This is a genomic window from Streptomyces sp. NPDC031340 (assembly GCF_055569945.1).
On record NZ_JBVIIE010000015.1, the window covers coordinates 110,387 to 168,057 of the forward strand.

The 57,671-nt window shown below is 71.2% G+C and carries 48 protein-coding genes, 1 tRNA gene and 1 pseudogene (2 of these 50 running past the window's edge); 26 read left to right on the plus strand and 24 right to left on the minus strand.

Annotated elements, in window-relative coordinates; all coding sequences use genetic code 11:
- Positions 1 to 388, minus strand: partial view of a DEAD/DEAH box helicase gene (locus tag ACZ5GT_RS14290; RefSeq protein ID WP_469021198.1) — the start only. It extends 2,222 nt beyond the left edge of the window; the window shows 388 of its 2,610 coding nt (coding positions 1–388); the start codon lies at positions 386 to 388; its stop codon lies off the left edge, out of view.
- Between the two features lie 80 nt (positions 389 to 468).
- Here ACZ5GT_RS14290 and bldG point away from each other — a divergent pair, with 80 nt between their 5' ends.
- The 11 genes from bldG (at position 469) to ACZ5GT_RS14345 (ending at position 17,020) form a co-directional block, all read left to right on the plus strand.
- Positions 469 to 810 (plus strand): anti-sigma factor antagonist BldG, encoded by a 342-nt coding sequence (gene bldG, locus ACZ5GT_RS14295; protein WP_003975386.1) that lies wholly within the window; start codon positions 469 to 471, stop codon positions 808 to 810.
- A 106-nt stretch (positions 811 to 916) separates the two neighbouring features.
- On the plus strand, positions 917 to 1,348 hold the full coding sequence (locus ACZ5GT_RS14300; RefSeq protein WP_469021201.1) for an ATP-binding protein: 432 nt from the start codon (positions 917 to 919) through the stop codon (positions 1,346 to 1,348).
- Positions 1,349 to 1,671: 323 nt separating this feature from the next.
- Positions 1,672 to 4,077, plus strand: a complete 2,406-nt coding sequence (locus tag ACZ5GT_RS14305) for a sodium-translocating pyrophosphatase (RefSeq protein WP_469021206.1) — start codon at positions 1,672 to 1,674, stop codon at positions 4,075 to 4,077.
- A gap of 239 nt (positions 4,078 to 4,316) precedes the next feature.
- Positions 4,317 to 4,907 carry a small secreted protein gene (locus ACZ5GT_RS14310; protein WP_469021209.1) on the plus strand — a complete coding sequence of 197 codons (591 nt, stop codon included), beginning with the start codon at positions 4,317 to 4,319 and terminating at the stop codon, positions 4,905 to 4,907.
- Positions 4,908 to 5,108: 201 nt separating this feature from the next.
- Positions 5,109 to 6,626, plus strand: a complete 1,518-nt coding sequence (locus ACZ5GT_RS14315; RefSeq protein ID WP_469021212.1) for a DUF7059 domain-containing protein — start codon at positions 5,109 to 5,111, stop codon at positions 6,624 to 6,626.
- 500 nt (positions 6,627 to 7,126) lie between these two features.
- Positions 7,127 to 7,324: a hypothetical protein gene (locus tag ACZ5GT_RS14320; RefSeq protein ID WP_469021215.1), complete on the plus strand. Its 198-nt coding sequence runs from the start codon at positions 7,127 to 7,129 to the stop codon at positions 7,322 to 7,324.
- 247 nt (positions 7,325 to 7,571) lie between these two features.
- The gene (gene topA, locus ACZ5GT_RS14325) at positions 7,572 to 10,475 is read left to right on the plus strand and encodes a type I DNA topoisomerase (RefSeq protein ID WP_469021219.1); all 2,904 of its coding nucleotides are present in this window, start codon (positions 7,572 to 7,574) and stop codon (positions 10,473 to 10,475) included.
- 130 nt (positions 10,476 to 10,605) lie between these two features.
- Positions 10,606 to 13,773 (plus strand): dTMP kinase, encoded by a 3,168-nt coding sequence (gene tmk, locus ACZ5GT_RS14330; protein ID WP_469021223.1) that lies wholly within the window; start codon positions 10,606 to 10,608, stop codon positions 13,771 to 13,773.
- 164 nt (positions 13,774 to 13,937) lie between these two features.
- Entirely contained in the window at positions 13,938 to 15,143 is a 1,206-nt protein-coding gene (locus tag ACZ5GT_RS14335; RefSeq protein ID WP_469021226.1) for a DNA polymerase III subunit delta', read from the plus strand.
- A gap of 102 nt (positions 15,144 to 15,245) precedes the next feature.
- Positions 15,246 to 16,844, plus strand: a complete 1,599-nt coding sequence (locus ACZ5GT_RS14340; RefSeq protein ID WP_469021229.1) for an alpha/beta hydrolase — start codon at positions 15,246 to 15,248, stop codon at positions 16,842 to 16,844.
- A gap of 99 nt (positions 16,845 to 16,943) precedes the next feature.
- Positions 16,944 to 17,020: transfer RNA gene (locus ACZ5GT_RS14345), tRNA-Thr, on the plus strand.
- 227 nt (positions 17,021 to 17,247) lie between these two features.
- Here ACZ5GT_RS14345 and ACZ5GT_RS14350 read toward each other — a convergent pair.
- Entirely contained in the window at positions 17,248 to 18,753 is a 1,506-nt protein-coding gene (locus ACZ5GT_RS14350) for a SulP family inorganic anion transporter (RefSeq protein WP_351892124.1), read from the minus strand.
- Positions 18,754 to 19,156: 403 nt separating this feature from the next.
- Here ACZ5GT_RS14350 and ACZ5GT_RS14355 point away from each other — a divergent pair, with 403 nt between their 5' ends.
- Entirely contained in the window at positions 19,157 to 19,570 is a 414-nt protein-coding gene (locus tag ACZ5GT_RS14355) for a MerR family transcriptional regulator (RefSeq protein WP_469021235.1), read from the plus strand.
- Between the two features lie 230 nt (positions 19,571 to 19,800).
- On the opposite strand, the gene ACZ5GT_RS14360 is transcribed toward ACZ5GT_RS14355, so the two are convergent.
- The 7 genes from ACZ5GT_RS14360 to ACZ5GT_RS14390 all read right to left on the minus strand — a co-directional run bounded on the left by ACZ5GT_RS14360 (position 19,801) and on the right by ACZ5GT_RS14390 (position 28,227).
- On the minus strand, positions 19,801 to 20,616 hold the full coding sequence (locus ACZ5GT_RS14360) for a DUF6924 domain-containing protein (RefSeq protein WP_469021436.1): 816 nt from the start codon (positions 20,614 to 20,616) through the stop codon (positions 19,801 to 19,803).
- A 21-nt stretch (positions 20,617 to 20,637) separates the two neighbouring features.
- Positions 20,638 to 21,861, minus strand: a complete 1,224-nt coding sequence (locus tag ACZ5GT_RS14365; RefSeq protein ID WP_469021239.1) for an ISL3 family transposase — start codon at positions 21,859 to 21,861, stop codon at positions 20,638 to 20,640.
- A 518-nt stretch (positions 21,862 to 22,379) separates the two neighbouring features.
- Positions 22,380 to 23,912 carry a flotillin family protein gene (locus ACZ5GT_RS14370; RefSeq protein WP_469021242.1) on the minus strand — a complete coding sequence of 511 codons (1,533 nt, stop codon included), beginning with the start codon at positions 23,910 to 23,912 and terminating at the stop codon, positions 22,380 to 22,382.
- 97 nt (positions 23,913 to 24,009) lie between these two features.
- On the minus strand, positions 24,010 to 24,528 hold the full coding sequence (locus tag ACZ5GT_RS14375) for a hypothetical protein (protein ID WP_469021245.1): 519 nt from the start codon (positions 24,526 to 24,528) through the stop codon (positions 24,010 to 24,012).
- Positions 24,529 to 25,006: 478 nt separating this feature from the next.
- Entirely contained in the window at positions 25,007 to 26,305 is a 1,299-nt protein-coding gene (locus ACZ5GT_RS14380; RefSeq protein ID WP_351892115.1) for an ArsB/NhaD family transporter, read from the minus strand.
- Positions 26,302 to 27,564 carry a cation:proton antiporter gene (locus ACZ5GT_RS14385; RefSeq protein ID WP_351892113.1) on the minus strand — a complete coding sequence of 421 codons (1,263 nt, stop codon included), beginning with the start codon at positions 27,562 to 27,564 and terminating at the stop codon, positions 26,302 to 26,304. Before ACZ5GT_RS14385 ends, ACZ5GT_RS14380 begins: the two co-directional genes overlap by 4 nt.
- A gap of 201 nt (positions 27,565 to 27,765) precedes the next feature.
- Complete coding sequence (locus ACZ5GT_RS14390; RefSeq protein WP_351892110.1) at positions 27,766 to 28,227, minus strand: CBS domain-containing protein; 462 nt, start codon at positions 28,225 to 28,227, stop codon at positions 27,766 to 27,768.
- Between the two features lie 255 nt (positions 28,228 to 28,482).
- Between ACZ5GT_RS14390 and ACZ5GT_RS14395 the strand changes: the two genes are divergently transcribed.
- A complete protein-coding gene (locus tag ACZ5GT_RS14395) occupies positions 28,483 to 29,349 on the plus strand; it encodes a potassium channel family protein (protein WP_469021253.1) in 867 nt (288 codons plus the stop codon).
- Between the two features lie 116 nt (positions 29,350 to 29,465).
- On the opposite strand, the gene ACZ5GT_RS14400 is transcribed toward ACZ5GT_RS14395, so the two are convergent.
- A complete protein-coding gene (locus ACZ5GT_RS14400) occupies positions 29,466 to 29,942 on the minus strand; it encodes a universal stress protein (protein WP_351892106.1) in 477 nt (158 codons plus the stop codon).
- A gap of 323 nt (positions 29,943 to 30,265) precedes the next feature.
- Between ACZ5GT_RS14400 and ACZ5GT_RS14405 the strand changes: the two genes are divergently transcribed.
- Complete coding sequence (locus tag ACZ5GT_RS14405; protein ID WP_469021443.1) at positions 30,266 to 31,945, plus strand: chloride channel protein; 1,680 nt, start codon at positions 30,266 to 30,268, stop codon at positions 31,943 to 31,945.
- A 153-nt stretch (positions 31,946 to 32,098) separates the two neighbouring features.
- Here the strand turns inward: ACZ5GT_RS14405 and ACZ5GT_RS14410 are convergent, their stop codons facing one another.
- From ACZ5GT_RS14410 to hpnR, 4 genes are all read right to left on the minus strand, one after another.
- Positions 32,099 to 32,329 carry a hypothetical protein gene (locus tag ACZ5GT_RS14410; RefSeq protein WP_469021257.1) on the minus strand — a complete coding sequence of 77 codons (231 nt, stop codon included), beginning with the start codon at positions 32,327 to 32,329 and terminating at the stop codon, positions 32,099 to 32,101.
- A 153-nt stretch (positions 32,330 to 32,482) separates the two neighbouring features.
- Positions 32,483 to 33,004: a MarR family winged helix-turn-helix transcriptional regulator gene (locus ACZ5GT_RS14415; RefSeq protein ID WP_469021260.1), complete on the minus strand. Its 522-nt coding sequence runs from the start codon at positions 33,002 to 33,004 to the stop codon at positions 32,483 to 32,485.
- A 34-nt stretch (positions 33,005 to 33,038) separates the two neighbouring features.
- A complete protein-coding gene (locus ACZ5GT_RS14420) occupies positions 33,039 to 34,127 on the minus strand; it encodes a SpoIIE family protein phosphatase (RefSeq protein WP_469021263.1) in 1,089 nt (362 codons plus the stop codon).
- A 1,250-nt stretch (positions 34,128 to 35,377) separates the two neighbouring features.
- Entirely contained in the window at positions 35,378 to 36,871 is a 1,494-nt protein-coding gene (gene hpnR, locus ACZ5GT_RS14425; protein ID WP_469021268.1) for a hopanoid C-3 methylase HpnR, read from the minus strand.
- Between the two features lie 792 nt (positions 36,872 to 37,663).
- Here hpnR and ACZ5GT_RS14430 point away from each other — a divergent pair.
- The 3 genes from ACZ5GT_RS14430 to ACZ5GT_RS14440 all read left to right on the plus strand — a co-directional run bounded on the left by ACZ5GT_RS14430 (position 37,664) and on the right by ACZ5GT_RS14440 (position 41,051).
- Entirely contained in the window at positions 37,664 to 38,854 is a 1,191-nt protein-coding gene (locus ACZ5GT_RS14430; protein ID WP_469021270.1) for a PP2C family protein-serine/threonine phosphatase, read from the plus strand.
- A 420-nt stretch (positions 38,855 to 39,274) separates the two neighbouring features.
- On the plus strand, positions 39,275 to 39,718 hold the full coding sequence (locus ACZ5GT_RS14435) for a restriction system modified-DNA reader domain-containing protein (RefSeq protein WP_469021449.1): 444 nt from the start codon (positions 39,275 to 39,277) through the stop codon (positions 39,716 to 39,718).
- A gap of 367 nt (positions 39,719 to 40,085) precedes the next feature.
- Positions 40,086 to 41,051: a proline iminopeptidase-family hydrolase gene (locus ACZ5GT_RS14440; RefSeq protein ID WP_469021273.1), complete on the plus strand. Its 966-nt coding sequence runs from the start codon at positions 40,086 to 40,088 to the stop codon at positions 41,049 to 41,051.
- A gap of 50 nt (positions 41,052 to 41,101) precedes the next feature.
- Here the strand turns inward: ACZ5GT_RS14440 and ACZ5GT_RS14445 are convergent, their stop codons facing one another.
- From ACZ5GT_RS14445 to ACZ5GT_RS14470, 6 genes and pseudogenes are all read right to left on the minus strand, one after another.
- Positions 41,102 to 41,494 (minus strand): type II toxin-antitoxin system VapC family toxin, encoded by a 393-nt coding sequence (locus ACZ5GT_RS14445; protein ID WP_469021276.1) that lies wholly within the window; start codon positions 41,492 to 41,494, stop codon positions 41,102 to 41,104.
- Positions 41,491 to 41,769, minus strand: coding sequence for a hypothetical protein (locus ACZ5GT_RS14450; RefSeq protein WP_469021281.1), 279 nt, complete (start codon positions 41,767 to 41,769; stop codon positions 41,491 to 41,493). The genes ACZ5GT_RS14445 and ACZ5GT_RS14450 overlap by 4 nt, the downstream gene beginning before the upstream one ends.
- Before the next feature lie 163 nt (positions 41,770 to 41,932).
- Positions 41,933 to 42,184 (minus strand): hypothetical protein, encoded by a 252-nt coding sequence (locus ACZ5GT_RS14455; protein WP_469021285.1) that lies wholly within the window; start codon positions 42,182 to 42,184, stop codon positions 41,933 to 41,935.
- A gap of 298 nt (positions 42,185 to 42,482) precedes the next feature.
- Entirely contained in the window at positions 42,483 to 42,932 is a 450-nt protein-coding gene (locus ACZ5GT_RS14460; protein ID WP_469021289.1) for a hypothetical protein, read from the minus strand.
- Position 42,933: 1 nt separating this feature from the next.
- On the minus strand, positions 42,934 to 43,797 hold the full coding sequence (locus ACZ5GT_RS14465; RefSeq protein WP_469021462.1) for a chymotrypsin family serine protease: 864 nt from the start codon (positions 43,795 to 43,797) through the stop codon (positions 42,934 to 42,936).
- Between the two features lie 166 nt (positions 43,798 to 43,963).
- Positions 43,964 to 44,359: pseudogene (locus ACZ5GT_RS14470) on the minus strand (Ig-like domain-containing protein); the annotation flags it as partial.
- Here ACZ5GT_RS14470 and ACZ5GT_RS14475 point away from each other — a divergent pair.
- Positions 44,298 to 44,690: a hypothetical protein gene (locus ACZ5GT_RS14475; RefSeq protein ID WP_469021465.1), complete on the plus strand. Its 393-nt coding sequence runs from the start codon at positions 44,298 to 44,300 to the stop codon at positions 44,688 to 44,690. The pseudogene ACZ5GT_RS14470 and the gene ACZ5GT_RS14475 overlap by 62 nt on opposite strands.
- Before the next feature lie 140 nt (positions 44,691 to 44,830).
- On the opposite strand, the gene ACZ5GT_RS14480 is transcribed toward ACZ5GT_RS14475, so the two are convergent.
- The gene (locus tag ACZ5GT_RS14480) at positions 44,831 to 45,628 is read right to left on the minus strand and encodes a DNRLRE domain-containing protein (protein WP_469021291.1); all 798 of its coding nucleotides are present in this window, start codon (positions 45,626 to 45,628) and stop codon (positions 44,831 to 44,833) included.
- A gap of 476 nt (positions 45,629 to 46,104) precedes the next feature.
- Here ACZ5GT_RS14480 and ACZ5GT_RS14485 point away from each other — a divergent pair, with 476 nt between their 5' ends.
- The 6 genes from ACZ5GT_RS14485 (at position 46,105) to ACZ5GT_RS14510 (ending at position 52,918) form a co-directional block, all read left to right on the plus strand.
- Positions 46,105 to 47,991 carry an ATP-binding protein gene (locus tag ACZ5GT_RS14485; protein WP_469021294.1) on the plus strand — a complete coding sequence of 629 codons (1,887 nt, stop codon included), beginning with the start codon at positions 46,105 to 46,107 and terminating at the stop codon, positions 47,989 to 47,991.
- Positions 47,992 to 48,237: 246 nt separating this feature from the next.
- Positions 48,238 to 48,804 (plus strand): TetR/AcrR family transcriptional regulator, encoded by a 567-nt coding sequence (locus ACZ5GT_RS14490; protein WP_469021298.1) that lies wholly within the window; start codon positions 48,238 to 48,240, stop codon positions 48,802 to 48,804.
- Positions 48,805 to 48,893: 89 nt separating this feature from the next.
- On the plus strand, positions 48,894 to 50,345 hold the full coding sequence (locus tag ACZ5GT_RS14495) for an MFS transporter (RefSeq protein WP_469021304.1): 1,452 nt from the start codon (positions 48,894 to 48,896) through the stop codon (positions 50,343 to 50,345).
- Between the two features lie 62 nt (positions 50,346 to 50,407).
- Positions 50,408 to 50,848 (plus strand): SRPBCC family protein, encoded by a 441-nt coding sequence (locus ACZ5GT_RS14500; protein ID WP_469021307.1) that lies wholly within the window; start codon positions 50,408 to 50,410, stop codon positions 50,846 to 50,848.
- 49 nt (positions 50,849 to 50,897) lie between these two features.
- Positions 50,898 to 52,253, plus strand: a complete 1,356-nt coding sequence (locus tag ACZ5GT_RS14505; RefSeq protein ID WP_469021310.1) for a carotenoid oxygenase family protein — start codon at positions 50,898 to 50,900, stop codon at positions 52,251 to 52,253.
- A 77-nt stretch (positions 52,254 to 52,330) separates the two neighbouring features.
- On the plus strand, positions 52,331 to 52,918 hold the full coding sequence (locus ACZ5GT_RS14510) for an SRPBCC family protein (protein WP_469021313.1): 588 nt from the start codon (positions 52,331 to 52,333) through the stop codon (positions 52,916 to 52,918).
- Between the two features lie 204 nt (positions 52,919 to 53,122).
- On the opposite strand, the gene ACZ5GT_RS14515 is transcribed toward ACZ5GT_RS14510, so the two are convergent.
- Both ACZ5GT_RS14515 and ACZ5GT_RS14520 read right to left on the minus strand, forming a co-directional pair.
- A complete protein-coding gene (locus ACZ5GT_RS14515; RefSeq protein ID WP_469021316.1) occupies positions 53,123 to 54,418 on the minus strand; it encodes a Dyp-type peroxidase in 1,296 nt (431 codons plus the stop codon).
- An 8-nt stretch (positions 54,419 to 54,426) separates the two neighbouring features.
- The gene (locus ACZ5GT_RS14520) at positions 54,427 to 55,014 is read right to left on the minus strand and encodes a copper chaperone PCu(A)C (protein WP_469021319.1); all 588 of its coding nucleotides are present in this window, start codon (positions 55,012 to 55,014) and stop codon (positions 54,427 to 54,429) included.
- A gap of 171 nt (positions 55,015 to 55,185) precedes the next feature.
- On the opposite strand from ACZ5GT_RS14520, the gene ACZ5GT_RS14525 reads away from it, so the two are divergent.
- A complete protein-coding gene (locus ACZ5GT_RS14525) occupies positions 55,186 to 55,842 on the plus strand; it encodes a copper resistance CopC family protein (RefSeq protein ID WP_469021324.1) in 657 nt (218 codons plus the stop codon).
- 65 nt (positions 55,843 to 55,907) lie between these two features.
- Positions 55,908 to 56,810, plus strand: coding sequence for a glycosyltransferase family 2 protein (locus tag ACZ5GT_RS14530; protein WP_469021331.1), 903 nt, complete (start codon positions 55,908 to 55,910; stop codon positions 56,808 to 56,810).
- A 16-nt stretch (positions 56,811 to 56,826) separates the two neighbouring features.
- Here ACZ5GT_RS14530 and ACZ5GT_RS14535 read toward each other — a convergent pair whose 3' ends face one another.
- Positions 56,827 to 57,671, minus strand: partial view of a bifunctional 3'-5' exonuclease/DNA polymerase gene (locus ACZ5GT_RS14535; protein WP_469021337.1) — the 3' portion only. 841 nt of this gene lie beyond the right edge of the window; the window shows 845 of its 1,686 coding nt (coding positions 842–1,686); its start codon lies beyond the right edge, outside the window; its stop codon occupies positions 56,827 to 56,829.

Sequence of the window (57,671 nt, forward strand, 5' to 3'; positions counted from 1 at the left end):
CGAGGGACTTGCCGGACGCCGTGCCGGTGGCGACGACCACCGAGTCGCCGTCCAGGGCGTGTTCGGCGGCCTGTGCCTGGTGAGCCCAGGGGTGTTCGATACCGCAGTCCCGCAGCGCCGCGATGACCTCGGCACGGATCCGGTCGGGCCAGACGGCATGGCGGCCCTCACGCGGGGGCAAGTGCTCCGTATGAGTGATGCGCGAAGCCCGGCTCGGCCCGGACGCGAGCCGGTCCAGGACGGTGCCCGGCGCGAGCCGGGAGACCGGCGCCGTGGGGATTCGATCGGATCGGTGATTCTCGGCCATCGGCATCGAGTGTGTCACCGGCGTGACGGACAATGGGACCAAGGCGTCGTGCACGCCTGCCGGTAAGTGATTGAATGCCATCGCGGCTGGCGAACCGTCCTGGGGGCTCCGCCGAGGTGTCCCGAGGGGCGACCGCTCGATAGCAAGGTGCTGGAGGATCCGTGGACCTGTCCCTGTCGACCCGTACCGTCGGCGATCGTACGGTCGTCGAGGTCGGTGGCGAAATCGACGTATATACCGCGCCCAAGCTGCGCGAGCAGCTGGTCGAGCTGGTGAACGACGGGAGTTTCCACCTCGTCGTCGACATGGAGGGCGTGGACTTCCTCGACTCCACCGGTCTCGGCGTGCTGGTCGGCGGCCTGAAGCGGGTGCGGGCCCATGAGGGCTCGCTGCGCCTGGTCTGCAACCAGGAGCGCATTCTGAAGATCTTCCGCATCACCGGCCTCACCAAGGTGTTCCCCATTCACACCTCGGTCGAGGAAGCGGTGGCGGCGACCGACTGACCACCGACCCGGAGCTCTTGCCCGGGGCGGCAGAAGGAAACCAAGGGGGTTCGGGCTTTCGGTGGCCCGGACCCCCGCACGGCACGCCCAGTTCCGAGGGGGATGCATGGCCACCGTCGAACTCCGCTTCAGCGCGCTGCCCGAGCACGTCAGGACCGCCCGGCTGGTGGCGGCAGCGGTGGCGCGCAGGGCCGGAGTGGACGAGGCCGTCCTCGACGAGGTCAGGCTCGCCGTCGGCGAGGCGTGCTCCCGTGCCGTCGGTCTTCACCGCAACGGCGGCATCGCCGCGCCCGTGACGGTGATGCTGATCGAGGAGGAGAAGCAGTTCTCCATCGAGGTCGGCGACGAGGCGCCGCGCGCGCTGCCCGGGGACGCCGGATCCGGCGCCGCGGGCGAGGACGCGGACACCGAGGAGGACGAGATGGGCCTCGCGGTCATCAGCGGGCTCGTCGACGACGTAGAGGTGAGCGCGGGGGAGCACGGCGGGCTGATCCGCATGACCTGGCCGACCGCACCGCCGGCGGTCGTGCTTTCCTGAATACCGTTCCGCGTCACCGCACCCGAAGGGCCCTACACGTTAGGGCCCTTCGGCATGTCAGGGCGCGGTTTCTGTGCCTACAGTGGTCTTGTGCGACGGATTCGTGAAGCAATTCACTAATCCGTCGCGCGAGAAATCGATCGTGTCCTGTCGGCATCAATGCCTCTGAGGCATTACTCCATTCGAGTCCTGTGATCTGTCGTCGATCATTTGCTGAACGGCATGTGCGGACCGATTCCGTTTACCGCGCACTGTTTTGATCAGGTGCGGGTACCTAGAATCCGTCCACATCTTGAGCTCAGCCCAAGCGTCAAGGAGGACGAATGGCGGGGCTTTCTACCCCTCATCAGTTGGATCACTCCACTACCTTCGCAGCCGCGGTGCTGACCGACGACAACCGTGTCATCGTGGCGGTCATCGCGGTCGTCGCGCTGGCCGCTCTCGCGGTCGCGGGCATTCTGGTGCGCCAGGTGCTGGCAGCGGGCGAGGGCACCGACAGCATGAAGAAGATCGCCGCGGCGGTCCAGGAAGGCGCGAACGCCTATCTGGCCCGGCAGTTGCGCACGCTCGGCGTATTCGCCGTCGTCGTGTTCTTCCTGCTCATGCTGCTGCCCGCGGACGACTGGAATCAGCGGGCCGGCCGATCGGTGTTCTTCTTGATCGGCGCGGCGTTCTCGGCCACCACTGGCTATATCGGCATGTGGCTCGCGGTGCGCAGCAATGTGCGCGTCGCCGCGGCGGCACGGGAAGCGACTCCGGCGGAAGGCGAGCCGGAAAAGGATCTCACCACCGTCTCGCACAAAGCCATGAAGATCGCTTTTCGCACGGGCGGCGTCGTCGGCATGTTCACGGTGGGGCTCGGTCTGCTGGGCGCCTCCTGCGTGGTGCTGGTGTACGCGGCCGACGCGCCGAAGGTGCTCGAAGGCTTCGGCCTCGGGGCCGCGCTGATCGCCATGTTCATGCGTGTCGGCGGCGGCATCTTCACCAAGGCCGCCGACGTCGGCGCCGACCTGGTCGGCAAGGTCGAGCAGGGCATTCCGGAGGACGACCCCCGCAATGCCGCGACCATCGCCGACAACGTGGGCGACAACGTCGGCGACTGCGCGGGCATGGCGGCCGACCTCTTCGAGTCGTACGCCGTGACCCTGGTCGCCGCGCTGATCCTCGGCAAGGCCGCCTTCGGCGACTCGGGGCTCGCCTTCCCGCTGATCGTGCCCGCCATCGGCGTGCTCACCGCGATGATCGGCATCTTCGCGGTCGCCCCGCGGCGCGCCGACCGCAGCGGCATGTCCGCGATCAACCGCGGTTTCTTCATCTCCGCGGTGATCTCGCTGGTGCTGGTGGCGGTGGCCGTCTTCATCTATCTCCCGTCCAAGTACTCCGACCTCGACGGCGTCACCGACGCGGCGATCAAGGCCAAGGACGGCGACCCGCGGATCCTCGCGGTCGTCGCGGTGGCCATCGGCATCCTGCTGGCCGCCGTGATCCAGCAGCTGACCGGCTACTTCACCGAGACGACCCGTCGTCCGGTGCGGGACATCGGCAAGAGCTCGCTCACCGGCGCGGCCACCGTCGTCCTCGCCGGCATCTCGGTCGGCCTCGAATCGGCCGTCTACACCGCCCTGCTGATCGGCCTCGGCGTCTACGGGGCCTTCCTGCTCGGCGGCACGTCGATCATGCTGGCGCTGTTCGCGGTGGCGCTGGCCGGCACCGGCCTGCTCACCACGGTCGGTGTGATCGTCGCCATGGACACCTTCGGGCCGGTCTCCGACAACGCGCAGGGCATCGCCGAGATGTCCGGCGACGTCCAGGGCGCGGGCGCGCAGGTGCTCACCAACCTGGACGCCGTCGGCAACACCACCAAGGCCATCACCAAGGGCATCGCCATCGCCACCGCCGTCCTCGCGGCGTCGGCGCTCTTCGGCTCGTACCGGGACGCGATCACCACCGGGGCGCAGGACGTCGGCGAGAAGCTCTCCGGATCCGGCGCGCCGCTGAACCTGATGATGGACATCTCGCAGCCCAACAACCTCGTCGGCCTCATCGCGGGCGCGGCGGTCGTCTTCCTCTTCTCGGGGCTGGCGATCAACGCGGTGTCGCGGTCGGCGGGCTCCGTGGTGTTCGAGGTGCGGCGGCAGTTCCGTGAGCACCCCGGGATCATGGACTACAGCGAGAAACCGGAGTACGGCAAGGTCGTCGACATCTGCACCAGGGACGCCCTGCGGGAGCTGGCCACACCGGGTCTGCTGGCCGTCATGGCGCCGATCTTCGTCGGGTTCACGCTCGGCGTCGGCGCGCTCGGCGCGTACCTGGCGGGCGCGATCGGCGCGGGCACGCTGATGGCGGTGTTCCTCGCCAACTCCGGTGGCGCCTGGGACAACGCCAAGAAGCTGGTCGAGGACGGGCACTACGGCGGCAAGGGCAGCGAGGCCCACGCCGCCACCGTGATCGGCGACACGGTCGGCGACCCCTTCAAGGACACCGCCGGTCCCGCGATCAACCCGCTGCTGAAGGTGATGAACCTGGTGTCGCTGCTGATCGCGCCCGCGGTCATCAACTTCAGCTACGGCGCGGACAAGAACATCGGCATGCGGATCCTGATCGCGGTCCTCGCACTGCTGGTCATCGTCGGCGCGGTGTACGCCTCCAAGCGGCGCGGCATCGCCGTGGGCGACGAGGACGACGCCGAGAAGATGTCCAAGCCGGCCGATCCCGCGGTGGTTTCGTAGGCGGCCTCCGGACGCCTGCTCAGGCGCCTGCTCGGACTCTGCTCAGGCTCTGCTCAGGCGTCTGCTCAAGGGGCGGGCGGACGGCGCGTGTTGACGCGTCGCCCGCCCGCCCCGTTCGTGCGCGTGTGCCCGTCGTGAGCCTTCTCTCGCCTGGTGTAAATGGTTCTATCAGCGGTCATAACGGATGCCCGTTCTGCGGTTGCCGTCCGTCCGGCGTGTATGTTCCGGGGCCGAGAGCCATGGAAGGGACCAATCCGGTGAACAAGAAGCTCGCGGCCGCGCTGTCCGGCGGTGCGGTACTGGTACTGGCGCTGTCGGGATGCAGCAGCGACGACGGCAACGAGAAGCTGGATGCCTGGGCCAAGCAGGTCTGCGACGCCGTACAGCCGCAGGCCAAGAAGATCGAGGCCGCCAACGCCGCGATCCAGAAGGAGACCTCGGACAACAGCACGCCCGCCCAGGTCCAGAAGACCGACGCGCAGGCTTTCCAGGACATGTCCGAGGCCTACAAGGCGATCGGGGACGCCGTCGAGAAGGCCGGGGCGCCGAACGTCGACAACGGTGAGAAGAAGCAGAAGGACGCCGTCAAGGAGCTCGACGGCATCGCCGCGTCGTACGCCTCCCTCAAGGAGCAGGTCGACGGGCTCGACACCAAGGACCAGGCGAAGTTCGCCGACGGTCTCAAGGACATCGCGACCTCGCTGGACAAGCTGAGCAAGTCCGGCAACGACGCGCTCAAGACCCTGGAGGAGGGCGACGTCGGCCAGGCGATGGCCAAGCAGCCCAGCTGCAAGTCGGCCTCCGCGTCGGCCGCGGCGACGACGGGCTGAACCGGCCGGCCCCGGCGCCGGTCCCGGCCACCGGGGCGGGGCGGGGCGGGGCAGGGCAGGGGGCCGGGGCGACGGGCGGTACGCGTGCGCGTGACGGCGCCGGGTGCCCGGGCGTATGTGCGCGCGTGCCGGGCGCCGTCCGCCGTCCGCCGTCCGCACAGGCGTAGGTGCGCTGTCCGTCCGAACGGACACAATGGGGGCGTGAGCAACTCCAGCCTGGCGCACCTGCCCTCCACCGACCGCCTCGACGTCGCAGCCCGGCTGCGGGACGCCCTGCTCGGGGCGTCCTTCACCGCCGACGGGCTCCTCGACCTGCTCGGCGCCCCCGCGTACGCGGCGCTGGCCCGCAGCGAGACCGTGCCCGCCCTCCGGGCCACCCGTGGCGACACGCCGCTGGAGGTGCTCGTACGGCTGTTCCTGCTGCAGCAGCCCGTGCCGTACGCGCACGTGACGGACGTGCTGCCCGCCGCCGAGTGCCTGGAGAGCGGGTGGCTGGTGGCGGCCGGCGCGGACGAGGTCGCGGCGACCGTGGACGTGCGGCCGTACGGCGGGCCCGGCGGCGAGGACTGGTTCATCGTCTCCGACCTCGGCTGCGCCGTCGGCGGCGCGGGCGGCATCGGCCGGCGCGGCGAAGGGGTCGTCCTGGGCGTCGGTGGCGCCTCCACCACCCTCGCCGGCATCACCGTCCGTACGCCCGTCTCCTCCGCCCTCGACATCGGCACCGGCTCCGGCGTCCAGGCGCTGCACGCCGCCCGGCACGCGACGCGCGTGACGGCGACCGACGTCAATCCGCGCGCCCTGCACATCGCCGCGCTCACGCTGGCGCTCTCCGGCGCCCCGGCCGCGGACCTGCGCGAGGGCTCGCTGTTCGAGCCGCTGCGCAGCGACGAGAAGTACGACCTGATCGTGTCGAACCCGCCCTTCGTCATCTCGCCGGGGGCGCGCCTGACGTACCGCGACGGCGGGATGGGCGGGGACGATCTCTGCCGCACCCTCGTCCAGCAGGCGGGCGACCGTCTCAACGAGGGCGGGTTCGCGCAGTTCCTGGCCAACTGGCAGCACGTCGAGGGGGAGGACTGGCAGGACAGGCTCCGCTCCTGGGTCCCGCGCGGCTGCGACGCCTGGATCGTGCAGCGCGAGGTGCAGGACGTGACGCAGTACGCCGAACTGTGGCTGCGGGACGCCGGCGACCACCGCGCCGATCCGGAGGAGTACCAGGCGCGGTACGACGCGTGGCTGGACGAGTTCGAGGCGCGCAAGGTGAAGGCCGTGGGCTTCGGCTGGATCACCCTGCGCAGGACGGAGGCGGCCGTGCCCTCGGTCACCGTGGAGGAGTGGCCGCATTCGATCGAACAGCCGCTCGGCGACACGGTCCGGGCGCACTTCGACCGGCTCGACTACCTCCGGGAGCACGACGACGCGGCGCTGCTCGAAGGGCACTTCCGGCTCGTCACCGAGGTCGTCCAGGAGCAGGTCGGACTGCCCGGCGCCGAGGATCCCGAGCACGTGGTGCTGAGGCAGAACCGCGGCATGCGCCGGGCCACCAAGGTCGACACGATCGGCGCGGGCTTCGCGGGCGTCTGCGACGGGTCGCTGAGCGCCGGCCGCATCCTGGACGCGATCGCCCAACTGCTCGGGGAGGACCCGGTGTTGCTGCGCGACCGCACACCGGCCCAGATCCGGCTGTTGGTGGAGCAGGGATTCATCGAGCCGGCCTGACCGGTCGACTCGGACGCGCCTTCCGCCGGGCCTGGAACGCACGCCTGTCCGGGCCGGTGGAAATGCGCCGTGAGAAGGGCGACAACACGACCGGGCCGCACGGTGACGAATTCTCGTCGCCTTGTGAGCGGAGTGAGTCGAGTGAGTGGAGTGAGCGGGGCGAGCAGTGTTACGTCTGTGTCGTGAACGGCCGGATGCCGTGATGCCGGACCCGCACGGCGGCGGCGCCGGCTTTACAAGATCGCCCCCCCCTGATCACCCGCGTGATCTCCGCCAGATCGCCGGACGGCAATACGAAGACGGCCGGAAGACACCCGTACCCGCTTCCGCCGCTTCCGCCGCTTCCGCCGCGGGCCGCACGGCGGCCGCCCGCACGGCCCGGGAGGCCCGTGAATCCGTCGGCTCCGCGTTCACCCGGGGTTCGCCCGCCCGCCGCCCGCGCGTGTCAGTCTCCCGGGGCTGGGACACCCGCCGACAGGAGAAAAGGGGCGCACAGAGCCATGGAGAGCGGACCGGCGATCTTCTCGGGAGTGGTGTTCGCCCTGTTCGGAGGCGCGCTGCTGACGTGGACCGTGACCAGGGCGCGGCATCGCGAACCGGTCGCCCACGGTGTGAACCCCGTCGCATCGGCGGCCGTCGCCGGCGTCGCCGCGGTGCTCGCGCTCGCCCTCGGGACCTGGTGTTTCATACGATCCTGAAAGGGGCCGCAGAGCCGCGGCTCCGATAATTGGGAGCTGTCCCTCCGGATAGGCTCGAAAAGGCCGGTGACCACGCCGGGCGGCAGGAATGACGGAAGTCGGGTTACCGTTCGAGTGGCCGTTGCGGGCTTTTCCCGTTTGACACGGGGGCGGGATGTACCGTCACACTCCGCAGCGTCACCAGTACCCGACCCCGGGACGAAGAGGCCTGGGGAGGCCGCAGCGTCGACCGGAGAGAAGAGCGAAGTTGTCCCCGACCAGCGAGACCGCACAGGGCGGCCGCCGACTCGTCATCGTCGAGTCGCCTGCCAAGGCGAAGACGATCAAGGGCTACCTGGGCCCCGGCTACGTAGTCGAAGCGAGCGTCGGGCACATCCGCGACCTTCCCAACGGCGCCGCGGAGGTGCCGGAGAAGTACACCGGCGAGGTCCGTCGCCTCGGTGTGGACGTCGAGCACGACTTCGAGCCGGTCTATGTCGTCAACGCCGACAAGAGGGCCCAGGTCAAGAAGCTCAAGGACCTGCTGAAGGACTCCGACGAGCTCTTCCTGGCCACGGATGAGGACCGCGAGGGCGAGGCCATCGCATGGCACCTCCTGGAGGTGCTGAAGCCCAAGGTCCCGGTCAAGCGGATGGTGTTCCACGAGATCACCAAGGACGCGATCCGCGCGGCCGTCGCCAACCCGCGCGACCTCAACCAGCGCATGGTCGACGCCCAGGAGACCCGCCGCATCCTCGACCGCCTCTACGGCTACGAGGTCTCGCCGGTGCTCTGGAAGAAGGTCATGCCGCGCCTGTCGGCCGGCCGCGTCCAGTCCGTCGCCACCCGGCTCGTCGTGGAGCGGGAGCGGGAGCGCATCGCGTTCCGTTCCGCCGAGTACTGGGACCTGACCGGCACCTTCTCCCCCACCTCCGACTTCGCTCCGGCGGGGGGACCCCCATCCGGCCGCGCCGGAGACCCGTCGGACCCGTCGTCGCTGGTCGCCCGCCTGCAGACGGTCGACGGCAGGCGTGTCGCGCAGGGCCGCGACTTCGACTCGCTGGGGCAGCTCAAGAGCGCGAACACCCTCCACCTCGACGAGGCGAACGCCCGCGCCCTCGCCGCCGCGCTGGAACAGACCCGGTTCTCCGTCCGGTCCGTCGAGTCCAAGCCGTACCGCCGCTCGCCGTACGCCCCGTTCCGTACGACGACGCTGCAGCAGGAGGCCAGCCGCAAGCTCGGCTTCGGCGCCAAGGCGACGATGCAGATCGCGCAGAAGCTGTACGAGAACGGCTTCATCACGTACATGCGTACGGACTCCACGACGCTGAGCGACACGGCGATCGCCGCCGCCCGCGCCCAGGTCACGCAGCTGTACGGCGCCGACTACCTGCCCTCGGCGCCGCGCACGTACGCCGGGAAGGTCAAGAACGCGCAGGAGGCGCACGAGGCGATCCGGCCTTCGGGTGATCGTTTCCGCACGCCCGCCGAGACCGGCCTGACCGGCGACCAGTTCAGGCTCTACGAGCTGATCTGGAAGCGGACCGTCGCCTCCCAGATGAAGGACGCGACCGGCAACAGCGTGACCGTGAAGATCGGCGGCACCGCCGCCGACGGCCGGGACGTCGAGTTCAGCGCCTCCGGCAAGACGATCACCTTCCACGGCTTCCTCAAGGCCTACGTGGAGGGTGCCGACGACCCGAACGCCGAGCTGGACGACCGCGAGCGCCGGCTGCCGCAGGTCGCCGAGGGCGACGCGCTGTCCGCCGACGAGATCACGGTCGACGGGCACGCCACCAAGCCCCCGGCCCGCTACACCGAGGCCAGCCTGGTCAAGGAGCTCGAGGAGCGCGAGATCGGCCGCCCGTCGACGTACGCGTCGATCATCGGCACGATCCTCGACCGCGGCTACGTGTTCAAGAAGGGCACCGCCCTGGTGCCGTCCTTCCTGTCCTTCGCGGTGGTCAACCTCCTGGAGAAGCACTTCGGGCGGCTCGTCGACTACGACTTCACCGCCAAGATGGAGGACGACCTCGACCGCATCGCCCGCGGTGAGGCGCAGTCCGTGCCGTGGCTGAAGCGGTTCTACTTCGGCGAGGCGGCGTCCGGCAGCGGCTCCGCCGCGGGCACCGGCTCCACCGCCGCCGACGCCGGCAACGGCGACGGGGACCACCTCGGCGGCCTCAAGGAGCTCGTCACCGACCTGGGCGCCATCGACGCGCGCGAGGTGTCGTCGTTCCCGGTGGGCAACGGCATCGTGCTGCGGGTCGGGCGCTACGGCCCGTACATCGAGCGCGGCGAGAAGGACTCCGAGAACCACCAGCGGGCGGACGTGCCCGAGGACCTGGCCCCCGACGAGCTGTCCGTCGACCTCGCCGAGGAACTGCTCGCCAAGCCGAGCGGCGACTTCGAGCTGGGCGCCGACCCGGCGACCGGCCACCAGATCGTCGCCAAGGACGGCCGCTACGGCCCGTACGTCACCGAGGTGCTCCCCGAGGGCACCCCGAAGACCGGCAAGAACGCCGTCAAGCCGCGCACGGCCTCGCTGCTGAAGTCGATGTCCCTGGACACCGTGACGCTCGAGGACGCCCTGCGGCTGATGTCCCTGCCGCGCGTCGTCGGCACCGACGCCGACGGCCAGGAGATCACCGCGCAGAACGGCCGCTACGGTCCCTACCTGAAGAAGGGCACGGACTCGCGCTCGCTGCAGTCCGAGGACCAGATCTTCACGATCACGCTGGAGGAGGCGCAGGCGATCTACGCCCAGCCCAAGCAGCGTGGCCGGGCGGCCGCCAAGCCGCCGCTGAAGGAGCTGGGCGCCGACCCGGTCAGCGGCAAGCCGGTCGTGGTGAAGGACGGCCGCTTCGGTCCGTACGTCACCGACGGGGAGACCAACGCGACCCTGCGCTCCGGCGACAGCGTCGAGGAGATCACCCCGGAGCGCGGTTTCGAGCTGCTGGCCGAGAAGCGCGCCAAGGCGCCCGCCAAGAAGACGGCGAAGAAGGCGGCGGCGAAGAAGGCCGCCCCCGCCAAGAAGACGGCCGCCAAGAAGACCGCGGCGAAGAAGACGACCACCGCGGCGAAGAAGACGGCCGCCAAGACCACCGCGAAGAAGACGGCCACGAAGACGGCCGCGAAGCAGACGACGGCGGCGAACTCCGCGGAGGACTGAGGCGCGGCGGGGTCACCTCCCGTTCACTTCGCGCTCACACGGGCACACCCCGGCATCAGTTTGGTGTCGGGGCGTGCGCGCGTTCGGGCGGACGCCGCAGGCTGTCAGCCGGTCCCGATAGGCTGAACGCATGACGCGAGCCGAGCAGCCAACGGCCCCCCCGCCGGCCCCCGACGACGCCCTGGTCGCGGACTCCCGCGAGCGCGCCGTCCGTGCCCTGCTGCGCCGACCGCAGCTGCGGCGGCTGTGGAGCGCACAGCTCGTGGGCGGTGTCGGCGACACCCTCGCCCTCCTGGTGCTGGTGCTCCTCGCCCTGCAGGCCGCCATCGACGCGGGCTCCTTCGGCGGCGGCTACCGCGGCGTGGCGTTCGCAGTGGCGAGCGTGTTCGCGGTGCGCATCCTGTCGACGCTGCTGTTCGGAGCCGTCCTCCTCGGCCCGCTCACCTCGCTCACCTCCCACGACGGCCCGCTCGACCGGCGCTGGACCATGGTCGGCGCCGACGGCCTGCGGGTCGCGCTGCTCATCGTGGCGCCCCTGTGGATCGACTGGACGCCGGACAACGCGCTCGCCGTCCTCCTGGTCACCGTGTTCGTCGCCGGGATCGCCGAACGTTTCTGGACGGTGTGCAGGGAGAGCGCGTCTCCCGCGCTGCTGCCCGGCCCGCCCCCGGAGGGCGCGTCGATACGGCCGCTGCCGGACCACATGGACGCCCTGCGCCGCCTGTCGCTGCGCACGAACTTCGTGGCGATCCCGCTCGCGGCCGCCGTGCTCGTCGCCGCGGGGCTGCTGAACAACCTGCTGGGCTCCGGCATCGACTGGTTCGACCAGCACCAGGCCGCCCTCGCGTCGTACGTGGCGGCCGGGCTGTTCGCCGCCTCCCTGTCCGTGCTGACCTTCCTGGTCCTGCCCGACACCCGCACCCCCCGCGCGCGTTCCCCGCTCGAGGGACTGCGCCGGCCCAGGGCGGGCGCGGACGTCGACCGGGGCCGTACGGGCGTCCTGCCGCTGCTGGTGCTCGCCTCCGCGGCCGTCGCGGGCGCGATCTCCGCGGCCGTCTCCGTGTGCGTGCTGCACGCCAAGGACCTGGGCGGCGGCCCCGTCACGTACGGGCTGCTGGTGGGCGCGCTGACCGGCGGCGTCGTCGTCGGCATACGCACCGCCCCGGCCGTGCTGCCCACCCTGTCGAGGCGCCGTCTGCTGGCCCTCGTGATCGCCTTCACCGGCGTCGCGCTGCTGGCCGCCGGACTCGTCCCGGACGTCACCACCGTGCTGCTGATCGCCGCGCTGGCCGGCGTCGGCGCGGGCATGGCCGCCAACATCGGGCACACCCTGCTCGACCAGGAGACCGAGGACCAGCGGCGCGCCCGCGTCACCGAGCACCTGCACGCCGTCGTACGGGTCTTCGTGGCGCTCGGCGCGGTCGTCGCACCCGTGGTGGCGGCGGGGATCGGCCCGCACCGTCTGGAGAACGGCAAGTTCGTCTTCGCCCACGGCGGCGCGGCCTTCACCCTGATGCTGGTCGGCGCGCTGCTGCTGCCGGTGGCCGCGCTGGTGCTCGCCAAGGTCGACGACCGCTCCGGCGTCCCCCTGCGGCAGGACCTGCGCGACGCGCTGCTCGGCGGCGACGACCCCGAGACGGTGCCCGCGGCCGGCGGCTTCTTCATCGCCCTGGAGGGCGGCGACGGCGCAGGCAAGTCCACCCAGGCCGAGGCGCTCGCCGAGTGGATCCGGGCCAAGGGGCACGAGGTCGTGCTGACCCGCGAGCCGGGCGCCACGCCCGTGGGCAAGCGGCTGCGGTCGATTCTGCTGGACGTGTCCAGCGCGGGCCTCTCGCACCGCGCGGAGGCGCTGCTGTACGCGGCGGACCGCGCCGAGCACGTCGACACGGTGGTCCGGCCCGCGCTGGAGCGCGGCGCGGTGGTCATCTCAGACCGCTACATCGACTCCTCGGTCGCCTACCAGGGCGCGGGCCGTGACCTGTCCCCGACGGAGATCGCCCGCATCAACCGCTGGGCCACGAACGGCCTCGTGCCCCACCTGACCGTGCTGCTGGACGTCGCGCCGGAGATCGCGCGCGAGCGGTTCACCGAGGCGCCGGACCGGCTGGAGTCGGAGCCGGCCGAGTTCCACGCGCGGGTGCGCTCCGGCTTCCTGACGCTCGCCGCGGCCGACCCCGGGCGGTACCTCGTCGTGGACGCCGGCCAGGACCCCGAAGCCGTCACGACCGTCGTACGGCACCGGCTCGACCGGATGCTGCCGCTGTCCGAGGCGGAGATCCGGGCCCGCGAGGAAGCCCGCCGGAAGGCCGAGGAGGAGGCCCGCCGCAAGGCGGAGGAGGAGGCCGCCCGCAAGGCCGAGGAGGAGCGGCTGGAGCGCGAGCGCCAGGAGCAGCTCGCGAAGCTGCGCGCCGAGGAGGAGGAGCGCAAGCGGCGCGAACTGGAGGAGGCGCAGCGGCGCGAGGCCGAGCGGCAGGCGGAGGAGGCCCGGCAGCGGGCCGAGGAGGCGCGCCGGAAGGCCGAGGAGGAACGGCAGCGGCTGCTCGCCGAGGAGAAGGCCCGGGCCGAGGCGGAGGCCCGCCGCAAGGCCGACGAGGAGCGGCGGCGCAGGCAGGCAGAGGAAGAGGCCCGGCTGCGCGCCGAGGCCGAGGCGCGGCGACTGGAGAAGCAGCGGAAGGCGGAGGAGGCCCTGCTGCGCGCCGAGGAGGCCCGCCGGCTCGCCGAGCAGGCCGCGGCCGCCGCGGAGGCGGGCCCCCGGCAGCCGGCGCCGCCGGTCGCTCCGCCGGACGCCTCGACCGTCCCGACCCCGATCGTGACGCCGACGAACGCTTCGGGCGGCCCGCTGGAGGAGACGGCGGTGCTGCGGCCGGTTCCGGCGGAGGACCGCGTCGGCACAGCCGCCGAGGCTTCCCGCGGGCGGTCCGTGGGCGAGTCCGCCGGTGAGTCCGACGCCGAGGTGACGGCGAAGCTGCCGAAGCCGCCGGTGTCCCCGGTGCCGCCGGGCGCGGCGGACGAGACGGCGGTGCTGCCGCCCGTGCGTGACGGGGGAGCGGCGGACCGCGTGCCGCCGGGGTTCTTCCGGGACGAGCCGTCCGCCGGGGCGCGCCCGGACGGGACGGAGGACCGCACGCGGGAGCTGCCTCAGGTCGACGAGCGGGGGACCCCGCGGCGGCGGCCGCGATCGGACTGGGCCGAGGAGACACCCCTGGACGACCTGCCGACGCTGGCGGACGAACTGCTCGGACCGCGCGAGGACGACCACGACGACGACCCGGGCCGCGGCCGGCGCCGGGGACGCTGATCCGTCGGCCCCGCCGGCCCGTCGGCCCCGTCGGTCGGCCGTCGGTCGGCGGGTCCCCGGGGCGCCGTACCGCAGCCGTTGTCAGTGGTGCCCCGCACGTTGTCAGTGGTGCCCCGCACAATGGAAGCCGCACCGCGAACCATGACGAAAGGGCGGGGTGAGCGATGACCGTCTGGGACGACCTCGTGGGCCAAGAGAAGGTGGCCGAGCAGCTCGACGCGGCTGCCCGGGACGCCGACGCGCTGGTCACCGCGGTCGCCGCGGACACGCCGCTGCCGGAGGCGTCGAAGATGACGCACGCCTGGCTGTTCACGGGACCGCCCGGCGCGGGACGGAACCAGACGGCGCGGGCGTTCGCCGCCGCCCTGCAGTGCGTGTCCCCGGACCGGGCGCTCGGCGGCTCCCCCGGCTGCGGCTTCTGCGACGGCTGCCACACCGCCCTCGTCGGCACGCACGCCGACGTCACCACCGTCGCCGCGGTCGGCGCGCAGATCCTCGCCGACGACATGCGGGACACCGTCCGTAAATCGTTCACCTCACCGGCGAACGGCCGCTGGCAGGTGATCCTCGTCGAGGACGCCGAGCGGCTGAACGAGAAGTCGGCCAACGCCGTCCTGAAGGCGGTGGAGGAGCCCGCCCCCCGCACGGTCTGGCTGCTGTGCGCACCCTCCGTCGAGGACGTCCTGCCCACCATCCGCTCCCGCTGCCGCCACCTCAACCTGCGCACGCCCTCGGTGGACGCCGTCGCCGACATGCTCGTACGGCGTGAGGGCATCGAACCCGACGTCGCCGCCGCGGCGGCCCGCGCCACCCAGGGCCACGTCGACCGGGCCCGCCGCCTCGCCGCCGACCCGGCCGCCCGCGAGCGCCGCGCCGCCGTGCTGAAGCTCCCGCTCCGTCTCGACGAGGTCGGCGCCTGCCTGAAGGCCGCCCAGGAGCTCGTCGACGCGGCCGCGGAGGACGCCCGTCAGCTCGCCGAGGAGATGGACGGCAAGGAGACCGAGGAACTGAAGGCGGCGCTGGGCGCGGTCCAGGGCGGCCGGATGCCGCGCGGCACGGCGGGCGTGATGAAGGAACTGGAGGACAAGCAGAAGCGGCGCCGGACGCGGACGCAGCGCGACAGCCTCGACGTCGCCCTGACCGACCTCACCGCCTTCTACCGCGACGTGCTCGCCCTCCAGCTCGGCTCCCGGGTGGCGATCGCCAACGCGGACGCGGAGGACGCCCTCGAACGCCTCGCCCGTTCCAGCTCCCCCGAGTCGACCCTGCGCCGCATAGAGGCGATCGCCGCCTGCCGCGAGGCCCTCGACCGCAACGTGGCGCCGCTGCTCGCGGTGGAGGCGATGACGATGGCGCTCAGAGCGGGCTGACCACCGGGGCCGGGGATCAACAGGAGGTTGACCATGTAACTCGTACGAGCCATAGCGTGTACGGAGAGGATTCATCTGGTAGCCCAGGGTTACGCTCGCCTGATGCACCTCTGGCGAACCCCCCGCCCGGCCACCTCGTCCGCAAGGCCCCCGGCCCGCATCGGCGCCGCCCTCCTCACGGCGGCCCTGCTGCTCGTCCCCGCCTGCTCCTCCCGAGGCCCGGCGGCCTCGGTCGGCAGCCCGGCGGAGGCCGCGCTGGCGGCACTGCCCCAGTCCGTCCCGCGCGCCCTCGCGCCGTACTACGGGCAGAAACTGCAATGGCGCGACTGCGGCGTCCCCGGTTTCCAGTGCGCCACGATGAAGGCGCCGCTGGACTACGCCAAGCCCGACGAGGGGGACGTGCGGCTCGCGGTCGCCCGCAAGCGGGCCACCGGCAAGGGCAGGCCGCTCGGGTCGCTGCTGGTCAACCCGGGCGGGCCGGGCGGCTCGGCGATCGGCTACCTGCAGCAGTACGCCGCCGTCGGCTATCCCGCCGAGGTCCGCGCCCGCTACGACATGGTCGCGGTGGACCCGCGGGGCGTCGCCCGCAGCGAGCCCGTGACCTGCCTCGACGGGCGGCAGATGGACGCCTACGCGCAGACCGACACCACACCCGACGACCGCTCGGAGACCGGTGCTCTCGTCGACGCGTACCGGAAGTTCGCGGAAGGCTGCGGCGCGCACTCGCCGCGGCTGCTGCGGCACGTCTCCACCGTCGAGGCGGCACGGGACATGGACCTGCTGCGGGCCGCGCTGGGTGACGCGAAGCTGACGTACGTGGGCGCGTCGTACGGCACGCTGCTGGGGGCGACGTACGCCGGGCTGTTCCCGAAGCGGGCGGGCCGGCTGGTGCTGGACGGCGCGATGGACCCGTCGCTGCCGGCGCGGCGCCTGAACCTCGACCAGACGGCGGGCTTCGAGACGGCGTTCACATCCTTCGCGAAGGACTGCGTACGGCACCGGGACTGCCCGCTCGGCAAGAAGGCCTCCGACGTCGGCCCGCACCTCAGTGCCTTCTTCCGGAAGCTGGACGCGCACCCGATCCCCACCGGCGACATCGACGGGCGCAAGCTCGGCGAGGCCCTCGCCACCACCGGCGTGATCGCGGCGATGTACGACCAGGGCGCCTGGGAGCAACTGCGCGCGGCGCTGGCGTCGGCGATGAAGTCCCACGACGGCGCGGGCCTGCTCGCCCTGTCCGACAGTTACTACGAACGCGAGGCCGGCGGCCACTACTCGAACCTGATGTCCGCCAACGCCGCCGTGAACTGCCTGGACCTCCCGGCCGCCTTCGCCACCCCCGACCAGGTGCGCAAGGACCTCCCCGCCTTCGAGAAGGCGTCCCCGGTCTTCGGCGAGACCCTCGCCTGGGCGTCCCTGAGCTGCGCGTACTGGCCGGTCAGGCCCACCGGTGAGCCCCACCGCATCGAGGCGCGGGGCGCGTCGCCGATCGTCGTGGTCGGCACTACCCGCGACCCGGCGACCCCCTACCGCTGGGCCCGCTCCCTCGCCCGCCAGCTCTCTTCGGCCCGCCTCCTCACCTACGAGGGCGACGGCCACACCGCCTACGGCCGAGGCAGCGCCTGCATCGACTCCGCGATCGACGCCTACCTCCTGCACGGGACACCCCCGGCGGCGGGAAAACGCTGCTCGCGGTCCTGATCGCCGACCCGGCCCGGGTGCTCCGGGGGCTGGTACGGAGCACCCCGGAAACTGTGTAGACTTACCGACGTTGCTGATCGCACCATAGTGCGACAGCGCGCCGCCTTAGCTCAGATGGCCAGAGCAACGCACTCGTAATGCGTAGGTCTCGGGTTCGAATCCCGAAGGCGGCTCCATAAGAGCCAGGCCAGACCTAGTCTGACCTGGTCTTTTCTTATTCCCTTGATTGATTCGCGGTCTATACCACTGTCCCGTGAGGCCCCTGCGGGGGCTGAATGGGTCCAAGGTGGGGCCGGGGAGCCTTACGCATTTGTAATGCGTGGGTCGTGGTTTCGAGCCCTGAGAGCGCATCAGAGGACCCCGGCCTAACCGACCGGGGTCCTCTGGTGTTGGGGGCGCTGGGTCAGTGACTGCCGGCGAGTTCGCCGGTGAGCTTGCCGTGGAGGTCGGCGCTGGGGTCGTTGAGGCCGGTGATCTCGACGGTCTTGCCGCGCTGGGCGTACTTGGTCTCGATCGCGTCCAGGGCCGCGACGGAGGAGGCGTCCCAGATGTGTGCGGCGGAGAGGTCGATGACGACCTTCTTCGGGTCGCCCGCGTAATCGAACTGGCCGACGAGGTCGTTGGAGGAGGCGAAGAACAGCTCTCCGGTGACGGAGTAGACGACCGTGCTGGCGTCGGGGTCGGTGACGGCGGTGACGTTGGCCAGGTGGGCGACGCGCTTGGCGAAGATGACCATGGCGGTGATGCTGCCGACGACGACGCCGATGGCGAGGTTGGAGGTGGAGACCACGACGATCACGGTGACGGCCATGACAGTGATCTCACCGGCGGGCATTCTCTTCAGTGTCCTGGGCGCGATGGAGTGCCAGTCGAAGGTGCCGAAGGAGACCATGACCATGACGGCGACCAGGGCGGCCATGGGGATGTCGGAGACGACCGGACCGAAAGCGATGCACAGCACCATGAGGAACGCGCCCGCGAGGAATGTGGACAGGCGGGTGCGGGCGCCGGACACCTTCACGTTGATCATGGTCTGGCCGATCATGGCGCAGCCGCCCATGCCGCCGAAGAAGCCGGTGACGATGTTGGCGATGCCCTGGCCGATGGATTCGCGGGTCTTGGAGGAGTGGGTGTCGGTGATGTCGTCGACCAGCTTGGCGGTCATCAGCGATTCCATCAGGCCGACCAGTGCCATGGCGAGGGCGTAGGGCGCGATGGTGGTGAGGGTGTCCAGGGTGAAGGGCACGTCGGGTAGGCCGGGCACCGGCAGCGAGGAGGGCAGCTTGCCCTTGTCGCCGACGGTGGGCACGGCGATCCCGGCGGCCACGGTGATCACGGTGAGGATGATGATGGACACCAGAGGCGCCGGGATCACCCTGGTGACCTTCGGGAAGAACACCATCAGCGCGAGCCCGCTGATGATCAGCGGGTAGACCGGCCAGGGCACGTCGTGCATCTCCGGCACCTGCGCCATGAAGATCATGATGGCGAGGGCGTTGACGAAGCCGGTCATCACCGCGCGGGGCACGAACCGCATGAGCTTGGCCACGCCGATCGCGCCGAGGATCACCTGGAAGACACCCGCCAGGATGACGGTCGCGACCAGGTAGCCCAGGCCGTGCTCGCGGTTCATGGGCGCGATGACGAGCGCGACCGCGCCGGTGGCGGCGGAGATCATCGCGCGGCGTCCGCCGACGATGGAGATGGTGACGGCCATGGTGAACGAGGCGAACAGGCCGATCGCCGGGTCGACCCCAGCAATGATCGAGAACGAGATCGCCTCGGGAATCAAAGCCAGGGCGACGACCAGGCCGGCCAGGATCTCGGTGCGCCACACCTTCGGGTTGTTCAGCCAGTCAGGGCGCAGGCCGCGCAGACGTGCGGCGGGAGTCACAGCAGCAGAAGACAAGGAGATGCGTACCTGTCGGGCTCGGGCACACCCCATCGCAAGGCCGGGGCATGCGGGAAGGACGCGCGGGCGCCGGGGCGGCCCCGCGCGGATGGCCCGCAGAGCGGACCGGAAGTCGAAGGGGACGCGAGGCGGGAGGGCACGCTATGGGCGGCCGGGCCACTCACGTCCAGAGGCGAAGGGTCACGGCGGGCAGGCGGCGGCGACCAGCGTCATGGGCTCGCGCACGCTCTCTCCTGCAAGAATCGGATCTTCGCCGGGGGCGCCATCGGCCCCGGAACGGCAGCGGAGGACGCACCTGGGTGCCCCTCACAGTCAACAACTCTACCCTAACGTTAGAGTAGAGGTTGGTGGGGTTGCACGGGACGCGGCCGCCATGACGGGAAGGGCCAGGAGCACGGGCGTGGACGACAAGCACATGCAGATCGGCGAGGTCGCCGCGCGGACGGAGCTGTCCCTGCGTACCATCCGGTACTACGAGGAGACCGGCCTGGTCATCCCTTCCGCCCGGTCCCAGGGCGGGTTCCGCCTTTACACCGAGACCGATGTCGCCCGGCTCATGGTCATCCGCCGGATGAAGCCGCTCGGCTTCACCCTGGAGCAGATGCGCGACCTGCTGGACGCCACCGACCGCCTGGACAGCGACGACGCTCTCGACGCCGGCGAGCGCGAGGCCCTCCTGGAGCGCATCCGCACATATCAGCAGGCTGCCGCCGAGCAGGTGGAGAAGCTGCGGGTGCAGCTGGCCCGCGCTGAGGACTTCGCCGCCACCTTGGGCGCCCGTCTGGAGCAGAACACTTCTGCCGCCCGCATCTAGAACCACGGCGTTACCTCATGGCGCTACATGTATGACGCGCTGACCGGGTGGGTGACGCCCAGCGCGGAAGGCGCCCCTGACCGGCCGACGCCGCCCGCGCACTCCGCGAGCGGGCCAGAAATACGCTTGGCGCTCGTTAGAACTCCCCACTCCGTTTAACGGCGGACCGAGTGAGGTGACGAGCGACCCTGGTCGATTTCAGGGCTCTGACCGCAGTTCCGTGAACCCATTCAGAAGGACCGGAAGATCCCCTCGGGATCATCGTGAGCCCATGCCGCAAACTCCTCGAAGCCCAGGTTGCCGATGCTCAGGTTCGCGTGAACCTCGTGGAGTCTTGCGGGGATGGTGCGGAAATGGCGGCCGAACTCGGTCAGCTGTGCGTAGTCCTCGTCGTCCACGCACTCCTCCCGCGTCAGCGTGGTCACCGCCAGCAGCGGGTGGCTCTCGGCCTGCATGGTTGTACGGTCGGCGAGAAAGACGACGGCCAGGTTGTCGTCGCCGCGGACCGCCGTCAGCACCTCGTCAACGGTCGCCCCTGACCAGGCCAGATCGTCGATGAAGTGGACGTCTGCCTCGTACGGCCTGTCTCCCCAAGGCTCCATCAGCGCCGCCGCTACGTCCTGCCACGCCTGGTCGTCGAGGTAGTCGGTTCTGACGACCAGGGCATCGAACTCATCACGGCCGGTGACGGCGGGCAACGGACTCATGGATTCTTCTCCTCGGTGATGATCGGTGAGCCGTGTCCGACTGTCTGACGGGCCGTTTCCGAGGATGCGGGTCCGGAGGAGTTCGAATGAGGCTCGGCCATACATAGCCCTCTTGAGCGTTTTCACCCGGTTCACGTGCCCTTCGACGACTCCAGAGCTCCAGGGCAGAGTCAGCCCGGCGGTCACAGCGTCGAGATCCTGGCGGAGGAAGCCGGCGAAGCCCTTCATGGGCTTCGGTGCATCCTGTTCGGCCTGCCGGATCCACTTCAGCAGGAGGTATCCGCGCTGGTGGCGGACCATGTCGGCGAAGGCGCGGGCGAGGTCGCAGGCCCGGGTGATGTCCGGGCAGGCGAGCCGGACTTAAAGGAGTCGCTCGTCCTGGCTTTCGGTGAGCGTCTCCCGGGGCCGCATGATCCAGGAGGTGATCTTGCGAGGGCTAGGGATGTCGGCGCGGACCGGTTCGGCGGTGCCCGCGCGGAGGGCGGCGAGGTGTTTGCGGACGACCTGGCGGCTGCCGCGGTAGCCGCGGGCCTGGATCTCCAGGAACAGTCGGGTGCCGCTGACCTGGCCTTGGGCTTCGGTGAAGCGGGCGTTGAGGTATGCCCTGAACGGCTCCAGGACGCCGTTGGGGCGGCGGTCGCGGGCGGAGGCCAGTAGTTCGTCGAGGTCGGTGTCGCGGAAGCGGCGCACGGTCTTGCGGTCGAGGTTGAGACGGCGGGCGATGGCGCTGATCGTCCAGCGTTTCTCCAGCAGGCGGTGGATGTCCTCGTAGCGGTGGCGGGTGCGTTCGATGATCTGGGTGCGGGGCAGTTCCACGGGCGGTAACAGCATCGGGGGCGGCTCCGGCACCTCGGTCACCGTCTCTTCCTCGGCACGTTTGCGCAGGCAGTTGCGGTGCTGGTGGCAGGTCTTCTCCACCGCGGCGGACAGATTCTGCAACAGATGCCAGCGATCAGCGACTTCGAGGGCGTCCGGGGCAGCTTCCCTGACCGCCTTGGTGTAGGAGGTCGCCCGGTCCCGGCAGATGATCTCCGCGCCGGGATGGTCCTTGAGCCAGGCGGCGAACGTCTCGGAGGTGCGGTCGGGCAGCACGTCCACGACCCGGCCGGCCTCGACGTCGACCAGGACGGTGCCGTAGGTGCAGCCCTTGCGGAAGGCGAACTCGTCCACCCCCAGCACCCTCGGGGCGCGGTCCGGCACCACCGGCGCTGTCAGCAGCCTGAGCAGACGCGTCCGGCCAGCGGTCAGCCGCAACCGGCGGCACAGCCGTGCGGCAGGGCGGCCGCCGAGCTCGGTCGCGATTGACCGCAGCCAGCCCGCCAGCCCGATGCTGGAACGGCTGTAGCGCGCGGACAGCCCCGGAACCTGCTCGACGAACGTCGTGCGGGAACAGCTCCCGCGATCGCAGAAGTACCGGCGCACGCGCAGCCGGACGATGACGCGGCGCGAGCCCAACGGCCGCTCATCCAGGGAGCGTTGATACGTACTGTGTACGCGGCGGGCCTGCTTGCGGCAGTTCGGGCACCGGCCTGGACTGGCCGTCGACACTGCCTCCACCACCAGGATGCCGGAGGAGTCGCTCACCCCCTCCACCCGTACATTGATCCCGGGAAACAGCACATCCTCAACCGTCTTGTTCGCCACGGCAGGAAGTACGCTGCCGAAACGATCCCGCGTTCCAGCCGCTGACCTGGGGGATTCACGGAACTGCGGACAGAGCCCCGAAAAGGGACAGCGCCGCAGTCGTGCCGCTCACAGGTGCTTGTCGACCAGGTCGATGGCCGACCGGCCACACCCTTCGGCCTGACCCGACCGCGGGGCGGCGCGTTTGCCGGCTTTCTCCCGACCACGGACATGCCCTATTTCTCGCTCGGTGCAACTGAGTCCGCCAGGTACCTCCTCGGGGCATGGACAATCCGAGAAAGCGGCATCAGCTCTCTCGCACCGTCCCATGGCGGAACTGCCCTCTACCGTTAACACCACCGGCTCTGTCGCAAACCGGATAGCGGCTGATCGGCTGTGGTCCCCACAACGGGCTGAACGGCAGACGCCGAGCGGGGCCCGCCGCCTCCCACGGCGGGCCCCGGTGTTCGACCGGTTGTTCAGCCGGTGATCTCGACCTTGCCGTCGAGCCGGGCCGACCGGTCCGTCGGCGCGGCGGCTGTGGCGACACGCTCGGTGACGCCTTTCAGGAGCTGGGTGAGGTCGACGCCGGTGGTGGAGCCGAGCAGTTCGAGGCCCTGGGCGACGTTGTCGGCGACGGCGCGCGGGATCCGGCCGGCTCCGTCGGTGGAGATCACCGTCATCTTGTCCACCGCGCTGAGCGGCTCGGACGCCTTGGCGACGACCTCCGGCAGCACCTCGACGAGCATCTGGAGGATCGCGGCCTCGCCGTACTGCCCGTAGGCGTCGGCCTTCTTCCGCATCGCCTCGGCCTGCGCGCTGCCCTTGGCCGCGATCGCCGCGGCTTCCGCGTCGCCCTCCAGCCGGACCGCCTCGGCGACCGCCGCGCGCCGGGACCGCTCGGCCTCGCCCTGCTTGAGGCCCTCGATGGCCTCCGCCTCGGCGAGAGCGCTGCGGCGCTGCTTCTCGCCCTCACCGGTCAGCCGGGACCGCTCGGCCTCCGCCTGGGCGGCGGCGATACCGGCCAGCCGCTCGGCCTCGGCCTGCTTGACCCGTGCGACCCGCCGGGCTTCCGCCTCTTGCTCGGCGGCGTACCGCTGGGCGTCGGCGGGCTTGCGGACCTGGGTGTCGAGCTGCCGGTCGGTGAGCGCGGCCTGCCGTTCGGCGACCTTCTCCTGCTCGGCGAGGACCTCCTGCTGCCGGGCCGCCTCGGCCAGCGGGCCGGCGGCCGCGGCGCGGGCCCCGGCCTCGTCCGTCTCGGCCTTGATCTCCGCCTGCTTCAGCGCGAACGTCCGCTGCGCGACGGCGATCTCCTCCTCGACCTTCAGCCGCGCCTGCTCGGCGGCCCGCCGGGCGACTGCCTCGGCGATGTCGGCTTCCTGCTTGGCGCGGGCGGCCTCGGGGCGGCCGAGGTCCTCGAGGTAGGAGCCCTCGGTGGTGATGTCCTGGATCTGGAAGGCGTCCAGCACCAGTCCCTGTCCGGACAGGCTGGCCTCGGCCTCCTCGGCGACCTGCCCGGCGAAGGCAGCCCGGTCGCGGATGATGTCCTCCACCGACATCCGGCCGACGATGGCGCGCAGCGCGCCGGAGAGCACTTCCTGCGTGAAGCCGACGATGCCGTCCTGCTGCATCAGGAACCGCTGGGCGGCGGCCCGGATGGAGTCCTCGGTGCCGCCGACCTTGACGATCGCGACGCCGTCGAGGTTGGCCTTCACCCCGCGCAGGGTGACCGCGCCGCGCACGGCGACCGGGATGTGCCGGGAGGACAGGTCGAGGGTGAACTTCTGCTGCACGAACGGCACGACGAACACCCCGCCGCCGACCACGACCTTCTGCCCGCTGTTGTCGGTGAACACCCGGCCGGTCTCCGGGTCGGTGGACTTCTTGCCGCGCCGGCCGGTGATGATGAATGCCTCGCTCGGGCCGGCCACCTTGTACCGGCTGATGACGACGAGCGCCGACAGGACGAGGAGTACGACGACTCCGACCACGGCGACGACGACAGGACTCATGACAGTGCCCCCAGACACGTAGCACCCCGAAAGGGGCTGGAAAGGCCCCGCGAGGGGCGGAAAGCAGATGAGGAAGGAGGAGCGGCCGGTCGGGCGTTCAGCCGCCGAGGCGGTCCGCCGGACGCACCAGGACGGAGGTCGCGGACTGTGCCGCCTCCACCCACACCTCGGAGCCCAGGGCCACCGGTGTCGCACTGCGCGCGGCGAACTTCACCGGCTGGCCGCCGAGTTGGACGAGCACCTCGCCGAAGCCGTCGGCGGGGATGGCGGTCACCACGTTGCCGGACGTCCCGATCAGGTCGTCGCCGGTGGGCGTCACCGCCGTCTGGTCGCGCATCAGGGCACGGCTGAAGCGGTACGTCAGCCAGGCCGTGCCCGCCCCCGTCAGCGCGCCGACAACGGTGGCGCCCACCGGACCCACCCCCGCGGCCGACTGCGCGATGACCCCGCCGAAGCCGGTCATCGACAGGAAACCGGCGACGACCGGCAGCGACAGCCACCCGTCGAGGCCGCCGCCCAGCGCACCGTCGAGCACGCCGTCCAGCAGCCCGTCGAAGACCAGCGACAGGGCGAGCAGTACGACCCCCGTGATGCCGAGTCCGAGAAACCAGGACATGCGTACCGTCCCCCTCTCCCCGCCGCTGATCTCCGGCTTGACGGAATCCTGACATGCCGCAGCACACCGATTCATTGCCGGATCACGGCAATGTTCACGCCTGTTCGATGCCGCGTCTTGGAGCGCAGGCCCCCCCGGAGCCCTGGCCCGTTCCCCGATCCGCTGGAAGAGGTGGGCCGGCCGGACTGCCGAGCACGAATGCGTCCGCGACCGCACCGTCGGAGGCCATGAGCCCGCTCACAGCCGCGGCAGGCCCATCAGCGGTGCGGGGTGACCGACGAAGACATGCCGGCCATGCACCTCCACTCGCGGGACCGGCAGATGAGCCTGCGCTGCCTCGCCCGGCGGCTCGGCGTCACCACCGGCACGAAGAAGGGCCGCCACCCTTCGCCCGCCACCGTCATGCGGATGCCGCGCGAACACGACGAGCAGGCTGCCGCGGCGTGGCCGACGCATCCGGCTCCCGCCCGTGATCGGATCAGGACAGGGCGAAGTAGCGCAGCCAGACGTAGACCAGCGAGATCGCCACGGTCGCGGCCGTCACGATCAGCCCGTACTTGGTGAACTGCCAGAAGGAGATGGGCTGCCGGTTGCGTTCGGCGATGCCGAGGACCACGACGTTGGCGCTGGCGCCGATCGCGGTGGCGTTGCCGCCCAGGTCGGCCCCGAGCGCCAGGGCCCACCACATCACGTGGCCGCTCGTGCCGCCCATGGCGTGGACCAGGTCGGCCGTGATGGGCGCCATGGTGGCGACGTACGGGATGTTGTCGACGATTCCGGACAGTACGGCCGAGCCGCCGAGCAGGGTCATGGAGCCGGCCAGCTCGTTGCCGCCGATCGCGTCGGCCAGGTGCCGGGAGATCTCGCCGACGACGCCGGTGTCGATGAGCCCGCCGATCATGATGAACAGGCCGGCGAAGAAGGCGAGCGTGGGCCACTCCACCTCGGCCAGCACGTCGTGGGTCTCGACGGCGGTCACGGCGACGAGCAGCCCGGCGCCGAACAGGGCGACGACGCTCGGCGCGTAGTGCAGCACCGGGTGCAGGACGAAGCCGACGACGACCAGGACCAGGACGATCAGCCCCTGGACCAGCAGGCGCGGGTCCTTGATGGCTTCCCGCTCCTCCAGCTCCATGATCTCGGCGGCGCGGTCGTCGTCGTAGACGAACGACTCGCGGAACATCACCCGGCACAGGGCGAGCAGGACGACCACCAGCACGGCGGCGAGCGGGGCCAGGTGGACGACGAAGTCGTTGAAGGTCAGCCCGGCACGGCTGGCGATGATGATGTTCGGCGGGTCACCGACCAGCGTCGCGGTGCCGCCGATGTTCGACGCCATCACCTCGGCGATCAGGAACGGCGCGGCGGGCAGCGACATCCGCTCGCACACCAGCAGGGTCACCGGAGCGACCAGCAGCACGGTGGTGACGTTGTCCAGCAGGGCCGAGGCCAGGGCCGTGATGACCACGAGCATGGCCATGACCCGGAAGGGTCTCGCCCGGGCCCGCTTGACCGCCCAGATCGCCAGGTACTCGAACACGCCGGTCCGCTTCAGCACGCCGACGATCATCATCATGCCCATCAGGAGGAAGATGACGTTCCAGTCGATGCCGGAGTCCTCGGAGTAGAACGCCGAGACGTCGTCGGTCGCCCCGATCGCCAGCATCAGCCCCGCGCCGCCGAGAGCCACGGCGACGCGGTGGATCTTCTCGCTGATGATCAGGGCGTACGCGCCGGCGAAGACGGTGACCGCCGCCCAGCTGTGCCAGTCGTTCACAGTCCTCCGGTTCCTCCTGCGGTCGGTATGGCCTGCGGGGCCTGTGTCCGGGCGGCGTCCGCGTCGTCGTCCCCGGCCGGGATGCCTGCCAGTTCCTCGACGTCGAAGGCGCGGGCGATCGGCACGTCGGTGGAGCTGTGGGCGATGATCGAGAAGGCGATGCACACCGCGATCAGGGTGAACGCCTCCCGCCCCTGCGGAATGCCGGACTGCAGCACCAGCAGCCCGTACACCACCGAAGCGAAGCCCTTCGGGCCGAACCAGGCCGCCACCAGCCTCTCCCGCCGGGAGATGCGCGTGCCGAGCAGCGAGAGCAGCAAGGAGGCCGGCCGGATCACGAGGATCGCCAGGATCACCGCCGCGTAGCCGCCGATCGGCAGGTCACCGAACAGAGTCGGGGTCAGCAGCGCGCCGAAGACCAGGAGCGCGGTGAACTTCGCCAGCTCCGCCACAGCCTCGCCCAGCGGTTCGAAGGAAGCCTTCGCCTCAGGCGACACGTGGGCCAGCACCGCGCCCGCCGAGAAGGCGGCCAGATAGGGGTTGGCGTGCGTGAGGTGGCAGGCCGCGTAGAGGATGATCCCGGTCGCCAGCGGCAGCAGGGGCTGCAGCTTCGGCTCCGCGCCCAGCAGCCGGAAGCGCACCAGCCCGTTGACGACCAGCGGCAGAACGATGCCGAAGACCAGGCCGAGCAGCAGCTCGACCGCGATCGTTCCCGGCTCCGCCTCCATCGTGCCTGCGGTCGGACCGGCGGCGGCGATGAGCATCAGGACCACGGGCAGGGCCAGCCCGTCATTGATGCCACTCTCCACGTTCAGCAGCTGCCGGAGCTTGGCCGGAACCTCGCTGCGGCCCACGATCGCCGAGGCGAACACCGGGTCGGTGGGGGCGAGGACCGCACCGACCAGGAATGACGTCGTCCAGTCCAGCCCCGCCAGAAAGTGTGCGGCCAGCCCCATGAAGACGAACGCGAGCGGCATGCCCAGGCCCAGGGCACGCGCCGGGTTCCTCCAGTTGGTGCGCAGCTTCGGCAGGGAGACGTGCATGCCGTCGGTGAAGAGCACCGCGAAGAGGGCCAGGTCGGCCGTCACGGACACGATCTCGCTGTCCGGCGTGATGTGGATCAGGCCGAGGAAACCGTCGCTGACGAGTGCGCCGCCGACCAGGAAGAGAAGGGAGGTGGAGAGCACGGTCCGTGCCGCAAGTCCCGACAGCAGAACCGCCACCAGCAGCGCGACACCGAACACCGCTACGAGAACCATGGCCGACGCCCCGATCGGAAGAGAGATCTGTCCCCTGCTCGCCGACCAGGCTTCCCGGCACACCGACGGGAACCTTACCTTCCCTTGATGCGTCTTTGACAGATCGCCGATGTGCACCACGAGGGCTCGGACGTTGCCGGACTTCGGCAACGTCCGAACGAACCAGGCTGCGATACACGGGACAGTGCTGCGCCTCCCGCGTCATGAAGCGGCTGTCAGCAGCCGCTCCAGCAGGTGTGACGCGGTGATCACACCCAGCAGCCTCCGTTCGTCCTCGTCCTCCTCCACGACAGCGATCAGTGGGCTGCGGGTCTGCGCCATCAGCGCCGCCACTTCCAGCGCGGTCGCGTCCGGCTCGGCCACCGGAGGAGCGGGGACACTCTTGGGCAGGCAGTCGCCCACCGTACGGCCCCTGAGCGTCCGGCAGAGCCGGTCGGCGTGGCGTTCGTCGACCACCGCAGCCAGCGCCGGGTCGTCGAGCACGTACGACGGCACCAGAATCCTGATCATCTGTGATGCCGGAAGGATCGCCTTGGGCGTGACGTTCGCGTCGACGACCAGCAGCGCCGGCAGTCGGTGCTCGACCATCAGCCGCGCCGCCGCCGTCGCGTCGGTGTCGACGCCCACGGTCTCGTACTCGACTGCCAGGTCACGTGCCCGCACGATCGGCTCCCGTTCCGCTGAATGTCCCACCGCGCGGATACGGCCGACGGACCAGCCCTCGCGCGGCGGCTCCGCTGTCATTGTGCGGCAACCGGCACGGTCGGCCCTCGCCCGGCTCAGCCCGACCGGGCCGTCGGCGTGCTGCACGACGTCCCGCGGACGGGCACGGCAGAATCGAGCGGGGCGTGTGGGTGCCGTCCGGGCGCCCGGACGGCACCCATGCCGGACCCGAGGCGGGTGAGCCCGGGAGGTTCCATGGAATGGCTGGTGTCATTGACCGGCGCGGCGGTGGTGCTGATCATCCTGCGGGACGTGTTCCACACTCTGTGGCACCCCACTCGGCACGGGGGCCTGAGCAGGGTCGTCATGTCGCTGCTGTGGCGGCTGTCCACCCGGGGTCGCAGGAGCAGCAGGACCGCGGGGCTGGCCGGGCCCGTCGGCATGGTGACCGTGGTGGCCACGTGGACCTGCGCCGTGGCCATGGGCTGGGCACTTGTGTACTGGCCGCACATGCCGGACGCGTTCGCCTTCTCCGGCGGACTGGAGCCGTCCGAGCACTCCGGGCCGGTGGACGCCCTGTACCTGTCCCTGGTGACCATCGCCACGCTCGGCCTGGGCGACATCGCGCCGTCCGCCGGCTGGCTGCGCATCGTCGCACCGCTGGAGTCACTGGTCGGCTTCGCGCTGTTGACCGCGACCGTCTCCTGGATCCTCGGCATCTACCCGGCTCTGGCCCGGCGCCGGGCACTGGCGCTGCGCATCTCCCAGCTGCGCCGTGCCGATCCGACGGCCGGGCGAGCGGGCCACGACGTGGGGGCCGCCGTCCTCGGCCAACTCGCCGCCGACATCGCGCGCGTCTGCGTCGACTTCCTCCAATACCCCGAGTCCTACTACTTCCACGACGGATCCGGCGACATCTCGCTGGCCCTCACCCTCGGCCACGCCGCCGACCTCGTCGAGCGGACGAGGCGAGCGGAGCATCCGGACACCCGGAGCGCCGCGGCCGTGCTCGCCACGGCCCTCGACGACCTCGCCACTGTGCTCGACCAGCGGTTCCTGCACACCGGAGGTACCTGGCAGCGGGTCCTGGCCGCCTACGCCCGCGATCACGGCAGCCCCTGACTGGACCGGCCCGGCCCGTTCCGGAAGCGGAACGGGGCCATGGAGCGGCCGTGTCGTCATCGAGGGTCGCGGGGGAGCACGGACGGCAATTCGCCGGCGGGCTCTGTCGCGTCGGTTCAGTCGGCGTCCGCCTGGGCCTCGACGTCCGGGAGCCGGCCATCGTGGGCGCGCACGACGAGCACCGGGCAGGTTGCATGGTGCACGCAGTGCTGGCTGACTGATCCGAGCAGCGTTCCCGCGAACGTCCCGTGCCCGTGGCTGCCGACCACCAGCAGGTCGGCGCTCCTGGCCGCCTCGATGAGGACCGTCGCCGGGTGGCCCTCCACGACCTGGGGGACGACGTTCAGGTCCGGGTACTCCCCGAGCACGTCCTGCACCGTGCGCCGCAGGTTCTCCCGCGCGTGCCCCTCGAAGTCGGCGTCCGAGTAGTCCGTCGGCATGCCGTAGGTGGGCGGCAACCGCCACGCCTGCACAGGACGCAGCTCCGCACCGGTCAGCACCGCTTGCCGCGCAGCCCAGCGAAGCGCCGACCTGCTCGAGTCCGACCCGTCCACGCCGACCACGATCCGCTGTGGGGGAGTCCGGTCACTCATGGTTCGCCACCTCCGTACCCTCCGGCCTTCCCACACTCCCGCGCCGGTGGCTCACCACCAAGGGACCTTCGGTCCCGATCTCGGCCCGACCGGGGAGGGGCGCGCCCCGGCGAGAAACAGCGACTCCCAGGCCGGCAGCCCCAGGACCGACCCTGCTCCCGCGACCAGCACTCTTGACACGTTTTGCATAATGCAAGAATAGGGAAGTGGGACGGGTGCACCATCCAGGCAGCCGAGGAAGGGTACGCATGACCGGCACCACCTCGAGCCGCTCCGCGCCTCCGCGGACGTTCGCGGTCCTGCGCACCGCCTCCTGGGGTCTGATGGTGCTGGCCGTGGTGATCGGGGCCGCGGCCGGGGTGGGCTCGGTCGTCTTCCGCTGGTGCATCCAGACGTTCACGCGTGTCCTCTCCGGGCACCAGGACTATGCCGCTTCCCCCGGCGCGGGCAATCCGCATGTTCCTTGGCTGGGCCCCTGCTTCGTGCTCCTCACGCCGGTGATCGGCGGTCTGCTGTACGGGCCGCTGGTGAACCGGTTCGCCAAGGAAGCCCGCGGCCACGGGGTGCCCGAGGTGATGCTGGCCGTCGCCCAGCGCGGCGGACGGATCAGCCCCAAGGTCGCGGTGGTCAAGACGCTCGCCTCCGCCCTGTGCATCGGCTCGGGCGGCTCGGTGGGCCGCGAGGGCCCGATCGTGCAGATCGGCTCCGCGCTCGGCTCCACCCTCGGCCGCGTCACGAAGGTCACCGAGGAGCGGATGAAGCTCCTGGTCGCCTGCGGCGCGGCAGGCGGTATCGCCGCCACTTTCAACGCCCCGCTGGCCGGCGTCTTCTTCGCCATGGAACTGATTCTGGGAACCTTCAGCGCGGAAGCCTTCGGCGCCACCGTGCTGGCCAGCGTCACCGCCAGCATCATCGGACGCGCCACCTTCGGCGACACGGCCTTCCTCGACCTCCCCGACTTCCACGTCGACCATCTCGCCCAGTACGCCCTGTTCGCGCTGCTCGGCGTGGTCGCCGCGGCCGTGGGCGTCGGCTTCTCCCGTGTGCTGTACCTCATCGAAGACGCCTGCGACTGGCTGTGGCGCGGTCCGGAGTGGCTGCGCCCGGCTGTCGGCGGTCTCGCCCTCGGCCTGGTACTGCTGGCCCTGCCACAGATGTACGGCGTCGGCTATCCCGTACTGCAGAAGGCGACCGAGGGCGGCTACGCGGTCGGCTTCCTGCTCCTGCTGCTGGGGGGCAAGATTCTGGCGACCAGCCTGACGATCGGCATCGGCGGCTCGGGCGGGGTGTTCGCGCCCAGCCTGTTCATCGGGGCGATGCTGGGCTCGGCGTACGGCATCGGCGTCCACCATCTGCTGCCCGCGTCGGCCGGTGCGGTGGGCGCGTACGCGCTGGTCGGCATGGGCGCCGTCTTCGCCGGCGCCGCGCGGGCACCGATCACCGCCGTGGTCATCCTCTTCGAGCTCACCGGCGAGTACTCGATCATCCTGCCGCTGATGCTGGCGATCGTGCTGGCCACAGCCGTCAGCCGCCTGCTGACCGGCGACACCATCTACACGCTCAAACTGCGCCGACGCGGCATCGACCTCGAAGGCCCCGCCCCCGGCGCACGGATCGGCACCCAGCACGTCGGTACGGTCATGGAGCCCCTGCCCTCCTCCCTGCCGGTGTCGACCGCACTCGCCGACGCCGCGGACATGCTGAGCCTGTCCGGTCATGGCGCGCTCCCGGTGGTCGACCACACCGGAGACTATGTCGGCGTCATCACCGCCCAAGCGGTGGCCGAGGCCCTGGCGGAACAGCCGAAGGCGGCGCCGGCCGTCATCGGAGAACTCGCCGAGCCCCCCGCGCCCGTCACGGCGGACCAGCCCCTCGCGCAAGCGCTGCACATCCTGCTCTCATCTTCAGGCACAGGGGTGCCGGTCCTCGACTCCGAACACGGCAAGCCGGTCGGCTGGCTCAGCCACCAGAGCGCGCTGCGCGCCGTGCACACGGCCGCCTAGATGTCCCGGGAGGCAGTGGACGGGTGAAGCCAGGTCTCACTCCGCCGGGTGACTCCCGGAGCCGTACCGCGGACCGAGCCGCACCGAAGAGACCGCCACACGCATGGTGCCGACGAGGCCGGCGCCGAGGCGGGGAAGGCACGCGATCCTTCCTCACGTATAGCATTGTGCAATCTTGACCTGCTGCAAAGGTTTCGCCTGGAGCGTGTGCAGCGCCAGGTACACACCGAGCAAGGCGACGATGCCGACCAGCGCCCGTCCGGCCCGCACCATGCAGAGACGGAGGACGAGCGCGGCAGCACACAGCAGTCCGGCCTCACCACCCGCCAGTCGAGGAACGAATTCCGCGGTGGACCGCAGATGCGCCGTCAGAGGGAGCTCCACCGTGGAAGGGGAATCCGCACTGTCCTCGCCCGGACCGGCACGGGTGGCCGCGATGCCGGCACCCTGACGATTCCCTTGCGTGATGGAAGACCGGCAGGAGCAGGGGAAGAGCGGCCTGGATACGCCGGTGCGGGGACCGTCAGACGACGCGCGTCATCGCGCGCCCACCGCCCAGCCCAGCGGGTAGGGTTCTGGATGGTCCAGCACCGGAGCGGGGGGTTCCCCCCCAGCCTCGTTGAAGGCGTTCAGGGCCTCGATGAGGGCCAACCGCTGTGTCGGCCTGAGGCGCTCGACGATCGTGGCGATCTCGGCGCGGCGCCGTGCGGTGACGTCCTCGACGGTGCGGCTGCCTTCCTCGGTGAGCTGCAGCAGGGTCTCGCGGCGGTTGCCGGGGTTGGTCTGCCGGTCGGCCAGCCCGGCCGCGATGAGCCGGTCGACCATGCGCATCGCCGTCGAGGGTGCCACCTGGAGCAGTTCCGCGAGCGTCACCAGTTTGGTGGCACCGCGAGTGGACAGCGCCACCAGCATCCGGAACTGCGGCAGCGTGACGCGCTCCTCGACAGCGGCGAGCGACCGGGCAGAGACCGCCACCAGCAGCCGCGAAGCGGTCAGTACCGCACGGGTGACGGCCTCGCCGTCGTCCATGGTCCCCGCGGTGGTCTCGTGTTCCGGCATACGTCCTTTCTACCTTGCCGAAGTCCCTGCCGGCTCACGTGATCGGAGCGGATTTTCCTTCCCCATGACCGTGGTAGCGCAGGAGTAGCATCGCGGCGTCGTCATGGAGCGGCCCCGCGGCATGCCGAACCACGTCCTTGCGCAGGGACTCCAGCGCGCTGTGCGCGTCGCCGTCCTTGAGCAGGTGTACGCGCTCGGGGAGCGGATAGAACCGGCCGGTGGGGTCGCGGGTCTCGGTGACCCCGTCGGTGTACAGCAGCAACTGGTCGCCCGGCGCGAAGCCCACCCGATACGGCTTCGGACCGCCGCTCTCCGGCGCTTCCAGGCCCAGCGGCAGCGCGTACGCGGACGGCTGCGGGAAGTCGGCGCTGCCGTCGCCGCGTACGAGCATCGGGGCCGGGTGGCCGTAGTTGAGAAAGACGACGTCGTGGTCCGCGCCGATCTCCGCGAGGATCGCGGTGACGAACCTCTCACCGTCCAACTCCCGGCCGACGCTGCGCTCCAGGCGCTCACCGAGCCCGACCAGATCAGGTTCCTCGTGGGCGGCCTCCCGGAAGGCGCCGAGTACCACGGCGGCGGTCTCCACCGCGGCCAGTCCCTTGCCCTGCACGTCCCCCACGATCACCCGGACCCCGTGCGGCGAGGCGACCACCTCGTACAGGTCTCCGCCGATCCGCGCTTCGGCGACCGCCGAGGTGTACGACACCGCCGCCTGCAGCGGGCCCGCGGTCAGCGGCACCGGGCGCAGCAGCACCCGCTGGGCCACCTCCGCGATCGAGCGCACACTGGCCAGCTCCGCCTCTCGGCGGCCGCGCATCACGGCCGCCGCGACTCCCGCGCCGGTCACCCCCACCACCGACCCGAGGGCCGCGAACCCGCGACGCTCCTCGAACAGCCCGTCGTACACCCCGAGGCCCACGCACAGGCCGAGCGCCACCACGCCGATCACGGCCGTACGCCGCCACCCACCGACCAGGCCGGAGAACGCGGGGCCGAGCGACACCAGAGGCAACAGTCCCACGCCAGGCCCGCCAACCACGTCCGCCACCATGACCACTGCCATCACCGCGAGCGGCATGCAGGACAGCACCATGCCGCTCGCGGGCGGCTTCTGGTCGGTCATGGACGCTCCAGCGGTCTCCAGGCACTCAGGAGCCGCCCGCAGTCTCCGCGGACACCCTCCTCATATTTAGACTATGCAAAAGTTGCTTCCGTGGGGCGGCCCCGGTATCGCGCCTTTACCCAATCGAGTCCGGGAGTCGACGCTTCCCGAACCGCGAGGGCCGGCCATGGTGCGACGAGACGGCGCGCCCCGCCGAAGCGGTGGGCCGGGCCTGAAGGGCCGGCCGGCCGCGGACTTCCCGCCTCTCGCCCTCTCCCGCGCGCCACTGTGGGTCGAGAAGGACCTGGGATGTGGCTTTGCACTGTGCAGGTATTGCTTCCGGGGGCCGTGCCGACGGCCGACTGCCGCTTGGGCACCCAGGAGTGAAGCCGGCATGGTCACGGACGGTACGCCGGCCGTCGGCGGCCCCCTTCCCACTCTCTGGCCGACCGGCCATGCCCGCCGTCACCGCACCTGCGACGACTGCGGCACGAGCCGGATCGACCGGCACAGCAGGAAGACCACGCGCACACCGAGCCCCGGCCGTCACCGGCGATCCGCGAACACGAGGAGGCAGACGGAACCGTGACCGACCCAGGGGCAGGCAGCAACGGAACACCCGAGGAGCCGGATGCCGGCGCCACTTCCGAGGAGACCTGGCTGAAGTTCCTCACCGACAGTGAGGAGGCCATCCGCGCATCCGCCCCCAGGGAGCCCTCTGCGCAGGAACGGGCGTCGGGGCGGCCCATCTGCCGCCCCGACGGGGACACGACCTGGCCGCGGACCGGACCTCCTTCCGACCGGACGAGGACAGTCGGTGAGCCGTGGGAACCCGACGGCCCATGGGCGGGGCCGCCGTGGCGGTAAATGGACAACCGCGCCAGGCTCCGACGTGTCTGCGGTGTGATCGCCACGGCCGTAGCCGTCACCCTGTTCCTGGCAGCCTGGTCCCTGCTGTCCACCAGCGCCGGCTCCCCGACCGGCGGACCGGGCGATACCGTGCAGCAACCGGACGACGTTCCCGCCGAGATGCCCGCGGCAACGCAGAGCAGGAAAGACTGTTCGCGGCCGCCGCCCACCGCGACAGGCTCACCTCTGGCGGCTGCGGCACCGAGTCTCCACGACCCGGTGGCTCCCGTCAGTCACGTCGAGTCACCTCTCTTCCGGCGAACCGTCCAGATTCCGGCGGCGCTGTCGGCCGTGCCCCTTCGTCGGCCGCGCCTCCCGGCACGCGTGCACCCGAATGCGCAGGCCTGAAGTGCTGCACCGGCCTATTCCACTGCTCCGGAGTCGCGCCGGGCCGCCGGGCGGGTGTGGACGTACAGCTGGCGGCGGTCGCCGACGTCCAGGTGGCGCGGCAGCGGCAGCTCGTAGCGCACCGGGCGGTGGTGGTCGGCCATCTGCCGTGCGGGGTTGTAGACGCGGTTGAACTTCCACAACATACGGGCGAAGTTGGTCTGTCCGCGGGCGAGGTTGCCGCCCAGTACGCGCAGGGCGCCCATCGCGGTCCGCAGGCCCAGGTGCTTGCGGTTGATGACCGACTGGGTCTTGACCAGTTCGCGGTAGAAGACGTCCAAGGGCAGGGTGGTGGGCACCACGGCGTGCTGGATGTCGAAGAGCCGGTAGTCGCGGGTGGTGAGCTTGCGGGACTCGGTGTGCCAGATCTCGGTGCCCGGGTAGGGCGTCATCACCGTGAGGTGCACGATCTCCGGGACGGCCAGGGCGAATTCCCGCACGGTGCGGAAGCGTTCCTCGTCCCAGGCCGGGTCGACGATGAGGTTGATCGCCACGTTGATGCCGAGTCGGCGGGCCGTCTCCAGGGCGCGGAAGTTGTCGTCGGGGCTGACGCGTTTGCGGTACAGGTCCAGTCCCTCGGCGTCGATGGCCTCCATGCCGAGGAACATGTACTTCAGCCCGAGCAGGGTCCAGCGCTGGAACACTTCCTCGTTGCGCAGCAGGACGTCGCTGCGGGTCTCCAGGTAGTAGTGCTTGCGGATCCTGCGGCGTTCCAGTTCGGCGGCGATGGCGTGCCCGTGTTCGGGCCGGATGAAGGCGACGTCGTCGACGATGAACACGTTCGGCTCCCGGATGCCTGCCAACTCCGCGCCGGCCGCCTCGGGGGAGGCCTTGCGGTAGCTGCGGCCGTAGAAGGTCCAGGCGGAGCAGAAGGAGCAGTCCCAGGGGCAGCCCCGGGTGAACTCGATGGACGCGCACGGGTCCAGTTCCCCGATGAAGTAGCGGCGCCGGTGGTGCGTCAGGTCGCGCGCGGGCGTGGGGCTGTCGATGCTGTGCAGCATCCGCGGTTCGGGGCCGCGGCCCGCCGGTGTCACGATCCCCGGCACATCCTGGACGCCGCCGTCCCGGATCGCCGCCAGCAGGGGAGCCATGGCTGGTTCCCCTTCGCCGCGCACCACCGCGTCCACGGCACCCTCGGCCTGGGCGAGCACGTCTTCCGCCACGAAGGAGACGCTGTGCCCGCCGAGGAACACGAAGCAGCCCGGTACGGCGCGCTTGGCCGCGTGGGCGAGCTCGATGGCTTCGGGGACGTTGGCCAGGTAGTTCAGGGACACGCCGAGGGCGTCCGGGCGGAAGGCGGTGAGCTCACGGGCCAGTTCCCTGGCGCCGGTCACCTGCAGGTCCACCACCCTCACCTCGTGGCCCGCGTCGCGAGCCGCGCCGGCCACCCGTTCCAGGCCGAGCGGTTCCAGACGCAGGAAGATCTCCGAGTACAGCAGGGCGCTGGGGTGGACGAGGAGCAGGCGCATGGTCACCTCGGTGAGCGGCGATTGAGGGGCAGCGGCCGGGCGGCTGCCTGTCACAGGGGTTCCACGCAGGACGGGCGGGAACCACACGTCCGCCGAACGGCTCACCGCCGGCGGTCCCTCCGAACGGCGTTCACCGTGTGCCTCCACCCGGTGACGCCCCGGACGGCTTCGGGCCGGCAGAGGCATCCGGCCCCGCACCGTGGCAGCCGGGCTCGGACGCCACGCCATCGCCGAAGACCGGGCCGCGTCCGCCGGCTCGTGGGCGCAGACGGACGCCATCGGCGCGCAGCACTCCGCAGACGTCCAGGACGAGAGGGAAGACCTCATGGCTGCCGTCCTCGCCCTGTTCCTCCCACGCCCTTTGCTCGGCCCCGACGACCATGTGGTCCTCCGCGAACACCGGCTCGGTGAAACGCCTGATGGCTGCTGCCCGCGCACCGCCCCGGTGAGGGCCGCGCTCGCAGCCCCGAAGGCCTCCTCGCCGACCGGGGCGTCCGGATACGCAGCGCGGAGGTGCGTGATCGCCTGCGGCGTCCGTGCATCCGTGCGGCCCGTACGCGGAGAAAGGGAAGTGCTGCGGGGCATTTCCCATTTACGGGACCAAAAGCCCCTTTTCTCCTGCGGGCGGTGCCCGTTTTCTTGAAGAGACGGTTCGTGGTGATGGCGGACGTGATGACAACCAGGGCGTGGGGGCCGGAGGTGGTCGCAGTGCGGAAGGTCCTCGGCAGGCGGTCGCGCGCCGGTGCCCGGAGGGTGCTCGTGCCCCCCGCGGTGGCGATCTCGCTCTTTCCTGTGCTTCTGCTGATACTCGACCTGTTCACCCCGAACGTCATCCGGCTGGGGCCGCTGATGGTGGCGGCGCCCACGCTTGCGGCGGTGTTCTGCGCTCCGGCGGGTGTCCTCGGAGTGGTCGCGGTGACGCTGCCGTGCGTGATCATGTCCTCCTGGGCCAACGGGCTGGTGGGCACGCCGAACTTCCCGGCCCAGTTGGGCACCATCGCCCTGATCAGCGTGGCCGCCGTGGCCGCCGCCGCGGTACGGGTGCGCAGGGAGCGCCAGCTGGCACGGGCCCGCTGGGTCGCGGAGGTCACCCAGCGGGTGCTGCTGCATCCGCTGCCGCGCCGGGTCGGGTCCTTCGACGTGGCCTCGCTGTACGAGTCGGCGGACGAGGAGGCCGCCGTCGGCGGGGACCTGTACGCGATGGCCCGGCACGGGGACTGTTCCCGGCTCCTGCTCGGCGACGTGCAGGGCAAGGGGCTGGCCTCGCTGGACATGGTCAGCTCGGTGCTGAACGGCTTCCGGCACTCGGTCCGGCACGGCAGCCCGCTCACGACGGTGGTGCGGGAGCTGTCGGCGGGGTTCCGCGAGGACGTCCGGGAGCTGTCCGCCGCGGCCGAGGCGTCCCCCTGCGGTCCCGGTGCGTTCACGGAGGAGTCGTTCGTGACCGCTGTCGTGTGCGAGCTGCCCGACGAGGGGCCGATGCGCCTGGTGAATCTGGGGCATCCCGAGCCGCTGCTGCTGCACGACGGAAAGGTCACGGCGCTGGAGCCGACGGTGCCGGTACCCCCGTTGGGCCTCGAGGACCTCAACGGCGGGGAGGTGGTGGTGGACACCGCCGACTTCCCGCCGGGCGCCACCCTGGTGCTCTACACCGACGGCGTGACCGAGGCACGCAACCCGGCCGGCGACTTCTACCCGCTCGCCGACCGGTTGCGGAACTGGACCGGCCTGCCCCCGGAAGCCCTGCTGGCCGCGGTCCGCGCCGACCTCCGTCGGCACGTGGACGGCCCGCTCACCGACGACGTGGCCATGGTGGCCCTCCAGCGCACCCCGGCGCCCGAGCCCACAGTCGGCCGTCCCATGAGCAGAGGGCAGGACCTCCAGCCCCACTTCGGCCTTGGCGACCTCGATCGCTGGCGCCAGGCGGTGGACGGGGGCCGCTGTGCTGTCGCCGGAACTCCGCGACGTCAGCCGAAGCCGTAGGAGAGCGTCCTCATCACCGGTGCTGAGGACGCGCGGTCTCGTGACTGACCATCGATTGCGGACCGGTACTGGAGCCGGGAACCTTCACGGATCGCCCAGCCTCCCTTGCCGAAGTGCTGCTCGGCGGACATCCCCTTGGACTACGGGTAGGGACTTTCGGCACGTGCGCTGGGCCGGACACCGGCGCAGGATGCAGGATCTGGGAGCCTTGGCCCCGAGATCCGCTCCTACTCGGGTGCCGACGTGCTTGCGCCTTGGCGCGGTGCCTGTTCGAAGGAGCTCAGCTTCGCAGCCGACGTGGTGTCCTGCCGTTTGCCGTGATCCTCGGGCAGATGACCACGGCAATGGCCCGCGGCCGCGCATGACTCCGGGCTCGGAGGATCCTCCATCCCCAAATCCCGGGCGTCGGGGCAACCAACACTGACGAGATCGCGGAAGACAGCAGTCAGCGAAGATGAGAGGCAGGTGGGCTTCGAGGAAATGATGGCCGCCGGCAGAGTGACCCCCGGGGCGACCTTGCACGGTGACTATATGGGGCAACGACACACCGCAACCGTGTTGACCACTGGTCAGATCCGCTACCAGGAGAAGGTCTACCCCTCGCTGTCGGCTGCCGGGCAGGCGGTCAAGCTCCACGTCAGAGGCCGCGATACCCCAGAGTCCACCTTGTCCACGGACGGGTGGGAGTTCTGGCGTACGGCAGACCCGGTCTGCGGCGACGAAGTATCGTCGCAAGGGCCGTGCGCTGGAGGCGCTTTCGCCTTCGGCGCTGAGCTGGGGCTCGCCCAGCCGGGGCCCGGCAAGCCCGCTGGCGGAACCCTTCTGGGTCCAAGATGGGTCCGGAAGGACGGTGAAAGTCCGTGAACGATCATCACAGCCCGAACACCCTCGCGCCTGCTGACCTGCACAGACGGCGAAAACAGGGAGAGGGAGTGAATCATGGGGCAACGCTCTGGCGTTCTCGTAATGCGTAGGTCTCGGGTTCGAATCCCGAAGGCGGCTCCACTGGAACCCCAGGTCAGATAGTTTCTGACCTGGGGTTTTCTTGGTTCCTCGATCGGTGATCGGTCTGGCACCGCGCGATTGGCGTGGCGTGATGTATGGCATCCGGAAAGAAGATCCGCATTCCGAAATGTGACCTGTGGCGCGGTGAGCCCGCGGCACCGTTTTCCGCCGGCCCACGCTCTTCCCCGCAATCTCAATATCCGTTCCGACATCCCGGGAGCCACCCGTGCACACGAGACCACCGTTGCCGCCCGCGACTACGGAGGGCTGGATCGAGGGCCCTCACGGGCGGACCTGGTACCGGATCACCGGAGACCTCGATGCCTCGCGGGCGCTGGGACGCACGCCTCTGGTGGTGCTGCACGGGGGGCCGGGCTTCCCCCATGACTACCTGCTGAACCTCGCCAAGCTGGCGGAGACCGGGCGGGCCGTCGTCCACTACGACCAACTCGGCTGCGGCCGCTCCACCCACCTGCCCGACGCCGACCCCGGCCTGTGGACCGTCGGCCTGTTCCTCGATGAACTCGACGCGCTGCTCGCCCGGCTCGGGATCGCCGACGACCACGCCCTGCTCGGTCAGTCCTGGGGTGGCATGCTCGCCGCGGAACACGCGGTACGGCGTCCGGCCGGGCTGCGCGGGATGGTGCTGGCGGACACGCCGGCGGCGATGCCCCTGTGGTGCAGTGGCGTGGCACAACTGCGCCGGGCGCTGCCCCGGGAGGTGCGGGAGGTTCTCGATCGCCATGAGGCAGCCGGCACCACCGAGTCGCCTGAGTACGCGGCGGCCACTCAGGTCTTCTACGACCGCCACCTGCTGCGGATGCGGCCCTACCCGCCCGAGGTGGCGTCCAGCTTCGACCAGTGGGCGGCGGACCCGACCGTCTACCGGACGATGATCGGCCCCAGCGAGTTCTATGTGACCGGCACCCTCCGGGAATGGTCGGCGGTGAACCGGCTGGCCTCGATCAGCGTCCCGGTGCTCGTCCTGCGCGGGGAACACGACGAGGCCACCGCCGAGTGCGTGGCGCCGTTCGTCGAGCTCGTCGCCGGTGCGCGGCTGCGGGTGTTCCCGGACTCGAGCCACCTGCCGCACGTCGAGGAGGAGGCCGCGTTCCGGGAGGTCGTCGAGGCGTTCCTCGCGCGGTGCGACATCGGCCGAGGCGAAGCCGGGCCCTGTCCGGAGAGCGACTGATCTCGGAGTCCCGGGGGCCGGTGTGATCGAGTTCGACGCTCGTGCCCGGATCACACTTTGACCACGCGGACGCCGGGGCCGCACAGCATGACGAGGTCTTCGGGGTCCGACGTCAGGAGGGTCACCGGGGCGGGTGAGGCGAGCGCTGTTGCGGCCACGATCGCATCGAGGGCGTACTTGTGGCCGTGCAGTCCGGCTGCGGCGAGGAGCTTGCTGGCGTGGCGGGCGACGGCTTCGGTGGGCGGGATGACGTTGACGCGGGAGACGGCGTAGTCGAACCGGGCCTGGTTGGTCTTGGGGTCGCGGGCTTCGACGAGGGTGACGGAGCTGGTGACGACGCGGATGTCCTCGGCTTCGGCGGCGGCGAGCCATTCGGTGAGTTCGGGTGTGCGTCGTACGAGTTTCGACAGGCCCTCACAGTCCAGGACGAGGGTGCCGCTCACGCGGCGTCCACTGCGCCGGCCGTGTCGCCGCGCAGGAGCGCTCGCTTGGCCTCGACCGCTGCCGGGTCGACGGGGCCGTGCTCAGCTTCTGCGTCCTCGATGAGTTCACGCAGTCGGTCGCGTTCCAACTGGCGCTGGATGAGGGCTTCGACGTAGGCGGACATGCCCCTCTTACCGGTGCGGGCCTTGAGAGCGGCGATGGTGCCTTCGTGGAGCGAGACGGAGACCGGGCGGACAGGGCCTTCGCCGGGAGCGGGGTCGGGGGTGATGGCCATGGAACCAGATTAACAAAACACTTGTTAATGGCCGGTGTGCTGATTCCGCCTCGCGGAGGACGGCCGGGGCAATGAAGGCCCCGGTTTCCTCCCGGCCTCCGTCGGTGCGGCACGGAGGCCAGGGGGGTGGTGCGGGGGTCAGGGGGGGTGGTGCGGGGGTCAGTCACTCCAGGAGGGACTGGCCGATCCAGCCGTCGGGCGCGCAGCCGGGCGGGACGGCGAAGACGGCCGATCCGCCGGTGGAGCCGTCGCCGCCGGTCGCCGCGGCGCCGATGCCGGCTCCGGCCAGGGCCCCGCCGAGGGTGAGCGCGCCGCCCGCCAGCAGCCGGCGGCGGCTGACGGAGCCGGAGCCGGCACCGTCGTCGGGGGAGACGTTGCCGGCGCCGTCGGCGGGGGAGACGGTGGTGTCGTCCATGGCGGGTGTCAGACCCGCAGACTGAAGGCCGAGTGAAGCGGCTGACCCTGGGCGCCGTCCCGCTGGCCCGGCCGCAGGCGGGCCGGCGGAAGAAGGTCATCGTGCACTTCTTCGGTCGTCCGTTCACCAGGGAGTCTTGTGCGAAGCGTTGCTCCCTGAACCAGCGGGTTTCGTCGGCGGCTCTGTCGCGGCTGCGGCCGGTGACCGGTTCGGTGGCCTGGCTCCCGTGGCCTGCAACGGTGACACGAAGCGCCCGCCCCTCCGGCGCTGCGGTGGGGCGGGCGCTTGTGTGTGGAACTCATTCCTGGAGTTTCATGCCCTTGGGTGACGTCAGGCCCTTGTCGGGGTGGGCCCGGAATGTTGCCGTCCATGTGGTGGGCGGGCAGGACGCGCCGTTGGGGTGCTGCTCCGTCAGCCTGGCCCGGGTACTGTCCGCGACGACGGTGTCACCGTTCTTCACGGACGTCACCGTGAGCCGCACCGGGACGGTGGACGAGCCGACGTCGCCGCGGAGTCGGACCGACACCGAGGCGAACGGGTCGTCGGGGCTGCCCGATGTCCGTTCATGGCATCTGGCCTGCACACACAGACGGATTCTCACCGCGTCCCGGCCTCCGAAGTCGGCGGGTCGCCACATCACGGACACCTGCGAGTCCGCGTCGGCCTTGGTGCAGGGCGGGTCCTGGCCGAGGAGCGAGCATCCGGTCAGGGCTGCTGCCAGCAGCGGTGTGAAAAACGCACGGCGCATGTCAGTTCCTCGCTACGGTGCCGGGGAAGGCGCTGTTGGCCAGCCCGATGTCGGTGAAGTACAGCCAGCAGGGGTCGAAGAACCCGCCGCTGCCGCCGCCACCGCCGCCGGAGATGATGCCCTTGGCGTAGGCGCGTCCGCTGCCGTCGACGGTGTAGACCGGGCCGCCCGAGTCGCCCTTGATGGTGCAGGATCCGGACGTCTTCTTGGCCACCACCATGTTCTTGGCCGTCGAACCGGTCGAGTAGTGGATGGTCGCCTGGGTGGCGGTCACCTGCCAGCCGCACATCTCTCCGGTCTTCATGCCGCCCGTGCACACCTTGTCACCGCTCTGCGCCCAGCGCCGCCAGTAGTCCTGGACGGGCCTCGACGAACTGGAAGCGGTCTCCGCGGGGTCTTCGGGCATCGCGAACGATTCCTCGCCGGTCGTCTCCAGGGACCCGTCAGCGGGCGGCGCCGGAGTCTCCGCGTCGGTGGTCACCGTGTCGGGCTTGGTGCCGTCCTCCGAGTCCTCGGCGGGCAGTCCGCTGCCTTCGTCGGCCGGGGCCTGTGTCACCTGGATCGGCGCGGACGCATCGTCGGCCGAGGCGGACTCCACGACCGGCGCGACCAGTTCACCCGTCGCCGGATCGACGTAGGGCGGGGCGAACGCGTCGGGATTCTGCGCCGCGCGGTCCTCGGCCTGCTCCAGGGCGTAGGCCTGAGCGGGCTCCGGCTCCTGCATGTTGTCGCTCCCGGGCTCGATGACCTCGACATGGTCGACGACCGCCGAGACCGGCTCCGCCTCGGGCGGATCGTACGCACCGCCGAAACGCGCGCCGATCTGCAGGCTGCCGCTGCCGGACAGCGCCGAAGTGTTCCACACGAACGACCTGCCAGGGGTCGGCGGACGAGGCCCGCTTGAGGAAGGTGACGTCCGTGAGCGAGGCGGGAGCACTGACCGCGAGATCGACCGATCCGACGAGCACCTCGCCGTTGGCGGGTGCGGTCACGGCCGCCCGTCCGGCATGGAAGGCACGCTTGGTCTCGGCCGAGACGTTGCCGGCCCGATCGGTGGCGGTGACGACGATCCGGTGACTGCCCTCGGTGGCCGGTGTGATCGTCAGCTCGACCGGGCCGCCGGTGGTGGCGACGGTGTGCGGGGTGCCGTCGTCGACCGAGTAGGTCAGGCTACGGGTGTCGGTGCCGTCGGGAGTCAGGGTGAACGTCCCGGCCACCTGCGCGCCACCGGCCCACGCGTCCGACGGGTAGGCCGCGGAGGCCACGGCCGGGGCACCGGGCGCGGTGGTGTCGACGGTGAAGCGGAAGTGGGAGGTCGCCCCGCCCGTGCCGTCGCCGTCGATACCGCGCACGTGGAGGTACCAGGTGTCTTCGGTGCGAGTCGTCGTGTACGAGGTGCCGTCCGTCTCGACCGTGCTGTCGGGCACGGTGTCGGCGGTGTCGTCGACGACGATGCTGTACCCGGCGGAGGCGCCGGAGGGCGCGGTCCAGGCTGCGCTGAAGGAGCCGCTCCGGTACGCGTCCGTCTGGTCCGGGTGCGTGGACGAGCTGATCACCGGGCTCGGCGGCAGCGTCATGTCGACCCGGAACGGCAGATGCGCCGCGGTGGACGACCAGTTGCCTGCCCCGTCCTTGGCCCGCACGTGCAGGTACCAGGTGCCGTCCGCGTCGACGGTGGTGGTGAACTTCGTCGACGTCTGCGGGGTGCCGGTGGTGGCCGGCAAGGTGTCCGCGACCCGGTCCACGGCGACCACGTAGCCGGTGACGCCGGACAGATCGGCGGGCGCCGACCAGATGAAGGACGTTGAAGCCGCGGTGCTGGGCCGGCGACCACAGGCCCGCCTTGTCCCGGGCGGCCACGTGCACCCACCACGTGCCGTCGGTGCGCCCGGCCCAGCTCACGCGCAGGCCCCGGTGTCGGTGCCGTCGGATGCCCTGGCCCGCCACTTGTAGTCACCCGGCGCCAGGGTGCCGGCCGTGTGGGTCGCCACCGCCCCGGACGCCACGGATGCGGACGTGCCGGACTGCAGGGCCGCGGTACCGCTGGCCGCCCAGATCTCGAAGGTCAGCGTGACCTGCTGGGCGTCTGCGTCGGTGGCCTTGGCGGACAGCGTGGGCGTGGTGTCCGAGGTGTAGGTGCCGGACAGTGGGGAGACGGCCGTCGCGGTACCGGGCTTGGAGTTGTAGGTGACGGTCAGGGAGGGCTCGTAGGCGGCGTTGTGCGAGCCCTCCGTCTGGTTCGCCGAGTAGTAGCGGCGCCAGGTCAGCGGGTCCGTCTCGTCGACGGCCGCGATCCGTACCCCGTGGTTGGGCTGCCCGTCGGCCCAGGCCTGCACGATCCCGTCGATGTCCCAGGAGACGTGCCCGGCCGGGCAGTTGGAGTTGTAGCCCTTGGCCGCGGTGGAGGTAACGGCACCGGCGGAAGTGGTCGTCTTCGCCGCGATCCGGGACCCATTCGGTAGCTGGACGCTGCTGTCAGTGAGCGGCGGTGCAGACGGCCGTGCCCGCCGCAGCGCGCTCGGGGTGGCGAGGGCCTGAACTGGGGTGTTGCGATGACCACTAGAATGGAAGAAGCAAGATGGTGCATCTTGCCTCCCAAGGGCCGTGCGCTGGAGGCGCTTTCGCCTCCGGCGCTCAGCTGGGGCTCGCCCAGCCGGGGCCCGGCAAGCCCGCTGGTGGAACCCTTCTGGGTCCAAGATGGGTCCGGAAGGACGGTGAAAGTCCGTGAACGATCATCACAGCCCGAACCCCCTCGCGCCTGCTGACCTGCACAGACGGCGAAAACAGGGAGAGGGAGTGAATCATGGGGCAACGCTCTGGCGTTCTCGTAATGCGTAGGTCTCGGGTTCGAATCCCGAAGGCGGCTCCATGGTGAACCCCAGGTCATGTCACTGACCTGGGGTTTTCTCATTTGGTGGCTATAAGCGGTGACTATAAGCATCGGGAGGTCGCCGCAGTCGCGGGCGATGATGTGAGTTCTGGCCTGTGGGGATGACGCGGCGGGCGTTGACGGCGGTGGCCCTCGGCGCGGATTCTCGGCAGGCGCAGGGGAGGCGGGATGGAGTCGCTGGGTAACAGGCTCAGCAGTGCTCGGGCACGCGCGTTCGTGGGTCGTGACGTCGAAGTGACCTGCTTCGAGAATGCTCTGCGGGGGGATGCCGACGCGCCTTTGGTGTTCTGGTTGTTCGGGCCGGGCGGGATCGGGAAGTCGGCGCTGCTGCGGCGGTTGGGGGACATGGCGCGGGCGGCGGGACGGGGCCTGGTCGAATTGGACGGTCGGTTCCTCGGACGCGACCCGGCAGACTTCGAGGAGGCGGCGGACGCGTTCGTGAGCGCCCCGGGAACGGTGCTCTTCGTCGACTCGTTCGAGCACTGTCAGTGGCTGGAGAGCCGTTTGTGGCAGCGGTTCTTGCCCCGGGCGGCCCCGGGGGCGTTGGTGGTGCTGGCCGGGCGGCTTGCCCCGCAGCCGCAGTGGACCGCGGACCCGGCATGGGCCGGTCTGATGCAGGTCCGGGAACTGCGCCCGCTCAGTGGCGGGGAAGCTCAGGCGCTGTTGGAGGCGGCGTCGGTGCGGCCGGAGCGGCGGGATGCGGTGCTGCGTTTCGCCGGGGGCAATCCGCTGGCGCTGACGCTGGCGGCGGCGGCCGACTCCGCCGGGCGGGTGGGCACCGGGTGGACGCCGTCGGCCGAGGTGCTGCGCACTTTGGTGGCCGAACTGGTCGGGGAGGTCCCCTCGGCCGCCCATCGCCGGGCGCTGGAGGTGGCGGCCCAGGCCCGCTCGATCACCGAGGAACTGCTCTCGGCGGTGCTCGCCGACCAGGACGTGCCGGGACTGTTCCAGTGGTTGCGTGAGCTGCCGTTCATCGAATCGACGTCTCGGGGCCTGTATCCCCATGACGCCGCGCGGGAGACGCTGATGGCCGACCTGCGCTGGCGGGCGCCGACCGCCTTCCATTCGATGCGGCAGCGGTTGGCGGACGAATACCTGCGTCTGTTGCGCGAGGCACGGCCGGATCGGGTGCGGGCGGTCACCGACGAACTGTTCTACCTCTTCAGGGACGTGCAGAAGCTGCAGCGGACACGGGTGTGGGTCAACGCCGAGGACGACCTGTACGAGGATGTGCTTCATGAGGACGACCACGGCCTGGTGCTGGCCATGGCCGAGCAGGCCGAGGGACCGGAATCGGCCGCGCTGGTGGGTTACTGGCTGAGCCGGCAGCCGCAGGGCTTCAGCGTCTTCCGGCTGATCTCCACCGGAGAGATCGTCGCGTTCGCCACGCGCCTGGTCCTGTCCGCACCGCCGGAAGATGCCGACATCGACCGTGACCCGGTCGTCGCGGCGGCGTGGCGGTACAGCCAGGAGACCGCACCGGTGCGGCCGGGCGAGCACATCGCCATGACCCGCTTCTCGATCTACCCCGAGCACTACCAAGTCCCCTCCCGCGTCATCGACTTGAGCAATTCCCGGGTCCAGGCGGAAGCCATGCGGGCGCGTGGACGTGCGCACGGGTTCCTCGTGTACCACGACCACGTGGCCTGGGCGGAGCGGCTGAGAGGCGTGCTGGCCGACTCAGGAGTGCGCTGCGAGGTCGGCGGCCGCGAGTACGGGCTTTTCACCGTCGACTGGCGCAAGGTCCCGGTGGAGCGGTGGATCAGGCACCTGATCGACGCCACGGAGATGCCGGCCCTTTCAGGGCCTTCCGGAACACCCCGCCCAGTATTCGACCAGGCTGTCCGCGAAGCACTGCAGTTCTGGCGTGAACCCAGTGCGTTCGCCGCCTGCGCCTTGCTGCGCACCCGGCTGGTGGCCGACCGCGACGACCCCGTGGAGGGTGCCAGAGCGCTGCTGCGGGATGCGGTCGAGGAACTCGCCGCCGACCCGCGCGGAGTGCGGGCCAAGGAGGCCCTGACCGCGGCGTTCTTCTCGGGTGCGCCGACCCAGGAGGCCGCCGCACGGCGCCTGGGTCTTCCGTACGGCACGTTCCGGCGCCACCTGCGGCAGGGCCTCGACCTGCTGTGCGCGTCACTGTGGGAGAGGGAGCTGTACGGCACGTCCTGACATCCTGGGCATCCGGGCATCCGGGCAACCGGGCATCCGGCAGACCGGACAGGCGTGGACAGTGGTGGACAGTGCCGGGCCCGTGCGGGACTGGGAAGTGGACAGCGGGTGGGGCCAGGCTATGAGTCATGAAGCCCAACGGTTGCAAGCCCCGACGACCCCGCCCCGCCGGCCCACGGCGCGCGCCGCCCAGCAGGCAGCAGGCGCGCGATTGACACCCAGAAGTGTGAGTGGTTGAGTACTCACATGAAGAGTGAACGTCCCCGCCGGCTGTCCACCGCCGAGGAGCGCCGCGAAACGGTGCTGCGCACGGCCATCGGCGCTTTCGCCGCCCGCGGTTACTGGGGTACCACCACGACCGAGGTGGCCAAGGCCGCAGGCATCTCCCAGGCGTATGTCTACCGCCTCTTCCCGAGCAAGGAACTGCTGTTCACGGCAGTGGTCGAGCATTGCTTCGTGGAGGTCCGGGGGGCCCTGGAGCGCGCCGCGGCGGAGGCGAGGGGCGGCTCGCCCGAGGCGGTCCTGGAAGGGATGGGTGACGCGTACGCCCGGCTGATCAGCGACAACGACCTGATGCTGATCCAGTTGCACGCCCAGGCGGCGGCGGTCTCCGAGCCGGCTGTGCGTGAGACCGTGCGGCAGGGCTACGCCCGGCTGGTCGAATACGTGCGCGGCGCCTCCGGTGGCACGGACCAGCAGGTCCAGGAGTTCTTCGCGCTCGGCATGCTGTGCCACCTCATCGTCTCCGTGGGCGCCGACGAGGTGGACGCACCCTGGACCCGGACTCTGTCGGCAGGCATCAGGCACTACTGAGGCCCGCGAGACCGGGTTGTCGGCGGGGCGTGCGGCCCCGCCTTCTTCGGCCAGTCAATGTGAGTGGTTAACCACACAAGGAGCTTCCTGTGCGCACCCCCGAAATCACCCGTCGGCCCGGAGCCGCTCTCGCGGCCCTGGCCGGGGCGCAGTTCACCGTCATGCTGGCCACCTCGATCGTGAACGTGGCACTGCCGCAGATCCGGGCGGGCGTCGGGCTGTCGGACAACGGCACCACCTGGGTGGTCAACGCCTACGGGCTGGTCTTCGGGGCCTTGCTGCTGGCTGGGGGCCGGGCGGCGGACCTGCTGGGCCGACGGCGGATCCTGCTCGCGGGCCTTGCGCTGTTCGCGGCGTCGTCCCTGGCCGCAGGGCTCGCGGCTTCGCCCCCGGTGCTGATCGCCGCGCGGACGGCGCAGGGGCTCGGGGCGGCCGCGGTCGCCCCCGCGGCGCTGGCGCTCGTGATGGACCTGTTCCCGCCAGGGCCCGGCCGGGGCAAGGCTCTGGGCGTCTGGGGTGCGGTGTCGGGCGCGGGGGGCGCGGCCGGGGTTCTCCTCGGCGGGGTGCTGACGCAGTCGTGGGGCTGGCCGTGGATCTTCTACGCGGTCGCGATCGGCGCCGTCCTGGTCCTGGCCGGCGCGGCCGCCAGTGTCCCGAGGACGCGGGCCCGGGAAAGCGGACGTTTCGACGTCCTCGGCACCGCCACCGTCACCCTCGCACTCACCGCACTCGTGTGGAGCCTGACCACCGCCCGAGGCGCGGGCTGGGCGGACCCTGCCGTCCTGGGAGGCCTCGCCGTGGCGGCCGCGCTGCTGGCCTTCTTCGTCCTCGTGGAGCGCCGCCACCCGAGCCCGCTGCTGCCGCCCCGCCTGTTCCGCACCGGCCGGGTCGTCTCCGGCAACGTGCTGATGGCGCTGCTGGGGTCGGTGTGGATCGCCCTGTTCTTCTTCCTGCCGCTCTACCAGCAGCAGGTCCTCGGCTTCAGCCCGCTGGCCACGGGGCTCGGTCAACTCCCGCTCGCCGGCGCCAATATGCTCGGCTCCACGCTGGCGCCGCGGATCTCCCGCCGCATCGGCGCCACCGCCACCGTCGCCGGCGCCCTGCTGACCGAGGCCGCCGGACTGCTGTGGCTGTCGCGGATCAGTGCCCACGGCAGCTACGCGGTCGACATCCTGGGCCCCAGCATCCTGATCGGCCTCGGCCTCAGCGTCGCCTTCGTCCAGCTGACCGCGCTGTCCGTCGAGGGTGTCCCCGCACGGGACGCGGGGCTCGCCGGGGGCCTCGTCAACACCACCCGCCAGGTCGGCGGCGCGATCGGTCTGTCCGTCCTGGCCACCCTCGCCGGCACCGCCACCGCGCAGGCGGCCACCCACCAGCCACGGCTGGAGGCGCTGACCGCGGGCTACCGCACCGCCTTCGGCGTCAGCTCGGTGGTCCTGGCCGCCACCGCCGGCCTCGCGCTCCTGCTGTCCCGCCGACGCACCCCTGCCACGCCGACGGCCGCCCGACCCGTTCCGCAGCCGACGGCACACCACCGCTGACCAACCGAAACCCCTTCGACGCGCAACATCCGACGTCACGTCAACCGAGAGGAAACACCACCATGTTCACCATCGACGAGACCGCCCCCGTCATCGTCCGACTGTCCACCGTGATCGACGCCCCGCTGGAGCGGGTCTGGGCCCTGCACACGGACATCGACGCCTGGGCCGAGTGGAACACCGACGTCGACCAGGCCAAGCTCGACGGCCCGCTGCTGCCCGGCAACTCCTTCCACTGGAAGACCCACGGCCTGGACATCACCTCCACGATTCGCGAGATCGTCCCCGGTGAGCGCCTGGTCTGGGGCGGCCCGGCCAACGGCATCGACGGCGTCCACGTGTGGACCTTCGAGCAGACCGGCGGACAGGTCACCGTCCGCACCGAGGAGTCCTGGAGCGGCGCCCCCGTCGATGCCGCCGTCGAACAGCTCGGCCAGGCCCTGGAGCAGTCACTGACCGCCTGGCTCGCCTGCCTGAAGTCCCGCGCCGAGCAGGCCGACTGACCGCCGACGCCCCGACCACACGCCCGACGAACCCCGGAGAGACCCTGCCATGACCAGCAAGCCGTACCTGACCGGCCACTACACGCCCGCCGTCGACGAGATCTCCGCAACCGAACTGACCGTCGAGGGCGCCCTCCCGCCGGAGCTCACCGGCCGGCTGATCCGCAACAGCCACAACCCCAAGCCCGGCGTCACCCCCACCCACTGGTTCAAGGGCAGCGGCATGGTCCACGGCATCCGCCTGCGCGACGGCCGCGCCGAGTGGTACCGCAACCGCTGGGTGCACACCCCGGCCCTGGACGGCGCCCCCTACATGACCGATCACGGCCCCGACCTGACCGCCAGCACCGCCGGCACCCATGTGATCGAGCACGCCGGCCGCCTGCTCGCGCTGTGCGAGGCCAACCTCCCCTTCGAGCTCACCCCCGAGCTGGACACCGTCGGCGCGTTCGACTTCGACGGCAAGCTGCGCAGCGCCATGACCGCCCACCCGAAGACCGACCCGGTCACCGGGGAGCTCCACTTCTTCGGCTCCTCCCCGTTCCCGCCCTACCTGCTCTACTACGTGGCCGACGCCAAGGGCCACATCACGCACAGTGCGGAGATCCCCGGCGCCACCGCCTCCCTCAAGCACGACTTCGCGATCACGCGCCACCACGTGGTCTTCATCGAGGGCTCCGTCACCTTCGACCCGAACGAGCACTCCGGCATCCCCTACGGCTGGGACGACGCCCAGCCCGCCCGGATCGGCGTCATGCCCCGCGGCCCGCGGGGCACGGACCAGATCCGCTGGTTCTCCATCGAACCGGGCAACATGCTCCACGCTGCCAATGCCTACGAGGACGCTCAGGGCCGCATCGTTCTGGAAGGCCCCACCGTCGACAAGGAGGGCTTCCAGCTCTCCTGGAACTGGTGGGTCGGCGCCCCGGACCGCGGCAGCGAACCCAACACCCGCTCCTACACCCGCCGCTGGATCATCGACCTGGCCGTCGGCAGCGTCGACGAACAGATCATCGACGACCTCGCCGTCGAATTCCCGACCCTCAACGAGGACTTCCTCGGCGCAGAGCACCGCTACCAGTACGCGGTCTCCTTCCCCGACCAGCAAGGCTTCGGCGGCTACGGCGTGGTCAAGTACGACCGCACCACCGGCGCCCGCCGCATCCACCAGGCCGGCGACGCCCGCCTGCCCAGCGAGGCCGTCTTCGTCCCCGCCGCCGGTGCCACCCGCGAGGACGACGGCTACTTGCTCACCGTCATCTCCGATCTGAAGCAGGACGCCTCCCAACTCCTGGTTCTGGACGCCTCCGGCCTCGACCGGATCGCCACCGTCCACCTTCCCCGCCGAGTCACCGGCGGCATCCACGGCTCCTGGATCCCGGACACCGACGGCACCCTCGCATAGTTCCGGCCCTTCCCCACGGCGGGCGAATCGCCCCGCCACCAGACCCCGAACGACCTCACCACGCAAAGGCATTCACCATGCGCATCATTACCGCGGCGAAGTTCACCGCCGCCGTCACCAGCGTCCTCCTGCTCGCGACCGGCACCGCCTACGCGCTCAGCGACGACGAGCCCACCGCCATCACCACCACCCACGCCGCTGCCCACACCGACGACGTGCAGATCGACCTCGGCGCCCCGGTCATCACCCGGGACGACATCCTCATCCACGCCCCCCTGCACACCGTCTGGAAGATCCAGACCGACGTCGAGAACTGGCCCAGCTGGCAGCCCGACGTCGACAGCGTGGTCAAGGACACCCCCGGCCGCCTGCGCCCCGGGTCCGTCTTCCGCTGGAGCACCGAGGGCCTGGACATCACCTCCACCGTCAAGCAGGTCGATCACGGCAAGCGCCTCGCCTGGGGCGGCCCCGCCCAGGGCATCACCGCCGTTCACGTCTGGACCTTCACCCCGACCCCCCACGGCGTCCTCGTCCACACCGAGGAGTCCTGGACCGGCGACCCTGTCACCGCCAACCAGGCCGCTCTGCAGGCCGCCCTCGACAACTCCCTCCACAACTGGGTCAACAACCTCAAGCACGAGGCCGAGAGCCAGGCCCGCCAGTAGCCGGTCCCGGCCTCCGGAGCGACAGCCGTTCCGGAGGCACCGTCCCCCAGGTCACACGGTGCGGTGACCTGGGGTTCCGCGTTGCGGTGCCCGCTGGACGTGTCGTGCGGCCGGGGGCCGCGTGTCGTGGCTCGGTGTGCCGGCCGGTGCGGTGAGAGGAGTGCCGCCCCGGTGGCCGGAACCGGGAGAGTGGAGTGCAGGGGGTCAGTCCAGGAGGGACTGGCCGATCCAGCCGTCGGGCGCGCAGCCGGGTGGGACGGCGAAGACGGCCGAGCCGATCGGTGTCGTCCACTGGTTGAGGAGGTCCGCGGCGGCGAGTCTGCGCTGGATGGGCAGGAACTGTTCGCCGATGTCCCGCTGGAACGAGGCGAACAGCAGGCCGGTGTCGGGGCGTCCGTCCGCGGCCGGGGCGTCGTCGTAGTTGTAGGGGCGGCGGAAGATGCGCGCCCGGTCGTCGGTGGCGCGGGCGCGACGGATGTGGGCGAAGTCGGAGATGACGGGGAAACCAAGCTCGTCCTTCGCGTCGAAGTCCGGTAGGTCCTTCTCGGCCTTGCCGGTGAGCGGGGCGCCGGTGGTCAGGCGTCGGCCGACGGTGAACTCCTTGGCTTTCGTGTCGGCGGCGTCCCACGTCTCCAGTTCGATGCGGACACGGCGCAGGACGAAGGTCGTGCCGCCGTCCTTGAGCCAGGCCGGGCCCGCGTCCGTCCACACGGCGCCGGCGAAGACGTCGCCGCCGGGGACCGGGTTGGCGGTGCCGTCCAGCTGGCCCATGAGGTTGCGCTGGGTCACGCCGTCGTCCTCGACGCCACGCCCGCGGCGGAACCCGCGCTGTGCCCAGCGCAGCCGGGCGAAGCTGCGGGCGTCCTTGATGAGCATCCGCTGCGCGTGCGCGACGGTGAGCGGGTCGTCGGCACAGATCTGGACCAGCAGGTCGCCGCCGCAGAAGCGGTCCTGGAGCCGGTCGATGGAGAAGCGGGGCAGGGGCGTCAGCGACGCGGGCCGTCGGCGTTCCAGTCCGGCCGCCGTGAACAGGCCCGGGCCGAAGCCGAACGTGACCGTCAGCCGGGCCGGCAGCGCCGCCAGTTCACCCTCGGTGTCGGCGAGCGCGGGCTCACCCCGGGTCAGCCGTGCGGCGTCGTCGGTGAGCAGCCGCATCATCCGGCCCAGCGCCGCGCGGTCCACGCCCTTGGCCAGGTCGAAGCCGAGGAACACGGCGTGGGCCTGGGCCGGGGTGGCGATCCCCGCCTGGTGACGGCCGTGGAACGGGATCCGCTGCGTGCCGTAGGCGGGGGCCTGCTGCCGCGCCGTGGCGGGGACGGAGCCGGTGGAGCCGTCGCCGCCGGTCGCCGCGGCGCCGATGCCGGCTCCGGCCAGGGCCCCGCCGAGGGTGAGCGCGCCGCCCGCCAGCAGCCGGCGGCGGCTGACGGAGCCGGAGTCGGCACCGTCGTCGGGGGAGACGTTGCGGGCGCCGTCGGCGGGGGAGACGGTGGTGTCGTCCATGGCGGGTGTCAGCCCTTCTTCATGCCGGGGCTGTAGTTCTCCTTGCCGCCCGCGAACGCCTTGGCGACCGCGGTGAAGCGCAGTGTCCGGCCGTCCTCGAACGTGAGGGTGACGGTGACCTCGTCGCCCGGCTTCACCTCCTCGGCCAGGCCCATCAGCATCAGGTGGTCGGCGCCGGGCTCCAGTCGGTGGGTGCCGTGGGCCGGGACGGTGAAGCCGCCCTCCTTCGGGCGCATCATCATCTTGCCGTCCACCTCGGCGACTTCGTGCAGCTCCGCCTTCTTCGCCGCGGTCGAGGTGGCGGACACGACCGTGACCTTGCTGCCGGTGGGGTTGACCAGGGTGCCGAAGACGGCCGTCATGGCGGAGTCGGAGGCCTTCACCCACGGGTCCTTCACCGTCACCGTGGCCGCCGAGGTCGCCGCGGCCTTGGCGGACGCCGTGGCGGAGGCGCCCGCGTCGGCGGACGACGACCCGCCGGTGCCGCAGCCGGCGAGGGCGGCCAGGCATACGGCCGTGGCCGCGGTGGCCGCCGCGAGGGCTCGCAGACGGGCGGTGCGGGCCACCGGCGTGGTCTTGGGGGTGATGGTGTGCATGGTGTCTGTGCCTCCGGCTCGGTTGCGGCGTCACTCCCGCAGTCACACAGGGAGTCGGGGCGGGTAGGCGGCGAGTTCCCGGGGGGTGTGTGACGTGTCCCGCACCCGCCGCGGCGCGGAAAACGGCGCCGACCGGGAACTCATCGGGAGCCGGATCCGACGTACTGGGATGTGAAGCGCCGAAGCCTCCTTGCAGAAAGCAAAGCCCTGCCGCTCGTCGTCCCGGTCCTGCTGCTGGCCGTGGTGTCGGTCCTGTGGCCGGCCGCGCCGGCGTGGGCGCACGCGCGGCTGCTCGACTCCAGTCCGGCGGCCGGGTCCGTGACGGCGAAGGCGCCCGCGGTGATCACGCTGAGCTTCGACGGGCCGGTGAAGCAGCCGTACACCGCGGTCGTGGTCACCGGTCCGGACGGGGCGTCGTACGGCGACGGCGCGCCGAGCGTGCTGGACGGGGACGTGCGGCAGAAGGTCGGGCCCCTGCCGACCGGCAGGATCCAGGTGACCTGGCGGACCGTCGCGGCGGACGGGGCGCCGCTCCAGGGCCGCTTCGCCTTCACCAGCACGGACGCGTCGGCTGCCGCGGACGCCCGGCCCGGTCCCACGCCCACACCCGCGGCGACGGTGCCGTCGGCCGCGTCCACGTCCGCGCCCACGGCGTCGTCGTCCTCGTCGGCGCGACCGGTGGCGTCCACGGGCTCCGGAGCCGCCGCGGACTGGCCCTGGTGGGTGGCGGGCGGTGTGCTGGTCGCGGCGGCGGTGGCGTTCATGGCCGTAGGCGCCCGGCGCTCCGGGCGGCCGCCCGCGACACGGCCGACCGACCGGCGTCCTTGAGAAGTCCTTACCGTGAACGGTTAGCATCGCGCCCGGTGTCGTCGGCGGCCGGGACGGAGTGGGACATGGCGGACACGGGGGCGTCGGGGATCGCGGTCGCCGTCGTGACCATGGGCAACCGGCCCGCCGAGGTCGAGGCGCTGCTGGAGTCCGTGGCCAAGCAGGACCTGGCGCCGGCGCGGATCGTGGTCGTCGGCAACGGCTGCCCGCTGCCCGACTACGGCGCGCGGTCGGCGCTGCCCGGCGAGGTCACCCTCCTCGAACTGGACGAGAACCTCGGCTGCCCCGGCGGGCGGAACACGGCCCTGCGCGCACTGCGCGAGTTCGGTGACGTCGACGTCGTCGTCGAACTGGACGACGACGGCCTGCTGGTGGACGCCGGTGTGCTGCGGCGCGTAAGGGAGTTGTTCGACGCCGACCCGCGGCTCGGCATCGTCGGCTTCCGCATCGCGGACGAGAACGGGGAGACGCAGCAGCGGCACGTGCCGCGGGTGGGCTCCTCCGACCCGATGCGCGGCGGGTACGTCACCCATTTCCTCGGCGGCGGGCACGCGTTGCGTACGGCGATGCTGGACGAGGTGGGGGACTGGCCCGCCGAGTTCTTCTTCGCGCACGAGGAGACCGACCTCGCCTGGCGGGCCGCCGACGCGGGATGGCGGATCCTGTACGCGCCCGAACTGCTGCTCCGGCACCCGAAGACCTCGCCCGCCCGGCACGCCATCTATTTCCGCGTCAACGCGCGGAACCGGGTGTGGCTCGTGCGGCGCCGGCTGCCGCTCGTGCTCGTCCCCGTCCACCTGGGGATCTGGGTGCTGCTCACGCTGGCCCGGACCCGGTCGTGGGCCGGGCTGCGCGCCTGGTTCGGCGGGTTCGTGGAGGGGCTGCGGGAACCGGCCGGTGAGCGGCGGCCCATGCGGTGGCGGACGGTGTGGCGGCTCACCCGGCTGGGCAGACCGCCCGTCATCTGACCGGAGTGACCGGCGGTCACTTGGCGTCGGCGTAGCACTCCACCACCGCCGTCGTGAAGGGGAACCGCACCGGCGTCTCACCGAACGTCAGCCGCCCGGCCAGGTCCGCCGCCTCCCGGATCGCCGCCACGACCGCCTCGGCCTCCTCCTCGGGGCAGTGCACGATCACCTCGTCGTGCTGGAAGAAGACCAGCTCGGCAGCCATGCCCGCACAGGCCTGCCGCACCGCGGCGAGCAGCAGCAGCGCCCAGTCGGCGGCGCTGCCCTGCACGACGAAGTTGCGGGCGAAGCGGCCTCGGGCGCGGGCGTCGCCGGAGGCGTGACCCGGCGCCCACTGCCGTCCCTCGGGCTCCTCCTCCCCGACGGGGATGCCCGCCTCCTCCGCCGCGTCCCCGCCCGTCCCGGCCGCGGGCGGGCAGGTCCGCCCCAGCCAGGTCCGCACGAGCCGGCCCTCCTCGCCCGCGCGGGCCGCGTCGTCGACGTACGCCACCGCCCGGGGGAAGCGGCGTCTGAGCGCGGCGAGGTTCTTCAGGCCGTCGCCGGAGGTCTGGCCGTACACGGCGCCGAGGACGGCGAGCTTGGCCTGCGCGCGGTCTCCGGAGAACGCCCGGTCGGAGACGGACTGGTACAGGTCCGCGTCGCGTCCGGCGACCTCCATCAGCGCCGGGTCGCGCGAAATGGCGGCGAGCACCCGCGGCTCCATCTGGTCCGCGTCGGCGACGACCAGCCGCCAGCCGGGGTCGGCGACCACGGCACGCCGGATGACCCTGGGTATCTGCAGCGCGCCCCCGCCGTGGGTGACCCAGCGTCCGGTGACCGTGCCGCCCGCGAGGAACTCGGGACGGAACCGCCCGTCGCGCA

Coding starts and splice junctions, on each gene's coding strand:
- ACZ5GT_RS14300 (WP_469021201.1), top strand. CDS start 917: ATGGCCACCGTCGAACTCCGCTTCAGCGCGCTGCCCGAGCACGTCAGG.
- ACZ5GT_RS14305 (WP_469021206.1), top strand. CDS start 1,672: ATGGCGGGGCTTTCTACCCCTCATCAGTTGGATCACTCCACTACCTTC.
- ACZ5GT_RS14310 (WP_469021209.1), top strand. CDS start 4,317: ATGGAAGGGACCAATCCGGTGAACAAGAAGCTCGCGGCCGCGCTGTCC.
- ACZ5GT_RS14320 (WP_469021215.1), top strand. CDS start 7,127: ATGGAGAGCGGACCGGCGATCTTCTCGGGAGTGGTGTTCGCCCTGTTC.
- tmk (WP_469021223.1), top strand. CDS start 10,606: ATGACGCGAGCCGAGCAGCCAACGGCCCCCCCGCCGGCCCCCGACGAC.
- ACZ5GT_RS14335 (WP_469021226.1), top strand. CDS start 13,938: ATGACCGTCTGGGACGACCTCGTGGGCCAAGAGAAGGTGGCCGAGCAG.
- ACZ5GT_RS14340 (WP_469021229.1), top strand. CDS start 15,246: ATGCACCTCTGGCGAACCCCCCGCCCGGCCACCTCGTCCGCAAGGCCC.
- ACZ5GT_RS14370 (WP_469021242.1), bottom strand. CDS start 23,912: ATGAGTCCTGTCGTCGTCGCCGTGGTCGGAGTCGTCGTACTCCTCGTC.
- ACZ5GT_RS14375 (WP_469021245.1), bottom strand. CDS start 24,528: ATGTCCTGGTTTCTCGGACTCGGCATCACGGGGGTCGTACTGCTCGCC.
- ACZ5GT_RS14385 (WP_351892113.1), bottom strand. CDS start 27,564: ATGGTTCTCGTAGCGGTGTTCGGTGTCGCGCTGCTGGTGGCGGTTCTG.
- ACZ5GT_RS14395 (WP_469021253.1), top strand. CDS start 28,483: ATGGAATGGCTGGTGTCATTGACCGGCGCGGCGGTGGTGCTGATCATC.
- ACZ5GT_RS14400 (WP_351892106.1), bottom strand. CDS start 29,942: ATGAGTGACCGGACTCCCCCACAGCGGATCGTGGTCGGCGTGGACGGG.
- ACZ5GT_RS14405 (WP_469021443.1), top strand. CDS start 30,266: ATGGTGCTGGCCGTGGTGATCGGGGCCGCGGCCGGGGTGGGCTCGGTC.
- ACZ5GT_RS14415 (WP_469021260.1), bottom strand. CDS start 33,004: ATGCCGGAACACGAGACCACCGCGGGGACCATGGACGACGGCGAGGCC.
- ACZ5GT_RS14420 (WP_469021263.1), bottom strand. CDS start 34,127: ATGACCGACCAGAAGCCGCCCGCGAGCGGCATGGTGCTGTCCTGCATG.
- hpnR (WP_469021268.1), bottom strand. CDS start 36,871: ATGCGCCTGCTCCTCGTCCACCCCAGCGCCCTGCTGTACTCGGAGATC.
- ACZ5GT_RS14450 (WP_469021281.1), bottom strand. CDS start 41,769: ATGGCCATCACCCCCGACCCCGCTCCCGGCGAAGGCCCTGTCCGCCCG.
- ACZ5GT_RS14455 (WP_469021285.1), bottom strand. CDS start 42,184: ATGGACGACACCACCGTCTCCCCCGCCGACGGCGCCGGCAACGTCTCC.
- ACZ5GT_RS14460 (WP_469021289.1), bottom strand. CDS start 42,932: ATGCGCCGTGCGTTTTTCACACCGCTGCTGGCAGCAGCCCTGACCGGA.
- ACZ5GT_RS14490 (WP_469021298.1), top strand. CDS start 48,238: ATGAAGAGTGAACGTCCCCGCCGGCTGTCCACCGCCGAGGAGCGCCGC.
- ACZ5GT_RS14500 (WP_469021307.1), top strand. CDS start 50,408: ATGTTCACCATCGACGAGACCGCCCCCGTCATCGTCCGACTGTCCACC.
- ACZ5GT_RS14505 (WP_469021310.1), top strand. CDS start 50,898: ATGACCAGCAAGCCGTACCTGACCGGCCACTACACGCCCGCCGTCGAC.
- ACZ5GT_RS14510 (WP_469021313.1), top strand. CDS start 52,331: ATGCGCATCATTACCGCGGCGAAGTTCACCGCCGCCGTCACCAGCGTC.
- ACZ5GT_RS14515 (WP_469021316.1), bottom strand. CDS start 54,418: ATGGACGACACCACCGTCTCCCCCGCCGACGGCGCCCGCAACGTCTCC.
- ACZ5GT_RS14520 (WP_469021319.1), bottom strand. CDS start 55,014: ATGCACACCATCACCCCCAAGACCACGCCGGTGGCCCGCACCGCCCGT.
- ACZ5GT_RS14530 (WP_469021331.1), top strand. CDS start 55,908: ATGGCGGACACGGGGGCGTCGGGGATCGCGGTCGCCGTCGTGACCATG.